This window comes from Thauera sp. 27, assembly GCF_000310125.2.
In the GTDB taxonomy this organism is placed as follows: domain Bacteria; phylum Pseudomonadota; class Gammaproteobacteria; order Burkholderiales; family Rhodocyclaceae; genus Thauera; species Thauera mechernichensis.
The window spans coordinates 1-57277 of sequence record NZ_AMXB01000025.1; the positions used below are offsets into that span (position 1 = coordinate 1).

The following is a 57277-nucleotide window of genomic DNA, read 5'->3' on the forward strand; positions in this document are numbered from 1 at the left end:
GGCCGCCGGGACGCCGAGCGGCGCGCCCGAGGCGATCGTCGATCGCGCGCCCGCCGCTGGCCGTGCCGCCAACCCGGCCTACGGCGTGCCCGAGGCCTATGCGGCCGCGCTGCCACAGGTGACGCCGCAGGACGGGCCGCAGTCTGGCGGTGCGCCCCTCGCCGGGCCGTCGCCTTACTACTTCCTTGGCGAGGCGAGCACCCCTCCGTCCGCACGCGCGTCCGCCCAGGAGGCCACCGCCGCAGCGCCGGAAGACCGCGTCACCGCACGGTCCTTCGGCTTGCCGGGCGACGGGGCCTTGCGCGAGCTGCTTGCCGGACTCGACTCGGGCGAGCGCACGGCGACGCCAGCCTCGCCCTCGGCACCCGCGTTCTACTTCCTCGATCCGGTGGCGGCGCACGCGGTGCCGACCGTGGCACAGGGCGCGCATCCGCCCTTCGATGTCCATGCGGTGCGGCGCGACTTCCCCATCCTGCAGGAGCGCGTCAACGGCAAGCCGCTGATCTGGTTCGACAACGCCGCGACCACGCACAAGCCGCGCGCCGTCATCGACCGCCTGGCGTACTTCTACGAGCACGAGAACTCCAACATCCACCGCGCCGCGCATGAGCTGGCGGCGCGCGCGACCGACGCCTACGAGGGCGCACGCGACAAGGTGGCGCGCTTTCTCGGCGCCTCCTCGCCGGAGGAGATCATCTTCGTGCGCGGCGCCACCGAAGGCATCAACCTGGTGGCCAAGACCTGGGGCTGGCAGAACGTCGGCGACGGCGACGAGATCATCGTCTCCCACCTCGAACATCACGCCAACATCGTGCCCTGGCAGCAGCTCGCCGCGGCCAAGGGCGCGAAGCTGCGGGTGATCCCGGTGGATGACTCGGGCCAGGTGCTGCTCGACGAGTACGGCAAGCTGCTCAACGCCCGCACCCGCATCGTCGCGGTGACCCAGGTGTCGAACGCGCTGGGCACGGTCGTGCCGGTGAAGGAGATCGTCGCGATGGCGCATCGTGCCGGCGCGAAGGCGTTGGTCGATGGTGCGCAGTCGGTGTCGCACATGCGGGTGAACGTGCAGGACATCGATGCCGACTTCTTCGTGTTCTCGGGGCACAAGGTGTTCGCCCCGACCGGCATCGGCGCGGTCTATGGCAAGCGCGAAGTGCTGGAGGACATGCCGCCCTGGCAAGGCGGCGGCAACATGATCGCCGACGTCACCTTCGAGAAGACGATCTATCACGGCCCCCCGACCCGCTTCGAGGCCGGCACCGGCAACATCGCCGACGCGGTCGGCCTCGGCGCGGCGATCGACTACGTCGAACGCATCGGCATGGAGAACATCGCGCGCTACGAGCACGACCTGCTTGTATACGCGACGCGCGGACTGCTGACAGTTCCCGGACTGAAGCTGATCGGCACGGCGCAGGACAAGGCCAGCGTGCTGTCCTTCGTGCTGAACGGCTACACCACGGAGGAGGTGGGCAAGGCACTCAACGAAGAAGGCATCGCGGTGCGCTCCGGCCACCACTGCGCCCAGCCCATCCTGCGCCGCTTCGGCGTCGAGGCCACGGTGCGGCCCTCGCTGGCGTTCTACAACACCTGCGAAGAGGTCGACACGCTGGTAGCCGTTCTGCGGCGGCTGGCACGGGCACACATCAACCGCTGAAGCCCTGCGTCCAAGACTCGAAACCCGCCGCACCCATCGGGTACGGCGGCTTTATTGCGTGAGAGCACACAGGCTGATCCTCGGCAATCCATACCTGGGGGGAATAGTGAGTGCCCGGAACACCGTGTCGCCGCCTCGGCAATCGAAAACCGGATTCATCCGTTCGACCGCAACAACCGCCTTCCTAAAGGGCCGGCCTCCTCGCCCAACGCTTGAAACCCACACCTCAATGGTCCTGCCCATACAATGTCACGCAACAAGTTGATCTCCCTCATCGACGCCGTCGAGCGCTACAGCTGGGATGGCATGCAGTACGCCAGTGGCGCAGCCCTTCCCGTGGGATCGGACGCCATCATATTCGGCCGCGAGCTCGTGCGTCGCGGACGCTGCGACCTGCACGCCCAGTTCCACTGCAACACGCAGCAACTCAACCTGCTGGCCGCTGCCGGCGTGGTAAGCAAGGCGGAATGCGGCTTCTCCGGGCTGGAAGTGTTCGGCTTTGCCAACGGCTTGCGCCGTGCCGTTGAGACCGGACAGCTCGCGCTCGAAGACTATTCGAACCTCTCTTTCAACCTGCGGCTGCTCGCCGGCGCGATGAACTGGCCCTTTGCGCCGACGACGGTCAACATCGGCTCGGACATCCAGTGGCGCAGCGCCTTCGCTCCCGACGAGCATCCCGCTCGGGACAAGATTCCGACCGTGGTCGATCCCTTCAGCGGGCGTGAGGTCGGGGCCCTGCGACCGCTCAAGCCGGACGTGGCTGCAATCCACGTCTCGCTGGCCGACCCACAGGGCAACGCCATCATGCTGGGCACCGAGTGGAGCCGCTTCGAACTGTCCCGGGCTGCCAGGAAGGTGGTGCTGATCGCCGACGCCATCGTCGATACCGCCTGCATGCGTCAGTTTCCCAACCTGGTGCGGATTCCGGACGTCATCGTCGAGGCGGTGGTCTATTGGCCCTTCGCAGCCTGGCCCCAGTCCTCGCCCGGCTTCTACGATATTGACGAGACACACATGAACGCGATGAACAAGGCGCTGGCCACGCCGGCCGGCACAGACGAGTACATCCGCCACTACGTCGCAGGTTACGACGACCTCGACAGCTACCTTGCCATGATCGGCCACGACACCATCGAACGGCTGTCCCGCACCGGGACGGCCTTCCTGCTCGACCCCTTCCGCCAATGGATCAAGACACCGCAAGAAGTGATCGCTCTGTCTGCCGGAGATGAGCGATGACGACAGCCATCCACCCACCGGGCAGCGATGAGCTGCCCTACACCCGCCAGGAGATGATGGCGATCGCCACCGGACGCGAGCTGCGTGACCGCGAGCTGGCGATCTTCGGCGTGGGCCTGTCCATGCTGGCCGGCTACTTCGCCCAGGCCTGCCACGCCCCCAATATACGCACAATGACCGAAGGGGGAGTCTACGGCGCCACGCCGGTCGGCGGCCTGCCCTGGGGCATCGAGTGCAACCGGATCTCTTCCAACGCAACCAGCTTCACCAACGCCCTGGATGCCCTCGGCTTCCTGGTGGGCTCGGGGCGCTGCGACGTCGGCATCATCGGCGCCGCCCAGGTTGACAAGTTCGGCAACGTCAATACCACCGGCATCTGGGATGGCGACGGCATCATCGGCGACCGTTACCGCCCACCCAAGACTCGCCTCACCGGTGCGGGCGGCGCCAACGACATCGCCTGCGGTGCGGGCCGGGTCATCATCATGGTGACCCACGAAGCCAAACGATTCGCCGAAAAGGTCAGCTACATCAGCTCACCGGGCTACCTGGACGGGGGCGATGCCCGCGAGCGTCACGACTTCATCGGCGGCGGACCGTCGGCAATCGTCACCACACTCGGTATCATGCGCCCGGATCCGGTCACGAAGGAATTCGTCCTCGACGCCTGGTACCCGTTTTCCAGCGTTGAGGAGATTCGCTCCAGTACCGGCTGGGACCTGAAGGTCTCGCCCAATGCCCGGACAGTGCCCGAGCCCAGCGCCGAGGAGCTCGCCGCACTGCGCCGCGTGGACCAGACCGGCATGTTGCGCAAGCGCTGAAGCGCCGCTGCGCGTCCGATGAACCGCTAACCCGAGGCGACGAACATGAGCGATATCCAGACCCTGCGACGAGTCCTCCGTGAAACCAGGACCATCGCCGTGGTGGGACTGTCGGCCGACTGGTTCCGGCCGTCCTACTTCGCCGCCAAGTACATGCAGGAACACGGCTACCGGATCATCCCGGTCAACCCGAAGTACGCCGAGATCCTCGGCGAAAAGTGCTATCCCGACCTGGCCTCGATCCCCGAGCCGGTAGACATGGTGGATGTGTTCCGCAAGTCCGCCGACGCGCTGCCGATTGCCGAGCAGGCGATCGCCATCGGCGCGAAATCGCTGTGGCTGCAGATCGGCGTCATCAACGAGGAAGCGAAGCAGAAGGCCGAGGCCGCAGGCCTCACCGTGGTGATGGACCGCTGCGTGAAGATCGAATACGCCCGCCTGTTCGGCGGTCTGGGCTGGTTCGGCGTCAACACCAAGGTCATCTCCTCGCGCCGCCCGCACTGAAATCACCCTCCAGGACCCCGACCATGGCGGACCGCAACTTCGGCTTCGATACCCTGTGCCTGCACGCAGGCCAGATCCCCGACGCGGCCACGGGCAGCCGCGCCGTGCCCATCTACCAGACCACCTCCTACGTCTTCGACAGCCCCGAGGAGGCGGCCAGCCTGTTCAACCTGCAGACCTTCGGCAATGTCTACTCGCGCATCTCCAACCCCACTGTGGCGGTGTTCGAAGAGCGCATGGCCGCGCTCGAAGGCGGCCGCGCTGCGGTAGCCACCGGCAGCGGCATGGCGGCGCAGATGATCGCGCTGCTCAACATCTGCGAGGCCGGCGACGAGATCGTCGCTGCGCGCACGCTGTACGGCGGCACCCACACCCAGCTCGACGTCAATTTCCGCAAGCTGGGCATCGACACGGTGTTCGTCGACCCCGACACGCCGGAGAACTTCGCCCGCGCCATCACGCCGAAGACCAGGGCGATCTACGCCGAGACGCTGGGCAACCCCTCACTCAACGTGCTCGACCTGGAGGCCGTGGCGCAGATCGCCAATGCCGCCGGCCTGCCGCTGTTCATCGACAACACCTTCGCCAGCCCCTACCTGTGCCGCCCCTTCGAGTGGGGTGCGGCCATCAGCGTGCATTCGGCGACCAAGTTCATCGGTGGCCACGGCACGACGATGGGCGGGGTGATCGTCGAGTCGGGCAAGTTCCCCTGGGACAACGGCCGCTTCCCGATCATGACCGAGCCCTCGCCGGGCTACCACGGCGTGCGCTTCTTCGAGACCTTCGGCGATTTCGGCTTCACCATGAAATGCCGCATGGAGGGCATGCGCACCTTCGGCCCGGTGCTGTCGCCGTTCAACGCCTTCCAGCTCCTGCAAGGCCTGGAGACCTTGCCACTGCGCATGGACCGCCACTGCAGCAACGCGCTCGCCGTGGCCCGCCACCTCGAGTCGCACCCCAAGGTGGCCTGGGTCAATTACCCCGGGCTGGAGAGCAGCCGCTACCACGCCCTGGCACAGAAGTACCTGCCCCGCGGTGCCGGTGCGGTGCTCAGCTTCGGCATCAAGGGGGGTGCGGCCGCCGGGCAGAAGTTCATCGACTCGGTGGAGTTCCTGTCCCATCTGGCCAACATCGGCGACGCCAAGACCCTGGTCATCCACCCCGCCTCCACCACGCACCGCCAGCTCTCCGAAGAGCAACAGGTGGCCGCCGGCGTGCCACCCGACCTGATCCGCCTGTCCGTTGGCCTGGAGACGCTGGACGACATCCTGTGGGACATTGACCAGGCTTTGTCAAAGACCTGAGCTCCCAGCCCCCTCTGTGAGACGCCCCGGTTGCCGCCGACACGCTCATCGTGCAGGCGGCGATCTCTTTTCGGGGATCGGCCTCTATGCCGATTTTCTGCTTTCAAACTGAATTATTCTTGGTTCTCGGCGGCCACGTCGCTTCCTAACATTGCCCTCTGTTGCGCTGCAGCGTGCAGCGCACTCTCCCTACACGGACAGAGGATCAATGATGAAAGCAACCCGTCTACTGCGCACTGGCCTCGCTGCACTCACGCTTTCCCTGAGTGCTGGCATAGCACACGCAGAAAAGCTCGCCGTCGGATATCTGCCGGTCACCGGCCACGCCAAGTTCTTCGTGGCCCAGGAGCAGGGCTTCTTCAAGCAGGAAGGCCTGGAGGTCGAGTTGGAGGAGTTCGTGAACTCTGCCGACGGCTTGCATGCCGTGGTCTCCAGCAAGCTCGACATCGGCGCCTTCGGCACCGCCGCTCCCCTGGTGCACTACGCCCGCGGCGCCGACCTCAAGATTATCGGCGGCATCATGGGTGAAGACGCAGCAATCATCGTCAAACCCGAAAACGCCGCCGGCGTGCGCAGTATTGGCGACCTCAAGGGCAAGAAGATCGCCACCATTCGCTTGGCTACCGGCGACGCCGTGCTGCGCGGTGCGCTAAACGATGCCGCCCTCGACTGGCGCAAGGACGTGCAGATCTTCGAGCTGAAGAACCCACCCGCCGTGCTCGAGGCCGTCAAGTCGGGCCAGGTGGATGCTGGGGTGGTGTGGGGGCCGCATGACATCCGCGCCGAACGCCAGGGCCTGCAAGTGGTGATCCGCTCCAGCGAACTGCAGCCCGGCCACCCCTGCTGCCGCCTGGTCGTGAAGTCGGACAAGCTCAAGAACCCGGAGACGCTGGAGAAGTTCCTGCGGGCCATCCTGCGCGCCGAGCAGTTCGCCTCCGCCAACCGCAAGGAAACCCTCGACGCCATCCAGAAGTACGTCAAGCTCGATCGTGACATCCTGGAAGCGGGCTACTACTCGCCGCACCTCGAGCAGGGTACCGATGCGAATGCCGTGGGCACCCGCCAGTTCTGGAATACGCTCGTACAGGCCGAGTTCATCGAAGGCCAGCGCCCGCTGGAGCCGATCTTCGCGCTCGATGTGTATGAGCGTGCGCTGAAGAGCCTGGCGGCAGAGTATCCGGCCGAGCCGTTCTGGCAGGCGCTCCTGCAGGCTTCCGAGAAGCGGAACACGCTGTGAGTGCGCAGCGCCACAACCTGCTCATCGAAGGTCTGGACTTCGCCTACGGTGACACGGCGATTCTTCAGGGCATCGACCTGGCCGTGGGCGAGGGCGAGTTCCTCGCCCTGCTGGGACCGAGCGGATCGGGGAAGTCCACCCTGCTGCGCCTGATCGCCGGGCTTGAACAACCGGCCCGCGGTCGGATCGCTGCTGGCGACAAGCCGCTGAGCGGCCCTGGCCCGGACCGTGCCGTGGTGTTCCAGCACTACGCACTGTTCCCGTGGATGACCGTGGGCGACAACGTCGCCGAGGCCATCGCCAAGGCACACCCGATGCTGTCGCGTCGCGATCAGCGCACGCGTGCTCGCGAACACCTCGCCCGCGTCGGCCTGGGCGAGGTCGCTGAGCAGTATCCGTTCGAGCTCTCCGGGGGCATGCAGCAGCGTGCCGCGATCGCCCGCGCGCTGGCACTGGAGTCGCCCTTCCTGCTGATGGACGAACCCTTCGGCGCACTGGATCCCGTCAATCGTGCGCGACTGCAGGACCTGCTGGTGGCGGTCTGGCAGCGCAGCACGCCGCGGCGCACCGTGGTGTTCGTCACCCACGACGTCGATGAAGCCTTGCTGCTGGCCGACCGAGTCGCGGTGATGGGCGCCAACCCGGGACGCGTCATTCGCGAATATGCCGTGCCGTTCGATCGCCCGCGCAGGCGCGCCTCGCTGTTCAAGGACGCCGCCTTCCACCGCCTGCGCGAGGACATTGCCGAAGCGCTCGACGCGGACACCTTGGCCCATCTGGACGCCGCCTGACCCCCGACGTTCGCAAACCCACGGGCAGCCCCGGTGCCAATCCACCCATCAACTGCACCGCTGAAATCGAATACCAGGACCAAGATCATGAGTGCCCAACAAAAGGCCTTGAAACTGCCCCCCGTGGAGGGCAGCACCAACAGTGATGACCACCGCCCCCTCACTCGGCGGTTGCCAACCCTCGCCATCGCCTGGGAGCCGTGGGCATTTGCCGCTGCCCTGCTGCTGGCGTGGCAGCTTGCTGGCAGCGCACTGTCCGGCGACGGCAACCCGCTCCTGCCCCCTCCGGCCGTGGTCTTCAACGCGCTGTGGGACTCTCTGCCGGAGCTGGGCCGCGGCACCGTCTCCTCCTTCCTGATCCTGCTCCCCGGCTATGTCGGCGCGCTGGCACTGGGTGTCAGCCTCGGCCTGCTGGCCGGTACCACACCCTGGATTGGCCGCACCTTCTTCCCCTTTGCCAAGGCAGCCGCACCGATTCCGCCCACCGTTTTCATCCCCTACGCGATCGCCGCCCTTCCCACCTTCTACCTGTCGGCCACCTTCGTCGTGTTCCTCGGCGCCTTCTGGCCGATCTTCCACAACGCCGCCGCGGGCGCGCTGTCGATCGAGAGCCGCCACCGAGACAACGCGCGCGTTCTCGGCTTCACCCATTGCGAATATCTGCTCAAGGTCGTCTTTCCCGCCAGCCTGCCGCACATATTCTCCGGCATGGCGGTCGGCCTGGGCTTCTCCTTCATCCTGCTCACGGTGGCAGAGCTGTTCGGCGCCAATGCCGGGCTGGGACGCTTCGTGCAGTACTACGCCGACTTCGCCGACTACCCGCGAATGGTGGCCGGCATTCTGTACACCGGTGTCGTGACCTGGGCTGCCATGACCCTGCTGGACAAGTTGCGCCAACGCGCCTTGTTCTGGCTGCGCTGAGGCCTGCACCATGAGGCCACTGCCGCCGCGACGCGAGCTCTTCTCTGATCCCACCGTTCCCTGCCCACATGCACCGCGCCCGCAACTGGGACAGGCGCGAGCTCTGCGCTGGATCGCAAGCCTGACGGTCGTGCTGCTGGTGCTGTGTGTCATCACAGGCACCTTGCAGGCGGGCAACCCGACGCCAGTCTCCAGCAAGCACCAGGACGGTTTCTTCCCGCCCACCGCGGATCTCGCTGCTGCGCTCGAGCAAGCACGCGTGAGCGGGCACAAGGGCGTTGCCGTGCTGTTCGAGATGGAGGGCTGCGGCGAGTGCGCAAAACTGCGCGCGACGACGTTCAAGGACAGCCGCCTGCGCGAAACCTACGAAGGCAGTTTCGTCACGGTCAGCCTGATGGCGGACCAGCCGCTGCCGCTCCTTGGCTTCGACAGGCAGCCTACGCCGCAAACCGAGTTCGCCCGTGCCGAGCGCGTCTTCGCACTGCCGACGCTGGTCTTTTACGACCTTGACGGACTCGCGGTCGCGCGCCAACTGGGCAGTGCCGGCGATGCCGCACAGTGGATCAGGCTGGCGCGCTATGTGCGCGACAAGGGCTACGAGGAAGCGCCCTTCTCCCACTGGCGGCCAGCGGAATAAGCCGCTCTGCGGCTCAGGAACGCACCTCGCTCACCCCCTGCATGAGAGATACGACAAGCATGCCCGAGTCGAACACTGCAAAACTGCTGACCTTGCCCAACGCCGGGCAAGGTGCGCTCTCGATCCGCGCTAAGGCGCTAGTCTTCCATGACGCAAGATCGCTGCGCCTGTTGCGCCAGGTCGAGCTGATCGCACCAACCGAGGCCAACGTGCTGATCATGGGCGAGACCGGCACCGGCAAGGAACTGGTGGCGCGCCACATCCACGCCCAGAGCGGCCGCAGCGGCCCCTTCGTGGCGGTCAATTGCGGGGCCTTCAGCGAGAACCTGGTCGAGGCCGAGCTGTTCGGCCACGAGGCCGGCGCCTTCACCGGCGCCCAGCAGGCGCGCGCCGGCTGGTTCGAGGCCGCAAACGGCGGCACACTGTTCCTCGACGAGGTCGGCGACCTGCCGCTGGCGATGCAGGTCAAGCTGCTGCGCGTGCTGCAGGAGCGCCAGGTGGTGCGGCTGGGTTCGCGCAAGCCGATCCCGGTGGACGTGCGCCTGGTCGCCGCCACCAACGTCAACCTGGAGAAGGCGGTGCAGGCTGGGCATTTCAGGCTCGACCTCTACTACCGCCTCAACGTCGCGCCGGTGGAACTACCCGCGCTGCGCGAGCGCCCGGGTGACATCCTGCCGCTAATCGAGTACTTCATCGACTACTACCGCCAACGTCTCGACATTCCGACACCGCGTCTGAGCATGGAAGCGGCCACCGAACTCGAGACATACCACTGGCCCGGTAACATCCGCGAACTGGAAAACGTCGTCCACTTCGCGCTGATCGTCTGCCAGGATAACGTGATCCAGCCCGGCGACCTGCGCCTGCCGGGCTTCGCCTCGTCGAGCGCGACCGGCGCCCTGGGTGCGGGCGACTACCCTGCAGACGGCTTCGCCGCCGTCCGTGCGGGCCTGCGCCAGTTGCTGGATGAGGACACCCCGGAGGTCTACGAGCGCATCGAGAAGCTGCTCTTTACCACGGCCTTCGAGTACTGCCGCGAAAACCAGGTCCGGACGGCAAAGCAACTCGGCATCTCACGCAACATCCTGCGCACCCAGCTCAAGCGTTTCGGCCTGATCGGCGACAGCCCGGTGGATACGCTAATCACGGCCGACGCCTGAACGCGCCTCCATCTTCAATTTGCACTGCGATACCCATCAAGATAGGGAGTCCCATGAGCCTGACCAACGCCGAAACCCTCGACCACCCGATCACGGCCAAATCCCCTGCCGCCATCGCCAGCCTCCTGGCTGAGCGCTTTGCCGAGACGGCCGCTGCACGCGATCTGGCTGGGGGTACCCCCAAGGCCGAGCGCGACCTGCTACGTGCCAGCGGCCTGCTCAAGCTGAGCATCCCCAGTACTTACGGTGGCCTCGGCGCAAGCTGGGCCGAGACGCTCGCGGTCATCCGCCAACTCGCGCGCGCAGACAGCTCGGTTGCCCACGTCTTCGCCTTCCACCACCTGCAACTGGCTTCGGTGCGCCTGTTCGGCAGCCTGGACCAGTGGGAGCCCTGGCTGCGAGACACCGTGAAGCACAGCTGGTTCTGGGGCAATGCGCTCAACCCGCTCGACAAACGCACCGTCGCCATCCGCGTGGCGGGCGGGCGCGAGTTCTCCGGGCGCAAGAGCTTCTGCTCCGGCGCGCTCGACTCCGACATGCTGCTCGCCTCGGCCGTCGAGGACAGCGCCGACGGCAAGCTCATCATCGCCGCGCTGCCCACCCACCGCGCCGGCATCACCTTGTTCGAGGACTGGGACAACATCGGCCAGCGCCAGACCGACAGCGGCAGCGCGCTGTTCGAGCGTGTCGCGGTGGCTGAGGGCGAGATCCTGTCGAATCCCGGCCCGCTGTCCTCGCCCCGCGCCTGCCTGCGCCCGCTGCTCGCACAGCTCATCTTCGTGAACATCTTCCTCGGCATTGCCGAGGGCGCGCTCGCCGAGGCCCGCCAATACACCCGCAATGGAGCGCGCCTGTGGTCGGCCTCGCCGGCAGCCCACGTTACCGAAGACCCCTACGTGCTCGCCCATTACGGCGAGTTCTGGGTCGCTCTCGAATCGACCCGCAAGCTCGCCGACCATGCGGCCACCGTGTTCGACGCCGCATGGAACGCAGAGCTGGCGCTGACGGAGGCCGGCCGTGGCGAGGTCGCGCTCGCCGTCGCTACCGCCAAGGTCGCCGCCACCCGCGGCGGGCTCGACCTCACCAGCCGCATCTTCGAGGTCACCGGCGCCCGCTCAACCACCGCCGCGCTGCGCCTCGACCGCTTCTGGCGCAACCTGCGCGTGCACACCCTTCACGATCCGGTAGATTACAAGGTGCGAGAGCTGGGCGACTGGGCGCTCAACGGCCGCTATCCAAAGCCCTCCTTCTATTCCTGAGCGCCCAGCCCCACTATGCCCCTGAAGGTCCCGCGCACCGCTGCTTAGTATTAGACCCGCACCGACAGTCCGTCATCACCCTGTTGCTCGGTATCCCGCTGGCGCTGATCCTGGTTGCCACCTCGCGCGACGGCATTTTCGAAGCACGCTGGGCCAATAACGTTTTGGCCAGCGTGGTCAACGTCATCCGCTCGATTCCGTTCCTGATCCTGATGGTGGCGATGATTCCCATCACGCGCCTGATCGTCGGCACCAGCTAAGGCGTGTGGACCGCGATCGTGCCGCTGGTGGTGATGGTGACGGTGATCCAGTTTGACGGGGACCAGCTGGCCCTGAAGCTGAGCAAACACATCTGATACACCCCGGGGGCCGCGATGCGGCCCTCCGTATTTTTACCCCATGCAGAGCTCCTGGCTCCCACTGCATCCAGCAGTGAGGTCAACCTGCTGGCTAGCAAGCACATGCTGCCACGCCTGCTGTGTCAGCAGCAGCCAGCTGCCAAACAACTACTCCAATCATATGATTTATATGCAATTAATAACTGGCACCAATCATGCTTTAGATCCATTGACACCCCTCTCCAGACCACCCTGACTGCCATGTACGATCCAACTTCTGACTCACCTCGAACACTGCCGGCCTGGCTGGAGCAGCAGGCCGAGCGCCGGAGCGACAAGGTCGCTTTGCGCCACAAACGCGACGGCATATGGCACGAACGGACCTGGGCAGAGCTTGGGCAGGAGGTGCACGCACTTGCGGGAGGGCTGCAGCGGCATGGCTTTGGCGTAGGCGCCCGCTTGGTCATCATCAGTGCACCGCGGCCGGAGGCCTTGCTGATCTCGATCGCCGCGCAACATCTCGGCGGCTGCGCTGCCTTGATCGAACCGAGTGTTGGTTCCGCCGGCCAACATGACCTGCTGAGCGCCCTCGCACCCGACTATGTGTTTGCGGAAGGACGCGATGAAATTGGCCGTGTGCTCGCCGCCGGCCTGGCCCCTGCCCTGCTGGTCTATGCCGACGGCCGCGGCCTGCGGGCGCTTGGCGAGACGGCTGAGGCGCGATCCGGCACACGGGTCGCGCCGCGCGCCTATGGCGAACTGATCGACCCCGGCTCAGCAGGCCAGGTATCGCGTCGCACAATCGCCAACCAGGCGGCTTTCGCGCTGTATCGCCGCGATGACGATGGCGAGATCCATGTCCTGCCCCTGCCCCATGACGAGTTGCTGCGCAATGCACAGGCCCTGCTGCTGCAGGAGTCACTGACAGCGAATGAGGAAGCATTCGCCGCCCGTGCGTTCGCAGCCAGCGGGCAGGCGAGGTATCTCGTGGCGCCCTGGCTCCTTGCCGGCTTTCGCCTGAACTATCCCGAGAATCTGGGCACGCGTGACAACGATCGCCGCGAGATCGGCCCCACGCTGGTCCTGGGCACGCGTGCGACCTACCAGCGCTTGGAGCATTGGGTGAATGAACGCCTGCCAAGACCTGGCAGCGCACTGCGGCGGATGGTCGACTGGGCGCTCGCCCCCGACGGTGGAGCGTTGCGCCGAACGCTAGGTCATTGGCTGGTGCGCCGTCCGTTGCGCGACGTCATCGGCTTCACGCGGACGCGTGTGCCACTGATCGTGGGCGAGGCCCTGCCCGAGGCGTCACAACGCTTCTTCGCAACGCTCGGCATCGTCGTGCGAACACTGCCCGAACCCGCTCGCTGGCAGCGACACCCATCCCACCTGAGCACGCCGACCAAGGCCTGGATCGTGTACCCGTCATCCACCCAAGCCGCCGCTCGCAGTGGGAACTGGGAGCCGGCATGATGGCTGCTCTGCCCACCCGCAGCTCGAGCGCTGCCCTGCTTGAGCTCGACAACATCTCGCTGTCGTTCGGCGGCGTCAAGGCGATCACCGAGATCAGCTTTGCCGTCGCGCGTGGAGAAATCTGCGCCCTGATCGGTCCGAACGGCGCTGGCAAGAGCTCGTTGCTGAATGTCATCAATGGCGTGTACCGCGCCCAGCAGGGGACCGTCCGCTTCGACGGCGAGATCCGCCGCCACATGCGGCCCCACCATTCCGCCGAGCGCGGCATTGCCCGTACGTTCCAGAACATTGCACTGTTCAAGGGTATGACGGTGCTCGACAACGTCCTGACCGGCCGCAATCTCAAGCGCCGCAGCACGTGGATCGAGCAGGCCCTGCGCGTCGGTCGTGCGTCGCGGGAGGACGACATTCAGCGCAGGCATGCAGAAAAGGTGATCGACTTTCTGCACATCCAGCCTTGGCGGCAAACGCTCGTCAGCAAGCTGCCCTACGGCCTGCAGAAGCGCGTGGAGCTTGGACGCGCGCTGGCTGCCGAACCCACCTTGCTGCTGCTCGACGAGCCGATGGCGGGCATGAACGCCGCCGAGAAGCGGGAGATGAGCCAGTTCATCGTCGACATCAACCGCGAGTATGGCACCACGATCATCCTCATCGAGCATGACATCAGCGTCGTAATGGGCATCTCAGACCACGTAGTAGTGCTCGACTATGGCCGCAAGATCGCCGACGGACCACCCGACGACGTCCGGCGTAACCCCGAAGTGATCGCCGCCTACCTCGGCACCCGGCACTGATCCTGCCGCCCTCATCCACATTGAATGACCCCTGGATTACACATGGAATTCTTTCTCGAAGTGCTGATCGGCGGCCTGCTGTCGGGAGTGATGTACTCCTTGGTGGCGATCGGATTCGTGCTGATCTACAAGGCCTCGGGCGTATTCAACTTCGCCCAGGGGGCGATGGTGCTGTTCGCCGCCCTGACCTTCGTCAGCCTCGTCGAGCGCGGCGTGCCCTTCTCGCTCGCCTTCACCATCACGCTGGCGACGATGCTGCTGCTGGCACTCTGCGTGGAACGGTGGGTGCTGCGACCGCTCGCCAATCGGGCCCCCATCACGCTGTTCATGGCGACGCTGGGCCTGGCCTACATCATCGAGGGCGGCGCACAGGCCTTGTGGGGCGCGCAGGTACACAGCCTCGAGCTCGGTATCGACGACGTGCCGCTCGAAGTGGGCGGGTTGTTCGTGTCCCAGTTCGACCTTTTCGCAGCGGGCACCGCGGCTGCGCTCGTTCTCGTCCTGTCATTGCTGTTCAACAAGACTCGCATCGGCCTGTCGCTGCGCGCAGTGGCCGACGATACATTGGCCGCTCAGTCAGTCGGCATACGACTTCCCCACGTGTGGACCGCAGTCTGGGCGGTGGCCGGGCTGGTCGCACTGATCACCGGCCTGCTATGGGGCGCACGCGTAGGTGTTCAGTTCTCGTTGTCGCTGATTGTGCTCAAGGCTTTGCCCGTGCTGATCATCGGTGGCTTCTCATCGGTGGGCGGCGCCATCGCCGGCGGGCTGATCGTGGGCGCCTCGGAGAAGCTGGCCGAGATCTACTTGGGTCCACTGGTCGATGGCGGCATCGAAAACTGGTTCCCCTACGTCCTGGCAACCCTGTTCCTGCTCGTCCGCCCCGCCGGCCTGTTCGGCGAGCGCACGATCGAGCGTGTCTGAGCGGAGACCGCCCCATGCTTACCACCGAAGCCGGCCAGTTCAGCAAGACCTTCAGGGCGGACCGCCGCGTGTTCCGCCTGCGCCAGGACCGCATCGCGCTTGCCAGTCTGCTGGCCATCGCGCTCGTGATCGTGCCCCTGATCGGCAATGACTACTGGTTCAGCGCGATCCTGATCCCGTTTCTGGTGCTTTCCCTGGCGGGACTCGGCCTCAACCTGCTCACCGGCTATGCCGGCCAGCTCTCGCTGGGCTCGGCTGCATTCATGGCCGCAGGTGCGTTTGCCGCCTACAACTTCAACCTGCGCATAGAAGGCCTGCCGCTGCTCGTCAGCTTCGGGCTAGGGGGGGTAGTCGCCGCGCTGCTGTCCATTGTGTTCGGCCTGCCAAGCCTGCGCATCAAGGGCTTCTATCTCATCGTGTCCACCCTGGCTGCACAGTTCCTGATTCCTTGGGCGCTGGTCAAGTTCGGCTGGTTCTCCAACTTCAACTCATCGGGCGTCATCTCCGCGCCACCGCTGATGATCGCTGGCCATGACCTCAGTTCGCCCACTGGGCGTTACCTGCTGACACTGACGATCGTGATCGCACTGGCCTGGCTCGCGAACAACATCGTGCGCAGCGAACTGGGGCGCAACTGGATGGCGGTACGCGACATGGACACTGCCGCCGCGGTTACCGGCATCTCACTTCCAAAGGCGAAGTTGCTGGCATTCGCGATCAGCGGCTTCTTCCTCGGTGTGGCCGGTTCCCTGTGGGCCTTCACCTACCTGGGTACCGTCGAACCGCACGGCTTCGACCTCGCACGCTCGTTCCAGGTGCTCTTCATCATCATCATCGGCGGCATGGGCAGCATCGCCGGCAACTTCCTCGGCGCGGCCTTCATCGTGCTCTTCCCGCTGCTGCTGTCCAACCTGGCCGGCCTACTGCCGGTCGGGCTGATCGATGCCGGGCAACTCGAGAACATCCAGAAGATGATCTTCGGCGCCCTGATCATCGCCTTCCTGATTCGCGAACCGGATGGACTCGCCCGCCTGTGGCAACAGTTCCGTCTCCGCGCGCGGCGCTGGCCCTTGCGCTACTGACACCCACACGCCCGCACACCCGTTTTTCCCTGAACGGTCTCGATCGAGACGCCCCATACAGTCAACAAGGAGCCCTTTCATGTCCTATCGCAAGTCTCTTCTCGCCGCCCTCGTGCTCGGCACCCTCGGCACGGGCGCATACGCCGGAGGCGAGCAGTACTTCCCGCTGCAAAGTTACCGCATCGGCCCCTACGCAGCGGGCGGCACTGGCTTCTTCGGCGGCTTCATCGATTACCTGCAGCATGTGAACGCCAACGGCGGCGTCAATGGCGTGAAGCTCACCTGGAGCGAGTGCGAGACCGAGTACGTGGTCGAGAAGGGCGTTGAATGCTATGAACGCCTTAAGAAAGGGCTGAACGGTGCTCCCGCTGCAGCGACCAACCCACTTTCGGTCGGTATCGCTTACGCCACGCTCGACCGCTCGCATGCAGACAAGCTGCCACTGATCACCATCAACCACGGTCGCACCGACTCGACCGACGGCAGCGTGTTCCCGTATGCCTTTCCCTTGCAGTTGAATCCGTACTCCGAAGTTTCAGCCATCATCAACTACATCGGTCAGCAGGTCGGAGGCCTCGACAAGCTGAGCGGCAGGAAGATCGTCACGCTGTATCACGGCTCGCCCTACGGTAAGGAGACCAACGAGGTCCTGCAGAAGCTGGCCGACAAGTACGATTTCGCGCTCTCCCTGATTGAAGTACCCCATCCCGGGAACGAACAACAGTCGCAATGGCTGAACATCCGCAGAATTCAGCCCGACTACGTGATCCTGCGCGGCTGGGGCGTGATGAACCCGGTGGCACTAAAGACCGCGCAGAAGGTCGGCTATCCCACCGATCGCATCATCGGCAACATCTGGAGCAATTCAGAAGAGGACGCGGCCCCGGCCGGCGCCGCGGCCAAAGGTTTCGTGTCGATCACCACTCATCCCTCGGGCACCGACTTCCCGGTCCTACAGGGCATCAAGAAGGATGTCGTCGATGCGGGCAAGGGCAACCTGGCCGACCCGAAGCGCTTTGGCACCGTCTATTACAACCTCGGGGTCGTCAACGGCATCCTAAACGTCGAGGCAGTGCGTATCGCCCAGTCCAGGTACGGCAACCAGCCGCTGACTGGCGAACAGGTACGCTGGGGCTTCGAGAACCTGCGCCTTGATGACAAGCGTCTGGAGGAGCTCGGCGCTCTCGGACTGGTACAGCCGCTGCAATTGTCGTGCGCGGACCACGAAGGCGGTGGCGCGGTGCGCTTCCAGCAGTGGGACGGCCAGCAATGGAAGCTCGTCAGCGACTGGATCCAGGCCGACCGCGCGTTCCTGCGGCCGATCATCGAGGCCTCAGCGCTGAAGTACGCGCAGGAAAAGGGCATCACGCCGCGCGACTGCTCGAAGGAAAGCTGACACGCAGAACCCTTGCCTGCACAGGTCCGCCCAGCGCCGGACCAACAGCAGCCCCCAACGGATTGACGTTCGGGACAGGCCGTCTTCAGGACGGCCTGTTGCATTTTGCGGGATGACACGCCATCGATTGGGTCAGCCCCTGTTGCCAACGCATCAATCTGTCCGGCGCTTGGTTACAGCGCAACATCGGAGGCTCCGATCGATTCATATAAGCAACTGTTTTATATACATAATTCATACTGGCACGGAAGGTGCACTAAGGACTCCGAGTCAATTTCCTTCATCTCGGAGTAACCCCATGACGCATCGTGACGAGTTTTCCAGCCTCTCGACCGGGGCTGACTATGAAGCGCTTGCTGGCCGCTTTCGCCCGATCTTCGAGCGTATTGCCGAGGGCGCGATCGAGCGCGAGAGCACGCGCACCCTGCCCCATGAACAGATCGCCTGGCTCAAGCAGTCTGGATTCGGCGCGGTCCGCGTACCGGTCGAGCATGGCGGCGCAGGTGCCTCTCTGCCTCAACTGGTCGAGTTGCTCACCGAACTGGCGGCAGCCGACTCCAATCTGCCGCAGGCCCTTCGCGGTCACTTCGCCTTCGTCGAAGATCGCTTGAATTCACAGCCCGGTGCGCAGCGCGATCTCTGGTTCAAGCGCTTCGTCGCGGGCGAGACCTTCGGCAACGCCTGGACGGAAGTCGGTGACGTGAAGATCGGCGATGTCATCACGATCGTGTCGCCGAAGGACGGACGATGGGTGTTGAACGGACGCAAGTACTACAGCACCGGCAGCATCTTCGCCGACTGGATCGACGTGTATGCGCGCCGTGCAGATACCGAAGCCGATGTCATCGCCGCCGTACGCACCGCACAGCCGGGGGTGACGCAGTTCGACGACTGGGACGGCTTCGGCCAGCGCACCACCGGCAGCGGCACCACGATCTTCGCCGATGCGGTGGTCGAGGCCGACGATGTCTTCGATTTCTCCACCCGCTTCAAGTACCAGACGGCGTTCTACCAGCTCGTGCACCTTGCAACGCTCGCCGGCATCGCGCGTGCGGCTGAACGCGACGTCGCGCGCCATGTGGCCGAACGAAAGCGCATCTTCAGCACCGGCAATGCGCCGCTCGCCCGCCTCGATCCTCAGATCCAGCAGGTGGTGGGGCAGATTTCGGCACAGGCCTATGCCGCAGCCGCGGTTGCCGCACGTGCGGCCGAACCCGCACAGCGTGCCTATGTCGCCCGCTTCGGCGGCGATGAGGCCGCAGAGAAGGCCGCCAACATCGCCGCGGAGATCGAATCGGCGCAGGGGCAGCTGGTGATCGCCGATCTCGTCTTGCGCGCGACCGCCGACCTTTTCAACGCACTGGGCGCCTCGTCGGCCAGCGCGCGCCTTGCCCTCGACCGCCATTGGCGCAATGCGCGCACCGTCGCGACCCACAACCCGCTCGTCTACAAGGCCCGCATCGTCGGCGACTGGTCGATCAACGGCACCGAGCCGCCCTATGTGTGGCAGATCGGCGGCAGTCCGGCGGCCAGCAAGTAATCCAGGCCCCATTCCCATACACCCAATTCGTGATTCCCAGAAAGGAGCCTCCCGTGAGCACTGTCCAAGCCAGCACCGAAAACCGCGCTGCGGCCCGCCCGCGCGTCAATACTGCCGCACCGTTTCCCGCCCTTCCGCGCCCTTCCCGCCCGGCCCATGTGATCCGTGACGACGCGCAGGCGATCGAGGTCGCCCGGCGCCTGGCTGCCGAGTTTGCCGTCGAGGCCTCGCTGCGAGATCAGGAAGGCTACCTGCCGATAGCCGAGATCGACGCCTATTCGCAGAGCGGCCTGTGGGGCATCACCGTGCCCAGGGCGTACGGCGGGGCCGGTGTCTCCTACGCGACGCTGGCCGAGGTCATCCGCATCCTTGCCGAGGCGGACTCGAGCATCGCCCAGATCACGCAGAACCATCTGGCCCTGGTCGCGCACATCGACCTCGATGCGTCCGAGGAGCAGAAGAGGGATCTGTTCGGCCTCGTGCTGCAGGGGATCCGCTTCGGCAACGCTTTCTCCGAAAAGGGCAGCAAGAACGTCGCCTCATTCGAGACCAAGTTGCGCCGCGACGGCGACAGCGTGGTGGTCAGCGGACAAAAGTTCTACACGACCGGCGCCTTGCTCGCGCACATCGTCCCGATCGTCGCCGTCGATGACGAAGGCAAGGGCTATCTCGCCTTCGCCGATCGCGACTCACCGGGACTCACCGTGATCAACGACTGGTCGGCCTTCGGCCAGCGCACCACGGCCTCCGGTTCCATCCGCATCGAGAACGTGCGCGTTCCGGCCAGCCGTCTGGTGCCGGTCGCCGCCTTCGACCGGCCGACCGCGGCCGGGGCGATCTCGCAGATCATCCAGTCGGCGATCGACGCCGGCATCGCGGCAGCAGCCATCGCCGAGACCGTCGCCTTCGTTCGCACCCGAAGCCGGCCGTGGATCGACAGCGGCAAGGAGTCGGCGGGCGAAGACCCCTTCACCGTCAGCGCGGTCGGCGAACTGGTGATCCGGCTGCATGCCGCCGAGGCCCTGCTTGAGCGTGCGGGCAAGGCGATCGATGTCGCGCTGGCGACACCGAGCGAAGAGGCGGTGACCCAGGCCACGCTCGTCACCAGCGAATCGAAGGTGCTGACGACGGAGGTCGCGATCGCGGCGACCAACAAGCTCTTCGAACTGGCGGGCACGCGATCGACGCTGAGCGAGCACAACCTCGACCGCCACTGGCGCAATGCCCGCACCCACACGCTGCACGACCCCGTGCGCTGGAAATACTTCCACATTGGCAACTTCCATCTGAACGGCGTGAATCCGCCCCGCCACCCCTGGAACTGAGCGCCTGGCCACTCACGCGCATCAAGGAGACTCAATGAGCAAGACCATCCATCTCAATGCCTTCGAGATGAACTGCGTGGGTCACCAGTCCCCCGGGCTGTGGACGCATCCGCGCGACCGATCGTGGCAGTACAAGGACCTCGAGTACTGGACCGACCTCGCCAAGATCCTCGAGCGGGGCATTTTCGACGGCATCTTCATCGCCGACGTCATCGGCTACTACGACGTCTATAAGGGCAGCAACTATCACGCACTGCAACAGGCGGCGCAGATCCCCGTGAACGATCCGCTGCAGCTCGCCGCGCCAATCGCAATGGTGACTGAGCATCTGGGCATCGGCATCACCGCATCGACCTCGTTCGAGCACCCGTACACCTTCGCCCGAAGGCTGTCGACCGCCGACCATCACACCAAGGGCCGGGTAGGCTGGAACATCGTCACCTCGTACCTGGAGAGCGGCGCAAAGAACATCGGCCAAGGCGGACTGCGACGGCACGACAACCGCTACGAAGTCGCCAACGAGTATGTGGAAGTGCTCTACAAGCTGTTCGAAGGCAGCTGGGAGGACGGTGCAGTGGTGCGCGATCGCGAGCGCGGCATCTTCACCCACCCAGAGAAGGTCCACGAGATCGGCCACAAGGGCAAATACTTCGACGTGCCCGGCTACCACCTGTGCGAACCATCGCCACAACGCACGCCAGTGCTGTACCAGGCCGGCGCCTCGGGCGCGGGCAAGGCCTTTGCCGCCGGCCATGCAGAATGTGTTTTCGTCGCCTCGCCACTGAAGTCGGTGCTCAAGGAATACGTCGCCGACGTGCGCCGGCAAGCCGCCGCTGCCGGACGCGATCCACGCAAGCTACTCGTCTACAACCTCGTGACCGTGATCGTCGACGAGACCGACGCCAAGGCCCAGGCGAAGTTCGAGGAGTACCAGCGCCACTCGTCCTACGACGGCGCACTCGTGTTCATGTCTGGCTGGAGCGGCATCGACTTCGGCCAGTACGCCCCGACCGACCTGGTGCGCAAGGTCGAGACCAACGCCATCGTCTCAGTGGTCGAGCACCTCGCCCACGGTGAGAAGTCCTGGCGCATCGACGAGCTGGCGCGCTGGGGCGGCATCGGCGGATTGGGGCCGATCTTTGTCGGTTCACCGTCGACCGTGGCCGACATCCTGCAGCAGTGGGTCGAAGAGACCGACGTCGACGGTTTCAATCTGGCCTACGCGGTCGCGCACGAAACCTTCGCGGATGTCGTCGGCTACCTGGTCCCCGAGTTGCAGCGCCGCGGCGTGTATCCGTCCGCCTACAAGGCCGGCACACTGCGTGAGAAGCTGTTCGGCGACGGCCCGTACTTGCCCGACACCCACCCGGCGGCGCACTACCGCGATATCGAGCGCGTAAAGGCGAATGAGGCGCGGCGAAAATCGGCGGATGTCGATGACCCGAGCTTCGAAGACGCGATTGCCTGACCCGGGAGTGAGCCATGAGTGAGCTTCCCCTTCTGCAGGTAGAGAACATCGAGGTCGTGTACGACAAGGTGATTCTCGCGGTACACGGCGTGTCGCTTTGCGTTAGCCAAGGGCAGATCGTTGCACTTCTTGGCGCCAACGGTGCCGGCAAGAGCACGACCCTGAAGGCAATATCAGCCCTGGTCAGGGCCCAGCGCGGGGAGATCGTCGCGGGGCACGTGCGCTATCGGGGCACGGACGTAACCCGCAGTTCGCCGGACGTGCTTGTACGCGACGGCCTCGTCCAGGTGCTGGAGGGCCGACACTGTTTCCCGCACCTGACCGTTGAGGAGAACCTGCTCACCGGGGCCCTGGCTCGCGGCATCGGCAGATCAGCGCTCAAAGTCGAGCTCGAGCGCGTCTATAGCTACTTTCCAAGACTGAAGGAGAGACGGCACTCGCAGGCAGGCTACACCTCGGGCGGTGAGCAGCAGATGGTCGCCATCGGCCGCGCGTTGATGGCCAGCCCCAGCCTCGTGCTGCTTGACGAGCCATCCATGGGTCTCGCGCCGCTGATCGTTGATGAGATCTTCGAGATCCTTGCCGACCTCAATCGGCGCGAAGGTGTCAGCCTCCTGCTCGCCGAGCAGAACACCAACGTCGCGCTGCGCCATGCCCACAAGGCCTACGTGCTGGAGTCTGGGAGGGTGGCGCTGGACGGCTCCGCAACTGAACTCGCGGCGCGCAATGACATACACGATCTGTACCTCGGCGTGCGTGTTCCGGCGTGACACTTGCGCTCTTCCAGACTCGCGGGGCGCTGCTGCGCGCTCAGCAGCCTCGACTCGCATCTGTTTCGATTGCAGCAGGCAGACGCCCAAGAAGACCCACAAGCCTATGACGGAACAGGACAATTATGACCAGGCACGATTGCTGCTGTAAGACTTTCTCCTTTCAATGCCTCCTGGAAACGCCCATGTACACGACCCTCAAACGCCTCACCCTCGCCGCAGCCAGCGTGCTGCTCGCCACCGGCATCACCCACGCTGCCGACAAACCCGCCGAGGTCCGCCTCGACTATGCCTACTACTCCCCGCCCAGCCTGGTGCTGAAGAAGTTCGGCTGGCTGGAGGAAGACCTGAAGGCCGACGGCGTGCCGGTAAAGTGGGTGCTGAGCCAGGGTAGCAACCGCGCGCTCGAGTTCCTCAACAGCGGCAGCGTCGATTTTGGCTCCACCGCCGGGCTGGCCGCCGTGCTATCGAAGGCCAACGGCAACCCGATCAAGAGCGTGTATGTGTATTCGCGCCCCGAATGGACCGCGCTGGTCGTGCCCAAGGACTCGCCGATCCAGTCGGTGAAGGACCTCAAGGGGAAGAAAGTGGCTGCGACCAAGGGCACCGACCCCTTCCTGTTCCTGCTGCGCAGCCTGCAGCAGGAGGGGCTGTCGAAGACCGACGTCGAGATCCTCGCGCTGCAGCACGCCGATGGCCGCACGGCGCTGGAGCAGGGGCGCGTCGACGCTTGGTCCGGGCTCGATCCGCTGATGGCGGGCAGCGAGGTGCAGGCCGGATCGCGCCTGCTGTATCGCAACGTCGCCTTCAACACCTATGGCTTCCTCAACACCACCGAGCGCTTCGCGACCCAGCATCCGGAGTATGTGCAGCGCGTCATTGGCGCCTACGAGAAGGCCCGCCAATGGATCATCGCCAACCCGGACGAGACGGCGCAGTTGATCTCCGAAGAGGCGAAGCTGCCGCTCGAAGTGGCCAAGCTGCAGTTGTCACGCAACGACTTCAGCACCCCGGTGCCCGGCGCCCAGCACATCGAGGCGCTGAAGGCCGCGGCACCGATCCTGGTCGAGGAAGACCTGGTGCGCAAGGGCACGGATGTGGCGGCCGTGATCGACGCCTTGGTCGAGCCCACGCACGCCCGCGCGGTCGTGAAGTGAGCGCGCCGCCATGAGCAAGGTTTCGACACTGGGCGCGGAACTGGAAGTGGGGATGAATGCCGGGCTGAACGCACTGCCTGCTGCTGACGCGAGCGAACGCCCGCAAGGGCGTCGGCTCGCTGCGCAGTTCAAGGGCTGGGTCATGCCGCTTGCGCTGCTGGTGATCTGGGAAGCAGCGGTGCAGCTGGGCTGGGTCAGCGCCCACCTGCTGCCGCCGCCGTCCGAATTGGTCGTCACGCTGTCCGACCTGGCGGCCAGCGGCGAACTGCTGCGCCACATCGGCGTGAGCAGCCTGCGCGTGCTGGTCGGCTTTGCCATCGGCGCCTTGCTCGCACTGGTCGTCGGCGCTGCGGTCGGCCTGTCGCGCGAGCTCGAGGCCTACCTCGACCCCAGTTTTCAGGCACTGCGTGCCATCCCGTCGCTGGCGTGGGTGCCCTTGCTGCTGTTGTGGCTGGGCATCGACGAGGCGCCGAAAATCACGCTGATCGCCATCGGCGCCTTCTTTCCGGTCTATCTGAATCTGGTCGCCGGCATCCAGAACGTCGACCGCAAGCTGGTGGAAGTCGGCGGCATCTTCGGGGTGAAGGGCTGGCGGCTGATCGTGCGCATCTTCCTGCCGGCCGCGCTGCCCAATCTGCTCACCGGCCTGCGTACCGGACTGTCGCTGGCGTGGATGTTCCTGGTCGCAGCCGAGCTGATCGCGGCGACCCGCGGCCTCGGCTACCTGCTGACCGACGGCCGCGAGATGGCGCGCGCCGACCTGGTGATCGTGGCGATCATCGTGCTCGCCCTGCTCGGCAAGCTCAGCGACAGCGTCCTGCAGCTTGCCGAACGCCGGCTGCTGGTCTGGCGCGACGTCTATGACAGCAACCGTCCCTGAGGAGGCGCAGCGATGTCCGAATCCCTTCTTGCGCTGAACGTCAGCGACAAGCGCTTCCAGTCGCGCCCCGTCATCGACGGGGTCCAGTTCGACATCCGGCCCGGCGAGATCGTCAGCCTGCTCGGCCCCAGCGGCTGCGGCAAGAGCACGCTGCTGCGCATCGTCGCCGGGCTGGATGAAGACTACCGGGGCACGGTGCGGATCAAGGGCGCCCCGCCGCACCTGCATTCCCCCGACGTCGGCTTCATCTTCCAGGAGCCGCGCCTGCTGCCCTGGCTGAGCGTCGCCGACAATGTCGGCTTCGACGCCGGACGCGGCGGCGGCCGACATCCGCGGGTCAAGGAACTGCTCGCCGAGGTCGGCCTCGCGGACTTCGCCGATGCTTACCCGAAGCAGTTGTCCGGTGGCATGGCGCAGCGCGCGGCAATTGCCCGCGGCCTGTTCGCCCAACCGTCCCTGCTTCTACTGGATGAGCCCTTCAGCGCGGTAGACGCCTTCACCCGCATGCGCCTGCAGGACCTGCTTCTTTCGCTCGCTGCGCGCCATGGCACGACGCTGTTGCTGGTGACACACGACATCGACGAGGCCGCCTACCTGAGCGACCGCATCTTCGTGATGTCGGCCAACCCGGGGCGGATCGCGGGCGAGATCGAGGTCGGCCTGCCCCGGCCGCGCGACCGCGCCGCCGCGCAGCTGGCCCACATCCAGGCGCAGGCGCTGGCCCTGCTGCATGGCGAACAGCTCGACTATCTCGATCTGTCAGGAGAGCTGGCAGCACGGCCGCGACGGCACGAACCGGTCGACTTTGCCTCGTTGTCGTTTGCGGTGTGAGTGCCGGATCAATGACTGTCGGCACCGGAACTCCTCTCGCGCCACGCTGCAAATTCCAGCGGCCGCAGGCCGAACCGGATGGCATTGCCGGGATGCAGACTCTGGAATTCCTCCCGGACCAGGGCAATGAAGCGCTCCCGATCCTCAATTGCAACCGCGTCGGGAATCAAAGCGCGGATCGTTGCCGGCTCGGCCCTGGCGCCACTGCGAACGATGGTCGCGATGAGCGTCGTCAGTTGATGGCGATAGCGCAGTCGTACAGCGTCCGGCGGCACCAACTGCTGGCGCACGGCGACGTATTGCTGGCAGGAACGCTCGTAAGCGCGCACAAAGATGTCGCGCAGCAACTCGACCCGGTTGAGTTCATAGACCCCAAGCAGCCCTTCGATGTAGTCCGCTCCGGCCACATCGATGAAGGAAAGGGGCGACAGATTGTGCTTGATCAGGGGAATGTTCGCGGCGAGCCGGGAGACCCGCTTATTGACGTCCTCGAAGGGTTGCAGATAGGGCAGATGCACCATCAGGAAGAAGGACTGCTCGAAGGGATCGCGAATTTCGGCCGCCATCTCGACAACGACACCGAACAACTCCTCGATTCGCTGTGGCATAGCGATGGGCAGGTAGACGCTGCCACCGATTTCCACCGGCCGAGCACGCAGGCGACCGCAGGCTGCCGGGTTGGGCATGAGACCGTCCGACAGGAAGGCATGCAGGGCGATGATGGTTTCCCGGTTGACCCCGGCGTGTTCGGTATCGCGCACCAGATATTCGATGGCCGCCTTGTGGTTGAGGATCATCTGGGTCTCCAGTGCCCCCTTACCCTCGGCAGCCTGTCCGTATTCGATCAGCCGTTCGGTGTCGAGTCGTGAATAGGTGTTGCCTTCCAGTTGCGACGAGGCCCATGAGAGATCGATCAATAGCCGGTTGAGGATGTCACGGGCAAAGGTACCGGCTGGGGCGGCATCAAGCTCAGCGGCGGCCGGACGGCCGAGCTGGTGTAACTGCACGCGCAGGGGTTCCGGGAGATACGCCGTCAGGTTTGGCGTGTATTGCTCCAGGAAGGATTGCCTGTAGCTGACCGGCGTCCGCTGCTCCCGAGCTTGGCGTACCTGGCGCCGGATTTCCTCCCCTTCGGCCGAGACCTTGAGACGGGCATCGGTACCCGGCGCGTCGAAAGCTGAACCGGTTTCGTGGAGGTCACCGGCAGCAACGCTCGGTTGCCGGTAACGCAGGCCGGGGCCCGCGCCGTAGGTGGAGATCTTCTTCGCCCCGACCAGCTCAGCCAGTCGGCGCTGCAGCGTGCGGCGGCTCACTACCCCTGCCAGCAGGGCGTGCAATTCGTCGGTGCTGATCCCGTCCGGGTCCTCGGCGATGAGCACCTCAATGCGTTCGTTGAGATCCGCAGGTAGCTTTTTTGGCATGGTGTTCTGACGCAATGATTGTCCACTGCGCCAAAAGATTATCTCTATTGGCGCAATAAGCCAAGTATCGCGCCATTCCCGATTGTCGTCGCGCCTGTTGCTCATGCAGCAGCCCGATGCAGCGTTTGCTGCGATGCCAGCAGCCGCATCGGCACGAGATTCTCAAGCTACTGTTTTACAAGCACTAAGAATCTGGCACGCCCCGTGCTCATGCTCATGCAAGTGCCACCCCTGGCACGTCTCACACAACCCCAAAAGGTGAAAGCATGAGCAAGCCCATCAAAGTCGTGGCCGTCTCCGGCGGCCTGCAACGCCCCTCCCGCACCCTGACCGTGGTCGAAGCCCTGATCGACGCCCTGGGCGAACAGGCAGCGATCGACGTGCGCCTGATCGAACTCGGCACCATCGGCCCCAAGCTGGCCGGTGCGCTCTACCCCTCGCAGTTGCCGGACGACGTGAAGGCCGACATCGCCGCGATCGAATCGGCCGACTTCCTGGTGGTGGCGAGCCCGGTATATCGCGCCTCCTTCACCGGCCTATTCAAGCACCTGTTCGACTTCGTCGACCACAACGCGCTGATCGACGTGCCGGTGCTGCTCGCCGCCACCGGCGGCAGCGACCGCCACGCCTTGGTCATCGATCACCAGTTCCGCCCCCTGTTCAGCTTCTTCCAGGCCCACACGCTGCCGATCGGCGTGTACGGCAGCGAGGCCGAGATCCAGGACTACCAGATCACCAGCCCCGCGCTGCAGGCCCGCATCGACCTCGCCGCCGAGCGTGCCCGTCCCTTCCTGCGCCCGCGCTCCCCTGCAGTAACGAGCGTGCACAAGAACGCCCGCGCCGCCGCCTGACCGTCAAGACACTTTCACAGGACACCTGAACATGAGCCGCGACAACATCAAATTTGCCTACTGGGTCCCCAACGTCAGTGGTGGCCTGGTCGTCAGCAAGATCGAGCAGCGCACCAGCTGGGACATCGACTACAACCGCAAGCTGGCGCAGATCGCCGAGAAGGCCGGCTTCGACTACGCGCTGTCGCAGATCCGGTTTACCGCCGGCTATGGCGCCGAATACCAGCACGAGTCGGTGTCATTCAGCCATGCGCTGCTGGCCGCGACCGAGAAGCTGCGCGTGATCGCCGCTGTCCTGCCCGGCCCCTGGCATCCGGCGGTGCTCGCGAAGCAGATCGCCACCATCGACCAGCTCACCGGCGGCCGGGTGGCGGTGAACGTGGTCTCGGGCTGGTTCCGCGGCGAGTTCCACGGCATCGGCGAGCCCTGGCTGGAACACGACGAACGCTATCGCCGCTCGCAGGAATTCATCGAGGTGCTCAAGGGCATCTGGACCCAGGACAACTTCACCTACAAGGGCGACTTTTACCGCTTCCATGACTACACGCTGAAGCCCAAGCCCCTGCAGCAGCCGCACCCCGAGATTTTCCAGGGCGGCAGCTCGCGCGCGGCGCGCGACATGGCGGCGCGCGTGTCGGACTGGTACTTCACCAACGGCAACACCGTCGAGGGCATCAAGGCCCAGGTGGATGACATCCGCGCCAAGGCCGCTGCCAACGGCCACACGGTGAAGGTGGGCGTCAACGCCTTCATCATCGCCCGCGACACCGAGGAAGAAGCCCAGGCAGTGCTGCAGGAAATCATCGACAAGGCCGATCCCGAAGCTGTCAATGCCTTCGGCGACGCCGTGAAGCAGGCCGGCAAGGCGAGTCCGGAAGGCGAAGGGAACTGGGCGAAGTCCACCTTCCAGGACCTCGTCCAGTACAACGACGGCTTCAAGACCAACCTGATCGGCACGCCGCAGCAGATCGCCGAGCGCATCGTGACGCTGAAGGCGGTAGGCGTGGATCTGGTGTTGGCCGGCTTCCTGCACTTCCAGGAGGAGGTAGCCTACTTCGGCGAGAGGGTGCTGCCGCTGGTGCGCGCGCTCGAAGCCAAGGCCGGCGCGGGCCAGCCGGCACGAGAACTGGCCGAAGCAGTCTGAGGGCAGAACTAAAATGAGTCTCGACATCTTCTGGTTCCTGCCCACCTCCGGCGACACCCGCTACCTCGGTAAATCCAACTCCGGTCGCCCGGTCACCATCGAATACATGCAGCAGATCGCGGTGACCGCCGACAACCTCGGCTACGACGGCATCCTGATCCCGACCGGCAGCGGCTGCCTCGACCCCTGGGTGGTCGCGGGCAGCGTCGCACCGGTCACCCGCAAGCTGAAGCTGCTGGTGGCGCTACGCACCGCGCTGACCAAGCCGACCGCCGCCGCGCGCATGGCGGCCACGCTGGACCAGGCCACCCGCGGCCGGCTGCTGCTGAACGTGGTCGCCGGCGGCGACTCGGCCGAGCTGGCCGGCGACGGCATCTTCCTCGACCACGACGCGCGCTATGCCGAGGCGAGCGAGTTCCTGACCATCTGGCGTCGGTTGCTGCAGGGCGAGCAGGTCGATTTCGACGGCGAACACCACAAGGTGCAGGGCGCGCAACTGCTGTTCCCGGCGGTGCAGAAGCCCCATCCGCCGCTCTATTTCGGCGGATCGTCGAACGCCGCCCACGATCTGGCGGCCGAGCAGGTGGACGCCTACCTGACCTGGGGCGAGCCCCCCGCCGCAGTCGCCGAGAAGATCGCCGACGTACGCGCGCGCGCCGCCAAGCGCGGGCGCAAGGTCCGCTTCGGCGTGCGCCTGCACGTGATCGTGCGCGAAACCAACGAGGAAGCCTGGGCCGAAGCCGACAAGCTCATCAGCCGCCTCGACGACGACACCATCGCCAAGGTGCAGGCACGCTTCGCGTCCATGGACTCCGAAGGCCAGCGCCGCATGGCCGCGCTGCACGGCGGCCGCCGTGACAAGCTCGAGGTCAGCCCCAACCTGTGGGCGGGCGTCGGCCTGGTACGCGGCGGCGCCGGCACGGCGCTGGTGGGTGATCCCCACACCGTGGCGACGCGGCTGAAGGAGTACGCCGACCTTGGCGTGGACAGCTTCGTGCTGTCGGGATACCCGCACCTCGAAGAGGCCTGGCGCTTCGCCGAACTGGTATTCCCGCTGCTGCCTGGCAAGGCACCTGTGACCATCCAGGATCAGGTGATCACCGGTGGGCCGTTTGACGCCAGCACCGTGAAGAAGGCTACGCCGGTCAAGGAGGCAGCATGAAAGTCATCGACATGCGTTGCCGACCTGCCTTCTTGCACGACTTCTTCGGCGCCACCCCGGGCACGCCCGAGTACGACACCGCGCGCTGGCTCAACCGGCGCGTGGGCACCCGCGGCAGCGACGAGCACTTCACCCGCTCGCACACGCAGGAAGGCTTCCTCGCCGAGGTGCGCGACTCCGGGCTGACGAAGGCGGTGGTGGTCGGCCGCCACACGCCCTCGCAGCACCTGCCGATCGAGCACATCCACCGCATCACCCACGGCCATGACGCGCTGCTCGGCATCGCCGGCGTCGACCCGGTGATCCAGGGCCGCACCGCGGTGGATGAGGCCGAACGTGCGATCCGCGAACTCGGCCTGGCCGGCATCGACATCGAGCCCGGCTTCGGCAGCCCGGCCCGCCACGTCGACGACCCCGCCTACTTTCCGATCTACGAGGTGTGTGCGCAGCTGGGCGTGCCGGTGTTCCTGATGACCGGCCCGACCACGCCCGACCCGCGCTTCAACGACCCCGCACCGCTCGCCAACGTCGCACGCGCCTTCCCGCAACTGCCCATCGTCTGCTACCACGGCTGGTGGCCGAACGTGGCACAGGCCATCGGCCTCGCCTTCCGCTACGAGAACATCCACCTCGTGCCCGACATGTACCTGTTCGTGGCCGGCAGCAAGGCCTACGTGGAGGCGGCGAACGGCTTCATGGCGGATCAGTTCCTGTTCGGTTCGTCCTATCCCTTCCGCCCGATCCGCCAATCCATCGGCGACTTCCTGGAGCTAGGCCTGCGCGAGTCGGCGGTAGACAAGGCGCTGTACGGCAACGCGGCAAGGCTTTTCGGGCTGCAGCCCTGATTCAGCCCGGCGCCCTGACGCTGGCTCAGGCGCAGCTGGGCCAGCACGCGAGCCCATCGCCCTTTTCTCATCAATACCTGACCATCCAACCCTGGAGCCTTCTATGCCTCTGACCCTTCGCAAACTGCTGTTCGCCGCCGTCAGCAGCCTCAGCCTTGCCGCAACCGCACACGCTGCCGACAAACTCGTGATTGCCGCCACCCCCGTACCCCACGCCGAACTGCTCGAACTCGTCAAACCGATCCTGGCCAAGGAGGGTGTGAATCTGGAGGTGAAGGTGTTCACCGACTACGTTCAGCCTTCGGTGCAAACCAACGAGAAGCGGGTGGATGGCAACTTCTTCCTGCACCAGCCCTATCTGAACGAATTCAAGAAGAAGCACCGGAACGACATCCAGACCGTGGTGGCCAAGGTGCATGTCGAGCCGTTCGCGGGCTATTCACGGAGACACAAGACACTGGCTGATCTGCCCGAGGGCGCCACCATCGCCTTACCGAATGATCCCTCCAACTCGGGACGCTCCCTGGTCCTGCTGGCCAAGCAAGGGCTGATCACACTGAAGGACCCCGCGAACATCCTCGCCACCACCAGGGACATCGCGTCCAATCCCAAGAAGCTCAAGTTCCGCGAACTCGAAGCAGCCATGCTGCCGCGGGTGCTCGACCAGGTGGACCTTGCCCTGATCAACACCAATTACGCGCTCGAGGCGAAGCTGAACCCGGTCAACGACTCGCTGTTCATCGAGGATGCGAACTCGCCCTACGCCAACCTGCTGGTGGCGCGTGAAGACAATGCCGACAGCCCCGCGATCAAGAGGCTGGCCGCGGCGCTGACCTCGCCCGCGGTAAAACAGTTCATCGCCGACAAGTACCAAGGCGCGGTGGTCCCGGCGTTCTAATCGGCTGCGCCCCCCGGGGCGCATGGCCCTTAGATCTTCCGGATGGTGAAAAGCGAAGCCGAAGCGCTTGGTTCCGCCTCGCGGCCCCATCCGGACAGTCGCGATCATCGATCCACGCGGGGCTTTCGGCCGCATCTGAGGTGCGCGCCGCAGCAAGCGGCAAGAAACCACGCGCGGGCGTTCGTCTCTTCGACCGAATTGTGAAAAGCAAAGCTGAATTTCTTGGTTCTGCTTTGCGCAGCCGCCCGGACAATCGCGGCCATCGATCCACACGGATGCCGACCGAGCATGAATACCGACACCGACCGACTCGTCCATTGGTTGGTCAGCAGCCTCGAACTCGATACCAGCGTCTTCCACGTCGGCCAGTATTGCGGCTCGTGGCGAGCCTCGACCGCTGGCCGCGCACGCGCGAGTTTCCATCTCGTGCTGCGGGGCCGTTGCTTTCTGCACCTCGATGGTGGCGCTGCCCCGCTGCAACTCGAAGACGGCGATGCAGTATTCCTGCTGCGCGACCGTCCCCACTCCCTGACCCCCGAGCGCCAACCGGGTCCGGCCTGCGTACCGCGTCCGATGGGGCCCATGCAGCCCATCGAGCCGGACGGCACCAGCCTGGCCTGCGGCTTCTTCGACTTTCGCGGCCTGACGGGGGCCTTCCTTGTCGAATCCTTTCCCGACCTGCTGGTGTTGCGCGCAGGTTCGGGCGGGCTGCGCGCGGTGACACCCGTGTTCGACCTCATCAGGGCAGAGGCCGACCGTGACGCCGAGCCCCCCTCGCCGCTGATCGGACGCCTGACAGAACTGCTGCTGTTCTACCTCATTCGCGAGGTGGCCAGCCAGGAACGCATTGGGGCGGGGCTTTGGGCGGTTGCGGCTCGTCCCCGTTTCGCCCCCCTGCTTCATCAGTTGTTGGGCCATCCCGAACGTGATTGGTCGGTGGATGACATGGCGCGACTTGCCAACATGTCACGCGCGAGCTTCTTCAAGCATTTCGTCGACGCGAGCGGCCAGCCACCCGCGCAGTTCCTGCTGGCGCTGCGCATGAACATCGCCGCGCGCCATCTGCGAGATGGCGAGAGCGTCACCCGCGCCGCCGAGCGCGTCGGCTATCAATCGCCTGCTGCCTTCACACGCGCCTTCCACAAGGTGCTCGGCGAGCAGCCGGGCGCCTACCAGCGGGCGCGGCGGCAAGCACCCGCAACGACGCCAGCCCTTCGCGAGATGCATTGAGGCGACGGCGTCCCCCTCGGACTTGCCATTGGTGGACGATCGAGCAAGAAACGGCGACGCAAGCCCATAGCCTCGGTTCAGGGCGATTCGGAGAATGAGCTCACTTATCCAGAGGATCGAACACCATGTCCCGCCTGCCCCTGCAAACCCTCGAAACCGCGCCCGAAGCGAGCCGCCCGTTCATCGAACGCGCGCTCACCAACAACGGCTTCGTACCGAACCTGATCGGCGTGCTGGCCAACGCACCCACCGCGGTGGAGACCTACTTCACCGTCGGCGAGATCAATGGCCGCACCAGCCTGACGCTGGCCGAGCGCGAGGTCGTGCAGATCACCGCCGCCAGCGTGAACGGCTGCGAGTTCTGCGTGAGCGGCCACTCGGCGATCGCGCTCAAGAAGGCCGGCTTCGACCGCGCTACGGTGGTCGCGCTGCAGCAGCGCGGCGTCACCGGCAATCCGCGCTACGACGCGCTCGTCGCCTTCACCCGCGCGGTGATCGTCAGTCGCGGCAATGTCGGCGATGGCGAACTGAAGGCCTTCATCGACGACGGTTTCACCCAGGCGCAGGCGCTGGAAGTGGTGTTGGGCATCAGCCTGGCGACGCTGTGCAACTTCGCCAACAACCTTGCGGCCAGCGAGATCAACCCGCAGCTGCAGGACTTCCGCCCCGGAGTGCTGCGGCCATGAACGCGCGCATCGATGCGGTCGCCGCCGACCTGAGCTGGTTCGCCACCAACGCCGAGGCCTGCAACCTCGGCACGACCGACGCCGACCAGCTCGTTCCCGAGTTGGGCCGGCGCGGCCTGTTCCGCATCGGCGTGCCGCAATCTCTCGGCGGGGACGGCGGCGAGACCTTCGACGGCGTCGAGGCGATCGCCGCCATTGCCGAGCGCTCGCTGACCGCCGCCTTCGTGTTCTGGGGGCAGCGCACCTTCATCGAGTACCTGCTGCAGTCGCCCAACACGCAACTGCGCGAGCGCTGGCTGCCGGCACTGCTGACGGGCGAGTTCGCCGGCGCCACCGGGCTGTCGAATGCGATGAAATTCCTCTCGGGCATCGAGTCGCTGCAGTTGCGGGCGGCGCTGCAAGGCGCCCGCTGGCAGCTCGATGGCCGTCTGCCGTGGGTGACGAACCTGCGCAAGGCTGGCTTCATCGTCGCGGCCGCCGTCGAACGCAGCGACGGCGCGACACCGATGGTGGTCGCCCTCACCGACAGCCAGCAAGGCGTGACGCGCAGCGCGGACCTGGACCTGGTGGCGCTGCGCGGCAGCAACACCGCGGCCATCGATGTGCGTGCCGCCGACATCGGCCCCGAGCACGTGCTGCACGAGGATGCGCGCAGCTTCTGCCCCGGCGTGCGTCCGGCCTTCCTGTCGCTGCAACTGGGGATGTCGATCGGCCTTGCGCGCGTGGCACTGCGCACCGCCGCCGCGCATGGGCAAGGCGCCCATCGCATCCTGCTGCCACGCATCAGCGAAGTGACCACAGAACTCGAGCAGCTCGTCGACGCGGTCCGCGCCGGGCTGGCGAGTCGCCGCTTCGTGGCCGAGCCGGCGGCGCTGTTCCGCATCCGCATCCGCCTCGCCGAGATCGTGCAGAGCGCGCTCGGGCTGGAGCTCGACGCCAGCGGCGGACGCGCCTACCTGCGCGACCAGAATCGTGACTTTGCGCGACGCTGGGTGGAAGGCGCCTTCATTCCGGTGATCACCCCCAGCCTCACGCAGTTGCAGGGCGAGCTCGCCAAACAGGCCGGAGCCTGCGCCGCATGAACGCGCCGCAGCCGCTTGCCGCAACCCTGGGCAGGGATCCCGCGACCGAACAGGTGCTCTGCGCCGAGCACCTGTCCTTCGCCTATGCAAAATCCGGCTCCACCTTCGAGGACGTCTCGATCGGCATCGGTCGGCGCGAGATCGTCTGCCTGCTGGGTGGCAGCGGCTGCGGCAAGTCGACCTTGCTGCGCGTGCTCGCCGGGCTGGAAACAGCCCGTGCCGGGGTCGTGCGCTTTCTGGGGCAGCCACTGCACCAGCCGCATCCGCGCAGCGCGCTGGTGTTCCAGCAGGCCAGCCTGCTGCCCTGGCTGAACGTGTTCGACAACGCCAGCTTCGGACTGGACTTCAAGCACCAGCCCGCCATCGACGCCGCCGCCCGCAAGGCGCGCGTGCAGGCGGCGCTGGCCGCAGTGGGTCTGGCCGGCCGCGAGCAGGCTTGGCCCGCCGAGCTGTCGGGCGGGCAGGCCCAGCGTGTCGCACTGGCGCGCGCGCTGGCCCGCGAGCCCGAGCTGTTGTTCGCCGACGAGCCCTTCTCGGCCCTGGATGCGATCACCCGCGCCGAGATGCAGCGCCTGCTGGTGGACGTGGTGCACCGCTGGCATGCGGCCGTGCTGCTCGTCACCCACGACATCGACGAGGCCATCCTCGTCGCCGATCGCATCCTGCTGATGGCCGGCCAGCCCGGCCACATTTACCGCGAGTGGGCGGTCGACATCCCGCATCCGCGCGAAGCCCACCCTGAAGCGGTCACCACACTGCGGATGCAGATCCTGGCGACCTTGCGCGCCGCAACCGAAGGGGCCGCACCCACGCCGACGCTGGTGCCGGCGCCCACCCATTCCTGAACAAGAGCCACCCATCATGGACTACAAACCCGCCACCCGCCCGCACATCTGCCTGTCGTCCAACTGCGGCTGCGGCATGACCCGCCGCGACTTCCTGCGCCTGTCGGCGCTGACCGGTGCCGGCCTCGCCGTGCCCATGCTGCGCGCGGGCGACGCCATGGCACAGGCGGCCAAGGGCGACGACGTGCCGGTCAAGATCGGCTACCTGCCGATCACCGACGCCACGCCGCTGCTGGTCGCGCATGCGCGCAAGCTGTTCGAGGCCGAAGGCCTTCGCACCGAAGCGCCGCGCCTGTTCCGCAGCTGGGCGCAGATCGTCGAGGCCTTCGTCTCGGGCCAGGTGAACGTCATCCACCTGCTGTCGCCGACGACGCTGTGGGTGCGCTACGGGACGAAATTCCCCGCCAAGGTGGTGGCCTGGAACCACATGAACGGCTCGGCGCTGACCGTCGCCCACGACATCGACACGGTGACGGACCTCGGCGGCAAGACGGTGGCGATCCCGTTCTGGTACTCGATCCACAACATCCTGCTGCAGAAGCTGCTGGTGGCCAATGGCCTGACCGCGGTGACCCGCCCGCGTGGCAGCACGATTGCAGCCAACGAGGTCAACCTGATCGTGCTGCCGCCGGCCGAGATGGTGTCGGCACTGGCCGGCAAGGGCATCGCCGGCTTCATCGTCGCCGACCCGTTCAACGCTGCGGCCGAGATCAACAATGTCGGCAAGGTGCTGCGTTTCTCGGGCGACGTGTGGAAGGACCACGCCTGCTGCGTGACCTTCCTCGCCGAGCGCGACATCGCCGAGCGCCCGCACTGGGCCCAGCGCGTCACCAACGCGATCGTCAAGGCGCAGTTGTGGACGCGCAGCAACCAGCTCGATGCGGCCAAGCTGCTCGCCGCCAGTGGCGACAACCGCTACACGCCGCACTCGGTCGAGGTGCTGGCGAAGGTGTTGTCGGCCACCGACTACAAGGCCTACGAGGACAGCGGCGTGGCCCGCAACAAGGGCTGGCACCAGCGCCGCATCGACTTCCAGCCCTATCCCTTCCCGTCCTATACGGAGGAGCTGGTGCGCAGCCTGCTGGCGACCAAGGTCGAGGGCGATGCAAGCTTCCTCGCCAAGCTGGATCCGGCCTTCGTGGCCCGCGACCTGGTCGATGACCGCTTCGTGCGCACCGCGATCGACGCCGTGGGCGGTCCGCAGGCCTTCGGCCTGCCGGCCAACCTGCTGCGCCAGGAAACCATCGTGGTGTGACGCGCATGCCTGCCCCCCTGATCCTGCCCGTGCTCGGTCTCGGGCTCGCGGCCGCGCTGTGGGCGGTCGCGACGCTGCTGCTGGCGACCGAGACACCGATCCTGGCCAACTTCGCCCCGCTTGAGGCGGTACGCGCCCTTGCTGCGCTGATCGTCGATCCGCTGATGTGGGATCACATCGGCGTCAGCCTGCAGCGGGTGGCAGTCGGCCTCGTGGTCGCGCTCGCGATCGGCGTGCCGCTGGGAATCCTCACCGGGGTGTCGCGCGTGTTCGCGCAGACGACCACGCCGCTGTTCCAGTTCCTGCGCATGATCTCGCCGCTGTCGTGGATGCCGATCGCGGTGATGGTGCTCGGAGTCGGCGACGCGCCGGTGTATTTCCTGCTCGCCTTCGCCGCCGTCTGGCCGATCCTGCTCAACACCGCGGCCGGCGTGGCCCAGCTCGACCGCAACTGGCTGATGCTCGCACGCAGCCTGTCGGCCACCCGCTTCGAGACCCTCTTCCGCGTCGTGCTGCCGGGCATCGTCGCCCACATCCTGAGCGGGGTGCGGCTGGCGATCGGCATCATCTGGATCATCCTGGTGCCGGCGGAAATGCTCGGGGTATCGGCCGGGCTGGGCTATTTCATCCTCGACGCCCGCGACCGCCTCGCCTACCCCGACCTGATGGCGGCCATCCTGATCATCGGCGCACTGGGTTTCGCGCTCGACTACGCCGCGCGCTGGCTCTACCAGCACTGGCTGCACAAGCGCTGAACGCCGCGCACTGGGCGCCGCCGCGCGGCCCTCAGTGCGCGAGGATCCTGGACAGGAACTGACGTGCGCGCTCCGGGCGCGCGTCCGGCGATCCGAAGAACGCCGCGCTGGCGCAGTCATCCAGGATAGCGCCGCGGTCGATGAAGACGATCCGGTCGGCGACCTTGCGCGCGAAGCCCATCTCATGCGTCACGCAGATCATCGTCATGCCCTCCTCGGCGAGCCCGACCATGACCTCGAGCACTTCGCACACCATCTCCGGATCGAGCGCCGAAGTCGGTTCGTCGAACAGCATGCAGATCGGATCCATGCACAGCGCACGGGCGATCGCCACGCGCTGTTGCTGTCCGCCCGAAAGCTGGGCGGGCAGGCGCTCGGCAAAGTCCGCCAGCCCGACGCGCTCGAGGTAGTGCGTGGCGCGCGCCTCGGCTTCCCTGCGGCTGCGCCCGAGCGCCCTGACCTGGGCAAGGCACAGGTTGTCGAGTACGTTCAGGTGCGGAAACAGCTCAAAGTTCTGGAACACCATGCCCACCTGCGCGCGCAGGCGCGGCAGATCGGTGTCGCGGGCGCCGACCGACACCCCATTGACGACGACGCGGCCGGCCTGGAAAGGTTCGAGGCCATTGACGAGCTTGATCAGCGTCGACTTGCCCGAACCCGAGGGCCCGCACACCACCACCACCTCGCCTTTCTCCACCCGCATGCTGCAGTTGTCGAGCACGCGCGTCGCGCCGTACCACTTCGACACGCCTTCGATCTCGATCATCCGGTTCGACTCCCGAAACGTTTTGTGAGCCTGTTCGCGCCCAGTTCGAGCGCCGAACAGATGAGGAAATACACCAGCGCCACGAACAGGAAGATCTCGGTCGGATAGACCATTTCCCGGTTGCTGACCTGAGTCGCGACGAAAGACAGTTCGCCCACCCCGATGACATAGGCGAGCGAGGTGTCCTTGATCAGCGCCACCCACTGGTTGATGAAGGACGGCACCATGATCGGCAGGGCCTGGGGCAGGATCACCAGGCGCAAGGCCTGGCTTCGCCGCAGGCCCAGCGCGGCCGCCGCCTGCCATTGCCCCGGCGGCAGGCTGCTGATGCCGGCATGAACCGCGTGCGCCAGATAACTGCCGCCGATCAGCGACAGGGCGACCACCACCGTGCCCAGGCCCGGCACATCGATGCCGAACAGGACGGGTAGCAGGAAGTAGGTCCAGAAGATCAGCATGATCACCGGGATGGCGCGAAAGAAGCCGAGCCCGAGCAGCAGCGCGTTGTGGGTCCGTCCGCGCGTCATCGCCAGCGCGATGCCGAAGACCAGTCCGAGCACCCCCGAGGCCAGGGCCGAGATGACGCTCAACACCAGCGTCAGCGCAGTTCCGCCCAGCGGCCCGTGCGGCCACGCACCGAGCATGAAATACGAAAAATTGTCGGCAACGACAGTGAAGTCCATGGTTCAGTGCCTCGCCCCGGGCGCTGGCCGGCGGCGCTGCAGCCACTGTCCGGCCAGTTCGATGACGACGATGGTGCCGATGTAAAGCAAGGTGGCGACACCGAAGGCCTGGAAGGTCTTGAAGGTCTCGGTCTCGACCTGACGCGAGGCGTACGACAGCTCAGCCAGACCGATTGCCATCGTCAGGGACGAATTCTTTACGGCGTTCATGTACTGCCCGAGCAGCGGCGGCAATGCGATGCGGAAGGCCTGCGGCATCACGACATGCAGCCAGACCTGCAGCCAGACCTGCAGCCGGTCCAGCCCCAGCGCCTGCGCGGCGGCGACCTGGCCTGCGGGTACGCCGCGCACGCCGGCGCGGAACTCCTCGGCGATGAAGGCCGCCGTGTAAAGCGTGAGGCCGAAGAAACCGGCAAGGTATTCGAACGACGGCCAGCGCAGGCCGAGGAGGACGAGATCCCAGCGGTGCGGGGTATTGAGCCAGTTCAGCAAGGCTTCCGGCATCAGCGCACTGGCGCCGAAGTACCAGAAGAACAACTGCACCAGCAGCGGCGTGTTACGAAACACCGACAGCCAGGCGCGCGCCGGCCAGGACCAGCATGGCGAGCGCGCCACCCGAGCGAGGCACAAGGCCAGCCCGAGTACGGTCGCGGCGATCGATACCAGCGCCGACAGCCCCAGCGTGACGCCAAAGCCATCGATCAGCCAGCCCAGGTATCTGGGCGCGAGCAGCTCATCGAACATGTTCAGAGGGACAGGTCCTTGCCAGCACAAACTCCCCGCCGACCGTGAAGTCGGGCGGGGAGCCCGTTGCAGCTTGCGCGCTGGCGCGAGACCTTACTGGTCACCGATGCGGAAGATGCGCGCCAGCGGCGTCCTGGTATCGGGACCGAACCAGGTGTCGTAGATTTTTTGCGCCTTGCCGCTGGCCTCCAGTTCGCGCAGCGACTGGTTGACGAATTCGGTCAGCCGCGTTTCACCCTTGGGCAGGCCGGCGCCGATCAGATCGTCCGAGATCGAGAACGGCGGAATCTCGTACTTGTCGCGATCGGGCACATTGGCCAGCAGGCCGATCAGCTTCGGCCCGTCCTGCGTGATCGCCTGCACGTTACCGTTACGCAGCGCGGTAAAGGCGAACGGGGTGTCGTCGAAAGCGACCAGGGTCGCGCTCGGGTATTTCTCACGCAGCACGATCTCGTTGGTCGTGCCCTTGTCGACACCGATGCGCAGCTTGCCCAGTTGTTCGGGGGAACTCAGGGTGCCTTTCTTGGCTATGAACTGCTGACCGGACGCGAAGTAGGGGATGCTGAAGTTCACCTGCTTCGCACGCTCCTCGGTGATCGTGAAGTTGGCCAGCACGACGTCGACCTTGTTGGCCGTCAGCAAGGGAATGCGGTTGGCCGGATTGGTCGGTACAAGCTCGAGCTTGACGCCCAGCCGGGCCGCGAGCTCCTTGGCATAATCGACGTCGAGACCGGCGATCTGCTTGGTCTGCGCGTCGATGAAGCCAAATGGCGGGTTACTGTCGAAGGCGGCGACCCGCAGCACACCGTTCTTCTTGATGTCCTCGAGACGATCGGCCTGGGCCAGACCGGACAGCAGGGATAAGGCAACCAGCGTGGTCACACGCAGTTTCTTCATGGCGGGAGCTCCTTGAGTTGAACGTCATGTTCTGGGATGCCAATCAAGTCTTGGCACCGAGTCGCGACGAGCATAGAGGGCGCGACCCCGACACCCAACCAAGAAGAAATGCGATCGATATGAACGCAGGCGCGCCTGCACAGACGCGGGAGGCACCGATGCGCCACCACGCCCCCGGGATCGGGCGGAGAAGCCCCATGCTCGATCCCGGGCACGTGCTATCGTACGCGCAGGATTCGAGGACAACCCACATTGACAACCGCCCCCAAACGCGCCCGGCCCACCCCTCGTTCCGCGAGGCCTTCCTGTACTGGCTGAAGCTCGGCTTCATCAGCTTCGGCGGCCCTGCCGGGCAGATCGCGATCATGCACCAGGAGCTGGTGGAGAAACGCCGATGGATCTCGGAGCGCAGCTTCCTGCACGCACTCAACTATTGCATGGTGCTGCCCGGGCCCGAGGCGCAGCAGCTTGCCATCTACATCGGCTGGCTGCTGCATCGCACCTGGGGCGGCATCGTCGCCGGCACGCTGTTCGTGCTGCCATCGCTGTTCATCCTGGCCGCGCTGACCTACATCTACCTCGCCTTCGGCGATGTGAGCTTCGTGCAGGGCATCTTCAACGGCATCAAGCCGGCGGTCGTGGCCATCGTGGTGTTTGCGGCTTGGCGCATCGGTTCGCGGGCCTTGAAGAACCGGGTGCTATGGGCCTTGGCGGCGGCATCCTTCGTCGCCATCTTCGTCTTTCGCGTGCCCTTTCCCTACATCGTCGTCGGGGCGGGCCTGCTGGGCGCACTGGGCGGCAAGCTGGCGCCGGACAAGTTCCGGGTGGGCGGCGGTCACGGCGCTTCGGACAAGAAATACGGGCCCGCACTGATCGACGACGACACCCCGCCCCTACCGCACGCGCGCTTCAGCTGGTCCTACCTGATCACCCTCCTGGCGACGGCCGCGGTCCTCTGGGGCGTGGCGATTGCCGTGCTGGACGACCCGGTATTGCGAACGATGGGTGAGTTCTTCACCAAAGCCGCGTTCGTCACCTTCGGCGGCGCCTACGCCGTGCTGCCCTACGTGTATCAGGGCGGCGTCGACACCTACGGCTGGCTCACCGGCACGCAGATGATCGACGGCCTGGCGCTGGGCGAAACAACGCCGGGGCCGCTGATCATGGTGGTCGCCTTCGTCGGCTTCGTGGGCGCGTGGACCAAGGAGATCTTCGGTGCCGACGCCCTGTTGCTGGCGGGCTTCGTGGGCGCATCGGTGGCCACCTTCTTCACCTTCCTGCCCAGCTTCGTCTTCATCCTGGCGGGGGCCCCGCTGGTGGAATCCACCCACGGCAAGCTGAAGTTCACCGCGCCGCTCACCGGCATCACCGCTGCCGTGGTGGGGGTGGTGCTCAACCTGGCGCTGTTCTTCGGCTGGCATGTGATCTTCCCGGGCGCCACCGAAGCGGCGCCGTTCTCGGGTGGCTTCGAGTGGTTCTACGCGCTGATCTCGGTCGCGGCCTTCATCGCGCTGTGGAAGTACAAACAGGACGTCATGAAGGTGATCGGCGCGTGCGCCGTCATCGGCCTGGTTCAAGCCCTGGTGTAACGCGACTGCATATCGATTGCATGATTTCTTGGTTTGCCGTTCGGTGCGGCGTGGCTATCGTAGCGGCCCTGACGACCTGATTGCCGCCCCGCAAAACCTGGAGACTGCCGTGCCGCTCACCGAACTCGTGCGCTATTTCAACAAGCGCAACCCGCTTGCGCGCGGCGGGGCGCAAGAAGAAGGGCTCGAGTTCAGCGCGGGTCGCGTCCGCGCCCGCGTTGGCAATCGCCTCCTCGGCAGCGTGTTCCAGCCGCTGGTAGAGCGCGCCAGTGGGCGGGTCGTGGGCCACGAGGCGCATCTGCACGTCCTCGCCGGTGACGGCCTGGCGCTGCCCGCTCAAGCGGTCTTCCTCGACGCGCAGGATGATGCGGAGCTGGTCCACCTCGACCGCCTCGTCCGTACGCTTCATGCGCTGAACTTTCTGCTCCAGCGCGAACAGTCAGGCGGGTTTCTGGCCCTCAATGTGCATCCCCAGCTCATTCGCGCCGTTCCCGACCACCACGGAAAGGTCTTCGAGAGCGTGTTGTCGCGCTGCGGCCTGACGCCCGGCCGGGTGGTGCTCGAGATCACCGACGACGGCTTCGCTGATCCCGCGCGCCTGGCTTGTGCGATCGCCGAGTACCGGGAACGAGGCTATCGCATCGCACTCGACAACTTCGGACGCCATTCGTCCGCCCTCGATCGGCTTGAGGTGCTGGCGCCCGATATCGTCAAGCTCGACCGCAGCCTTGCCGGCCACGGCGGCCACCTCGCGCTCGCGCGACGCGTCGTCTCGGAACTCGTGCCCGAGATCCGCCGCCTCGGCATGGTGATCACGAGTCAACACATCGAGCATGCCGAGCAGCTTGAGCTGGCGAAGAATCTGGACGTCGATTGGCTGCAGGGACATTTCCTCGGCCACCCCGACCAGGACTGCAAGCCGATCGTCAAGCCGCGTCGCCGGAGACTGGCGGCCTGAGCCGGAGTGCGCGCCGTGCGCGATCGCGCAGGGTGCCCGACTCGTCGGGCACCTGCATTTCGCCGAAGGCCTCGGGACTGCGTCGCAACAGGCGGGCAAGGAAGATCCCGGCGCCCACCGAGGTGACCAGCGCAAGCACCACGAACCCGGTATATGCCGCAGGATTGATGATGCCTGCGGCAAACGCGCTGGCTGCAACGACCAGTCCGGGGCCACCGCGCGCGTTGACGCTGACTGCCAGCGCGTTTGCCATCACCGCACGTTCGCCCGCGATCAGCGCCCCGCCGAGTGCGCCGCAGTACTTGAAGAATGTCCCGAACACCAGCAGCCCGAGTGTCATCGGCGCATCGAAGTCCCTCACCAGGTCGAGCGAGATGCCGATGAGCGCGAAATAGATCGGGATGAAGAAGGCGTGTCCCAGCGCCTCGATCTGCTGAAAGGCCGCGACACTTGATGGGCCGGCCTGCTTCGAGGCGACGATGCCGGCGACAAGCGCGCCGAACATGGGTGCGAGCCCGAGCAGCATTGCCAGACCCGTGCCGGCGAGGATCGAGATCAAAGCCCACGCCAGAGGACTGCGGCGCACAAGACCATGGCGGGCGGAAACGAGGTCGTGCCGGTCCGAATTGACCCTTCGCCCGCCCAGGGAGGCCCACACGAGCAGAAGCAGGCTGGCAGCGACGTGCCATGCCATGAAGGCGACGGAATCGGGCTCAAGGCCGAGCAAGGACGGTAGTGACGCGTCGCCCTGTGAGCTGGCCTGTGCCATGCCAAGCGCAATCGACAGCGCGACGTAGAGCAACACATCCTCGATCACGGCAACCGAGAGGACGATGCGCGCAAGACGCGTGTTCATCAGGCCGAGATCGAGCAGAATCCGGGTAATGACGGGAATGCTGGTGATGGCGAGTTCGATCAACAGCACGATCTTCAGTGCGGCCACACTGTTCGCGCTGCCCAGATACGGCGTGACGTCGATGAACTCGAGCATCAGGAGCCCGCCGGCGACCGGCACGATGACGCCCATCGCAGAGATCCAACCAATCGAGGCCGCGTCACGACGCGTCATAAGGCGGCGCAGCTGCAGACCACCCAGAAACATGAGCAGCAACAGGCCGATGGTGCTGCAGAAATCGAGCACGACCAGCACAGGGGGCACCCCCCCGCCATCGCTTGCCGGTGCAGGCAGCAGCCATGCCTGCCCCTCTGGCCAGATCCGCTGCAGCACGGTCGGGCCGAGCAACAGCCCCCCGCACAGTTCGCCGATCATCGGCGGAAGGCCGATACGGCAGGCCAGAAAGCCTCCAAGGTGCGCGCAGACGAGGATTGCCGACAGCGCAGCGACGATGTGCAGGATGTCGAGGCTGCTGAGGCTCATGCTCATTGCTCCCGCGGGCGCATCCCGTCGATCACACCCGGTAGCCCAGATCGCGCGCGAGGCCTTCCAGCCCGGGCAGCACGCGCTCGATCCGCTCGCGGTGCCGTTGGTCGCGCCACTTGTCGAGGCGGATCTCAGAGAACGCGTCGTAAGGCTTGTCGAGCAAGCTGCTGCAGTGCGCTTCGATCGCCGGCGTGAATGGCAGGTCGCAATGTGCAAAAACCTGGCGGAGCGTCTCGACCGGGTCGCGCACGACATCCTCGTAGAACACCTCATGCCACTGTTCGGCCGGTATCGCGCGTGACGCTTCGCGAATCGCCCGGTGAATCGACGCGTACTGGAAGGCGTTAACTTCCTCGAGCGACGCGCGCAGGTATTCACGCCAGCCTTCCGGCAGGAAATGACACCAGCGCGTGAAGCGACCGCCGTCGATCTGCACCTGTGCCGGCAGGCCTGCGGACCACGTCGCATAACGTTCGGGGCGATGCCAGCCTTCGATCATCGAATTCAAGGTGTCGCCTGGATTGCGCTTGATGTAGACGAAGCGCGCATCTGGATACAGCGCATGAAGGTAAGGAACCGCCAGTCCATGCTGATTGTTCTTGTCGACAAAGCGGCGCTGGCCGGTGCGCGCATAGAAGTAGCGCGTGATGAAGTCGCGCTCGCCAGGCTCGACGTCCTCGGCATCGAGCACATGGCTGTCCCAATGCTTGTGATGGGGTGCATGAAGACGCGACCAGACCGCGTAGATCTCGCGGTTCAAGCTGCCAATCGCCTGCGACTGCGACAAGGTCTTGTAAAGCATCTGCGTGCCGGAACGGCTGCAACTGACGATGAATACCGGCCGCTCGGCCGGCCACTGCCCAACCTGCCAGCGCGCTGCGCGCAGGCTCACCCGTGCGTTCGTGGCATGGAAACGCAAGGTCTTGCCGACCTTGTCCCAGAAGCCGCTACCGTCCTCGTGCGGGTCGGCGACGATGCGCTTACTGGCCGGTGAGGACATTTTCGGGCTCCTTGTTCCGGTGGGTCAGACTGGCACGAAGCATGTCCTGTATGGGTTCGCGCATGAACCAGTCGGGCAGGGACTCGTTTCGGCCCAGGGCTGCACACGCATCGCCCACGTCGATGAATTCCTGCACAGGCTTGGCGGAATCGGCCTCCGGGCCGATTTCGGCGTAGCGGCCTTCCGCGCGCGCGTAACCGACCGGACGGACGAAAACCGGCACGACGCCGATGTCCCCGAGGCTTGCGAACAGGGCGCGTGTCGCCTCCGTGGCGACGCTCGACGGGCCCGGCGCCGCCGCGAGCTCGACAAGGAAATGGCTGCAGCCAAGGTTCTTGTGGCACAAGGCCTGAAACACCTGCTCGCGGCCTTCCGCATACCGGCGGTACAGCGGCAAGGTGCCGAGACAGACCCTGCCCGACGGGTAATACGAGAAGTCCAGCATCATGCGGTAGCTGCGCAACACGGCATCGGCCGCGAAACTGCGCTCGCGGTCATCGTCGAGCGCCAGGTCGACCAGTATCCCATCGACGCTGTGGCGCTCCAGCGCCGCAAGCTGCGTGTACTCGTCGAACCGGTTTGCGGGGCGGTCGGCATGAAAGCCGATGACCTTGCGCCAACCTTTGTGCTGGAGCACGAAGCGGCTTTCACGTGGTGACAGCACGTGCTCCCGGTAATCCGAAGGCTGACGCCCCAGCAGATACACTGCGCCCGCCAGGAAACGCCCACTCCAAGGCAGAAGCGCCCGCACGCCCGGATGTGCGCTCGAGCGCGTACCGAACCACAGATCGAAAAGCGTACCGAGATCGAAAGAAAATACGCCGGCATCACGGACAACGGCATACGCCGTACCCGTCTCATCAGCAAGGACGACGCTGTCCGCGGTACCGAGCGTGGCCTCGGACCGCGCATCGAGCGGCAGCAGGATCGGCATCGTCCATGGCGTGCCGTCGGCGAGCCGATGGGTGCGCAACACCGCATCCAGCGTGACTTCGTCCATGAAGCCGCGGAGCGGCGAGAAAGTGCCGAGTCCGATATTCTGCGCATCCTGCAACACGTTCGGCCCAACGGTGATTCGCGGCAGGCGCCCCAGGGCGTGCCATTCCGACTCCGGCACGCTCTGCTCGACCAGGGCACCGCCGTGCGGTGGGACAAGCAGCGACAAGCGTTCATTGGGGCGATAGTGGCGAACCGTGCTCGACTCGGTGCTGCGAAACGCTTCGTACTCGTGGATCAGCTTCAGGATCATGCCGACGCAGCCCACCGGGTCGCGACCAATCGCGGTCTCGGCGGCAAGGACCAGGCCGTCAGCGCCATCGAGCAAAGTGTTGATCACATCGTTTGCCTCGGCACGCGTCGGGTTGTGCGCGGAGATCATCGACTCCAGCAGATTGGTCGCCACGTAGACGCGCCGGCCGAGTTCTCCACCACGGCGGATGATCATCTTCTGCAAGCAGGGAATACGCTCGATCGGCTCCTGCCGTGACAGATCGCCCCGATCAATCAGCAGCGCGTTTGAGCGCTGCGCGATCTCGTCCAGGTGGTATAGCGCATTGCGGCACTCGATCTTGGAAATCAGGAAGGTGTCGTTGCCGACCAGCGCACGGACAGCATCGACATCCTCGCCACGGTTGGCGAACGACAGCGCCACGTGGCGAATGCCATTGTCGCGTCCCCACTTCAAGGCCTCGATGTCCTTGTGCGTCAGTGGCGCCAGCGGCAGATCCCGTTCCACCGTCACTGCCTTGTTGCGGCCAACCACGCCCCCATGGATCACGCGCATCTCGACGCGATCAAGCTCCTTGCGGGTCACCTGCACGAGGACGGCATTGAAATCGACGCTGATGAGGTCACCCTCCTCGAGTTGATCGACGATCTCGAGCGGGTAAAGATTGAAGTTCTGTGCATCGCCGGGCACGAGATTACGGTGCGCACACACGATGGCGTTCTCGCGCAGCACGATCTCGCCACCGACGATGTCGCCGGTACGTACCTGGGCCCCCTCGGTATCGAGGCAGATCGGCACGCTTGAGTGGGCACGGATGAAGCTCACGACCGCGGGCAGATCCTTGATCCGCGTGTGCGAAAGATTGATGCGGAGCAGGCTGACTCCCAGCTCCTGAAGCCCGACCAGTACGCTCGCGTTGAGCGACGCAGGTCCGACGGTGCACAGGATCTCGGGTGCGACGGCGCGTGGCATGGCTTTACCCTGATGACGGTGAAGAGGACGTCATCAGCCTATGCGCTAGCATTCGTCAGGCGAACCAAGAAAAATCGCGTTGCATTCTTGTTTCAAATCTATGAAAGCGCACAGCTTGCCTGGACGCGTCGAAGCAGGCGCTCGCCGCGAAGCTTGAACCCGGCAGACAGGTGAATGGGCTAGCCTTGGGGTTCGAGCAGGTGGCGCGCGAGGGTCTGTGTGTGGCGCCGCAACTCCGGCACCGCGATCGCCTCCCAGTAGCGCGCGCGCAGCATGGGCCCGACGTAATACAGTCCCGCAAGCCCCCGGCCGTCCGTGTCAATCACGCGGTAGCGCTCGTCAAGCTCGATGCCGATACGCTGCGGATCGGCCCGCACATAGCCCTCGTCGCGCAATTGCGTGACCAGGGGTGAGACCGTGAGGCGGCCGATGTCGTAATCCGGGCCGGTGCAATTCACCACGACGGCGGCCTCCAGTTCGCGCACCTCGCCACCCGCGCGCGGCTGCACCCGGACCTGCACCCTCTGCCCCCCGGCCTGCATCTCCTGGACCGTTCCGGCAACGACTTCGGCCTGCCCGGATTGCAGCATTCCGCGCAGACGCCGGTAGGCGCTCGGCGCCAGACGATGTCGATGGATGTCCCACCACGGGCCGACGCGGGCGAGAAAGCGCCGCCGCTCCCGGTCTGGCAGCCGACGCCAGATCTCGGGCGTATGGGGGCGCAGTGCATTGATGACATCACGCCAGTTGTAGCCTTGTTGCTGGCGGATGCGGATCTGGCGCCGAATGGCGCGCAGGTAGGCAAAGGTCGTCGGCGGCAAGCCGGCCAGGTAGCAGGGAAACGCCGTCGTTGCCGGCGCTTGCGGAAGGGTGCGATGCCCCTTCGGCAGCAGGCCGCGCCGGGACAGCAGGAACACCTTGCGCTCCTCATCCCGGCTGGTCAGGCGAAACAGCGCATCGATCGCGGTGTGCCCGGTGCCCAGCACCACCACCGGCTGGCCGGCGGGAATGTGATCCATGGCCGCGTAATCCCACGGGTTGCCGATATAGCGGCCAGAATCGGCCAGCGCATCCGCGAAGCGCAACTGCTGCGCGCCCAGGTGCCCGAGCGCGAGCACCACCCGACTGGCCAACAGCACCGAGCCATCGGCCAGCGTGACGTCCATTGCCGACGAGGCCTCGCTCCGCCGTATCGCCACGGCCTGCGCCCGAAGCCGGGTGAGCGGCGTCGGGCTTGCGCGCGCGGCAAGGTGCAGCGTGTGCTCGAGATAATCGCCAAACAAGCGCCGCGGAACGAACGACCCTTCGTTGAAGGCTGGGTCGATGTCGCGACAGTACTCAAGGAAATGTCCCGGCTCGTCAGCGAGGGCACTCATGTTGCCGGCGGGTACGTTGAGCAGCATGCTGTCGTCCCAGATGCGATACGCCAGGCCGCGTGCGACACGCGGATGCTGTTCGATCAAGGTGATGCGCACTTGCTCCGGTGCCGCCTCACGCAGCAGATGCACGGCGGTCAGCGTACCGCTGAAGCCGCCCCCGACGATGACCACGTGCTGCGGGTGTGACGCACTCAATTCATGTCTCACGGTGACTCATCAGAAGGCGAAGTGATCGAGCACGTAGCGCTCTGCGCGCATGATCGCAGCACGCTGAGCCGGCAGACCATAAGCGTAGCCCTGGACCAGCACGCCCGCGGGCAGGACACCGTCCAGCTTGGCCTCGAGACGGGTGACGATGACGCTCGCGCGCTCGCGCAAGCTCACCAGCCAGGCCAGGCGGGCGCGCCAGTCATCGGCAAGGCACAAGCGAGCACTGTCGACCTTGACGAACTGGGCCGGCACTCGACTGGAGAGCGCCTGCCACTGCATCGGCGAGTCGACGTTGATCGCCACCTGAAAGCCGTTGTTGCGGTAATTGCGCAACACGAAAGCCAACAGGTCAGGCTGACTGCTCGCCTCGAGCGGCGTCTCGATGACGACACGCTCGGACGGCAGACCAAGGGCATCCACCACCTTGCGGAACGCCGCACCATGATCGCCGCTGACGGCGGCGAGCAGGCGGCCATGCACCTTGAGGAACAGCAGGCTGTCGCCTTCGACCGAGCTCAGGAAGTTGAGCGCATGCACGGTCCGCGCCACGCGATCGAGCGCTACCAAGCGATTATCGTCGGCGTTGGCCGAGAACAGCGTCCATGGCGACAGCGCGCGCTCGCCGCTGCCAAGGATGCGCAGGTACGCCCCATAGCCGGTCGTGCTCCCGTCCGTCGGCAGCACGACTGGCTGGAAGACACTCGACAGTTCGCAGCCGAACCAGTCACCGACCACGCCGCCATCGGCCAGGCGGCGCAGCTGCCGTCCGCCTTCGCGCTCGAGCGGTAAGCGGTCGAGGAATTCGCGAGCTCGTCTTGCAAGGGTACCGGATGCGGTTTCCACGTCCTTATCCATTTTCTTGTCTCCTCCTGCACGCGCCCGACCGGGCCCGTGCCTCAGGTCAAGGCATCGGCCCAGATGTTGCGCGCCCAAGCCAGGGCGTACTTGCCTTCCAGATCGTTGGCAACTGCCGACAAGCCGCCCGCGCCCTTGACCGGCAGCAGCGTGTTCTCCTGCGTGTCGAACTTGTGCACCGATGCCACGTGCACCACGTCGCGGTCGGAGACGAAGCTGTAGCAGGTGTTGGCGATGATCGGCGTCGGGTTCGCCTCGAGTCCGGTGAGGCTGGCGATGACCGCGTCCGCCGCCACCTTGGCGTGGTTGTTGGCCATGAACCCGGACTTCGGCATGCCGGGCGCGGCCGCGATGGCATCGCCGATCAGGTGCACGCCCGGCACCGCGGTCGATTCGAAACTGCGGAAGTCGACCCCGGCCCAGCGCCCGCCCACATTGGCGAAGGGACTGGCGATCAGGCCACTGCGCTGGGGCGGGATGACGTTGAAGAGGTCGGCGCGAACGGCCTCGAACTCGAGTTGCGCGACATTACCGCGCACGTCGAAGTCCTGCAACACGCTGTTGGAGCGGTACTCGATGATGCCCTTGTAGCGCTCCTCCCAGGCCTGCAGGAACAGCGCCTTCTTGGAGGTGATGTCGGGGTTGCCGTCGAGGATCAGGACCTTCGCGCGCGGCTTGTGCTGCTTGAAGTAATGGGCGATGACGCTGGCGCGCTCGTATGGCCCGGGCGGGCAACGGTAGGGCGCCTTCGGGATCGAGATCGCGAACACGCCGCCGTCCGGCAGCTCTTCCAGTCGCTTGCGCAGCGCGACGGTCTGCGCGCCGGCCTTCCACGAATGCAGCACCTGCTGCTGCGCGGCAGCGTTGTTCAGGCCGGGGATCTGGTCGTAGAGGAAGTCGATGCCGGGCGCAACGATGAGCCGATCCCATGGCAGCGGATCGCCCTTCGCCAGCCGGACCTCGCGCTTGTCGACGTCGATGGCCACGGCCTCGTCGCGCACCAGGCGTACCCCGTACTTCGCCAGCCCGTCGTAGGCGAGGGTGATGTCCTCGATCTGCTTCACGCCAGCCAGCACCAGGTTGCTGATCGGGCAGGAGACGAAGTTCTGATTGCGCTCGACCAGCGTGACCTCGAGGCGCGGCTCCCACTTCTTCAGGTACTTGGCGGCGGTGGCGCCGCCGAAGCCGCCACCGATGACGACCACGCGCCCCGGCGAGGCACGGCCGACGGCGGTCGCACATGCACCGACGCCCACTCCGGCACCCAGCGCAGCGGCCAGTCCGCCAGCGGCTTTGATGAAACCACGACGATCGAGTGTGCTCATGTCCGCCTCCTCAGCGCTTGGATTGGGCGGCAAACCACTGTGCCAGCCGTTTCAGTTCATCGTCCGTGTAGCCCTTGGCATGCTGGTGCATGACCGTCGCCGGGCGTACGTCGCGCTTGAACTCGATGAGCAGCGTGAAAAGCTCGTCCGCGCTACGTCCTGCAAGGCTGGTCATGCCGGCCTGGGCGTGACCGTCGGTGCCGTGGCAGGCCGCGCAGGAGGCCGCCCAGACGCGCACCTGTCGATCACTCGACTCAGCCTGCGCAGCGAGAGGAAACAAGAGCGCTGTGGCAGCCGCGATGGCGCCAAGCGCGCGAACAGGAATGCGCATGTGAATTCTCCGCAAAGGATCCAGGCGGTGGATGCTCTCCGATCAGCGCCAGAAACCAAACGAAGAAAATCTGCTGAGATATTCAGGCTCGCAGATTAGGGAGCGCCCGCCGAGCGCCCTTCAGGCTCGACGCCGCCTCCTGAGCGCAGCGGCCAGCATCAGCCCTGCGCCAAGGATCACCCCGGCCGCAAATCCGCCCCAACTGCTCACCGGCACGGGATTGCGCACCGCGACGTAGAGCAGCGCGGCGGGCAAGGCGATCGCGAAGGCGACGTTACCTCCGTCACGGGTGCGTACGAGCATGACGCAGACGGCATAGAGAAAACGCGCCAGCACGACCAGCAGCAGCGCCAGCAGGAAATTGCCAAAGAAATCCGTCACCGCCCTCTCTCCCTGAACTGGCCGGCACGCGCAATCCGACTCACGCGGCGGGCGCTCGCATTGTATTCGGCAAGCAACAACACAAGAACCTGCAAACGATTTCAGCCCTCGCTCGATAAGCAAAGCGGATTTTCTTCGTTCGGGGCAAGCCGTCCGCATCGTTTAATGCGCTCCGACAGCAGGATCGGCTGACAAGCCCGCCGCAACCTGCACTTCTCATCGCGACCAGCCCCAGGAGCACCTCCATGAGCATTACACCCCGGACCAATCGTCGCCGCCTCGTCCTGAAAGGCCTGCTCGCGGCAGCAAGCACTGCCCCCCTCGCCCTTACCAGCCGCTATGCAGTAGCCAACACGCCCGAGATCCGCATCGGCTGGCAGAAGGGCTCGACCCTTTCGATCGTGAAAGCGCGGGGCAATCTCGAGGCACGCCTGAAGGCCGAGGGCGTCAAGGTGAGCTGGACCGAATTCCCCGCTGGGCCGCAGATGCTCGAAGGCCTCAACGTCGGCAGCATCGACATCGGCGTGGTCGGTGAGACGCCGCCGGTCTTCGCGCAAGCAGCCGGCGCCAATCTCGTCTACGTCGGGAACGAACCGCCAGCCCCCCGCGCCGAGAAAATCCTGGTGCCGAAGGACTCGCCGATCAGGACCTTGGCCGACCTCAAGGGCAAGCGCGTGGTGCTCAACAAGGGCTCCAATGTGCATTACCTGCTGGTGAAGGCCCTGGAGTCGACCCAACTCAAGTACAGCGACGTCGAAGTGGCCTTCCTGCCGCCGGCCGACGCGCGTGCTGCCTTCGAGCGCGGCGCAGTGGACGCATGGGTGATCTGGGATCCGTTCGGCGCTGCCGCCGAAGCGCAACTCGGCGCCCGCATCGTGGCCGACGGCAGCGGGCTCGTGAACAACTACAACTTCTATATCGCGTCGCGCCCCTTCGTGGAAAAGTACCCGCAGGTACTCGCCTCGGCGCTCGAGGCGATCAACGAAACCGGCGAATGGGTCGCGCAGAACCAGAAAGATGCGGCCGCCATCGTCGCCCCGCAGATTGGCCTGCCGGTCGAGATCGCCGAAGTGTCGGTGTCCCGCTACGGCTACGGCGTCAAGCCCCTGACCGAGGACGTGATCCAGCACCAGCAAAAGATGGCCGACACCCTGGCCGATCTGAAACTGATCCCGAAGCGGCTCGACGTGGCTTCGGTCGTCTGGCGCCCGGCGCGCTGAAGCGCTCACGGTATCAGGACAAACCATGAGCACCGAAAGCCCGTTGAACATCTTCTGGTTCCTGCCCACTCACGGCGACGGACGCTATCTCGGCTCCGCGCAGGGCGCGCGCGCGGTCGACCACGACTATCTGAAGCAAATCGCCCAGGCCGCTGACAGCCTTGGCTACGGCGGCGTGCTGATCCCGACCGGCAGGGCTTGCGAAGACGCCTGGGTGGTAGCCGCCAGCCTCATTCCCGTCACCCGCAGGCTGAAATTCCTGGTCGCGCTGCGACCGGCAACCACCTCCCCTACGGTGGCGGCACGCCAGACTGCAACCTTCGACCGACTCTCCGATGGCCGCCTGCTGGTCAATCTGGTCGCTGGCGGCGACACCTCGGACTTGGAGGCCGACGGGATCTTCCTCGGTCATGACGAACGCTACGAGCATGCCGATGAGTTCCTCGAGGTCTGGAAGCGCCTGCTCGCCGGCGAAACCGTCGACTACGCAGGACGCCACGTCAAGGTCAGGGGAGCACGGCAGTTGTTTCCGCCACTTCAACATCCCCACCCACCACTTTACTTCGGCGGTTCGTCGGACCGTGCCCATGACACGGCGGCCAAACACGTCGAGCTCTACCTGTCCTGGGGCGAGCCACCGTCAGAGGTGGCACGAAAGTTCGCCGACGTTAGGAGGCGCGCGGAAAGGGAAGGCCGCCAAGTTCGCTTCGGCATGCGCCTGCATGTAATCGCGCGCGAGACCGAGGCTGTGGCGTGGCAGGCTGCAGATACATTGATCAGCCACCTTGACGACGACACCATCGCCACTGCGCAGCGCGCACTGGGCCAGATGGACTCGGAGGGCCAGCGTCGCATGCGCGAGTTGCACGGTGGCGACCGCAGCAAGCTCGAGATCGCGCCCAATCTGTGGGCAGGCGTCGGGCTGGTGCGGGGTGGCGCTGGAACGGCGCTGGTGGGCGACGGCAAGATCATTGCCGAACGGATCAAAGAATACGCTGCGCTCGGGGCCGACACCTTCGTGCTCTCGGGCTATCCGCACCTCGAAGAGGCCTACCGCTTCGCCGAACTGGTGTTCCCGCACCTGCCCCTGGCTGAGCGTGGCACGCAGCAGCCGGCAGACGATTCCGCACACCCCCGGGGTCGGATTGCCCCCATCGGCGAGATCGTGGGGTATGCGCATCACCCCAAGGTCGCCCAAAGCTGAGGGCTGCGCAGTGTCGAATCCAGAACCTACTCTCGCCGCCCGCGGCCTGACTCGTATCGGCCCTTGGCTGGTACCCGTGACAATTCTCGCAGGCTGGCAACTCGCCGCCCAACTCGGCTGGCTGTCGACCCGCATCCTGCCCGCGCCCTCCGCAGTGCTCGCCGCGGGCTGGTCGCTCGCTGCCTCGGGCGAACTGCTTACCCATATGCAGGCCAGCTTTGCCCGCGCCGCGATCGGCTTCGCCATCGGCGGCGGAATAGGCTTCTTCTTCGGCCTGGCGAACGGATGCTACCGACTGGCGGAAAATCTGTTCGACACCACACTGCAGATGGTGCGTAACGTACCTCACCTCGCGCTCATCCCGCTGGTCATCCTGTGGTTTGGTATCGGCGAGGAGGGCAAGCTCTTCCTGGTGGCGCTGGGTGTGTTCTTCCCGGTGTACCTGAACACCTTCCACGGCATCCGCTCGGTCGACGCCGCCCTGGTAGAGATGGGACGGTCCTACGGCCTATCGGGCTGGTCGCTGTTCCGCCATGTGATCCTGCCTGGTGCCTTGCCAAACATCCTCGTCGGCGTGCGCTACTCACTCGGCTTCATGTGGTTGACGCTGATCGTGGCCGAAACGATCGCCGCCAGTTCGGGCATCGGCTACATGGCGATGAACGCGCGCGAGTTCCTGCAGACCGATGTCGTCGTGCTGGCCATCCTGCTCTATGCCGTACTGGGCAAGGCAGCCGACGTCGCCGCGCGGATGCTTGAGCGCCGGCTGCTGCGCTGGAACACGGCCTACGCCGGAAGCTGAGCCCTGCCTGACAGACACACGAACATGGAGAACACTCGATGGGCATCATCGAATCGAAGGAAGTCCGCGCCCTGAGCATCCGCAGCGACGCCCCCCACCGCCAGAGCGCCGGTGTGCGCATCGGCCTGCAAGGGCTGGACAAGGATTACGGCAGGCGTAAGGTGCTGAGCGCCCTCGACCTCCAGGTCGAACCCGGCGAATTCGTCGCCATCGTCGGCCGCAGCGGCTGTGGCAAGAGCACGCTGCTGCGCCTGCTCGCTGGACTGGAGCCCCCCAGCAGCGGCACGATCACGCTAGACGATCAACCCCTGCAGGAAACCCACGAAGCACTGCGCCTCATGTTCCAGGACGCACGCCTGTTGCCCTGGAAGAGCGTGGCCGACAACGTTGCACTGGGCCTGCCCGGCAGCCCGCGCGAACGGCATGGCGCAGCTCTCGCCGCACTGGCGGAGGTCGGCCTTGCCGACCGGGCAGGCGAATGGCCCTCTCGCCTGTCGGGCGGGCAACGGCAACGCGTCGCGCTTGCCCGTGCCCTGGTCCACAAACCACGCCTGTTGCTGCTCGACGAACCGCTTGGTGCGCTCGACGCGCTCACCCGTATCGAGATGCATGCACTGATCGAGCGCCTCTGGCAGACGCAAGGCTTCACCGCACTGCTGGTCACCCACGACGTGTCCGAGGCGGTAGCCCTTGCCGATCGCGTGCTGCTGATCGAGGACGGCACGTTGGCACTCGATCAGCGCGTCGATCTCACGCGTCCGCGCGACCGCAGCAGCCCGCGCTTCACCAGGATGGAGGACGAAGTCCTGCGCCGTGTGTTGCAACACCCTCCCATCGAAGATAGGCCGCAAGCCCCGTCAGCGCCGTTCGGAGCGTGGCGCTGGGCTGCGTGATTAGCAGAAAATAGAATAAGCAACGCGGTTTTTATTATTTTTTTGCCCTGCAACATCTCGATAGACTCCGGCTCATCGTCCCCCTTCCGGAGTCAAGAATGCACAAGAACACCACCTCATCAGTACTCCGCCGCACCCTTGCGGTCCTGATCCTCGGCAGTGCAGCGTCGCTCGCAGTCGCCGACACCACCTTGCTGAATGTGTCCTACGACGTCTCACGCGAACTCTACAAGGACATCAACCCGGCCTTCTCTGCGCACTGGAAGGCGCAAGGCGGCGACACGGTCACGGTCAACCAGTCGCACGGCGGCTCGAGCAAGCAGGCGCTTGCAGTCGCGGCGGGCCTCGAGGCCGACGTCGTGACGATGAACCAGTCGCCTGACATCGACATCCTGGTCGAGCGCGGTGGCTTGGTGGACGCAGACTGGCGCGCACGCTTCCCGCATGAGGCCACGCCCTACACCACGACCTCGGTCTTCCTCGTGCGCAAGGGCAACCCGAAGAACATCAAGGACTGGGACGACCTGGCCCGCGAGGGCCTGCAGGTGATCGTGCCCAACCCCAAGACCTCGGGCAACGGCCGCTACACCTACCTGGCCGCCTGGGGCTATGCGCTCGACAAGAGCGGCAGCGAGGGTGGTGCGCGTGAATTCGTCGGGAAGCTGTTCGCCAACGTTCCCGTCCTCGACGGCGGTGGCCGCGGTGCGACCACAACCTTTACCCAGCGCGACGTGGGTGACGTGCTGGTGACCTTCGAGAACGAAGCCATCCTGATTG

General features: G+C 65.6%; 55 protein-coding genes (1 of these 55 cut by a window edge). 42 read left to right on the top strand and 13 right to left on the bottom strand.

The annotated features are described in order from the left end of the window. The 24 genes from B447_RS13815 to B447_RS13930 all read left to right on the top strand — a co-directional run. Nucleotides 1-1657: family 2A encapsulin nanocompartment cargo protein cysteine desulfurase (locus B447_RS13815; protein ID WP_002941293.1), on the top strand; the 1657-nt coding region annotated here is incomplete at its 5' end. A 246-nt stretch (nt 1658-1903) separates the two neighbouring features. Continuing rightward, complete coding sequence (locus tag B447_RS13820; RefSeq protein WP_002941300.1) at nt 1904-2896, top strand: CoA transferase subunit A; 993 nt, start codon at nt 1904-1906, stop codon at nt 2894-2896. Continuing rightward, the gene (locus tag B447_RS13825) at nt 2893-3717 is read left to right on the top strand and encodes a CoA-transferase subunit beta (RefSeq protein ID WP_002941304.1); all 825 of its coding nucleotides are present in this window, start codon (nt 2893-2895) and stop codon (nt 3715-3717) included. The genes B447_RS13820 and B447_RS13825 overlap by 4 nt, the downstream gene beginning before the upstream one ends. A 45-nt stretch (nt 3718-3762) precedes the next feature. Then, a complete protein-coding gene (locus B447_RS13830) occupies nt 3763-4221 on the top strand; it encodes a CoA-binding protein (RefSeq protein ID WP_002941308.1) in 459 nt (152 codons plus the stop codon). A 23-nt stretch (nt 4222-4244) separates the two neighbouring features. Further along, nucleotides 4245-5525, top strand: a complete 1281-nt coding sequence (locus tag B447_RS13835; RefSeq protein WP_002941310.1) for an O-acetylhomoserine aminocarboxypropyltransferase/cysteine synthase family protein — start codon at nt 4245-4247, stop codon at nt 5523-5525. A 211-nt stretch (nt 5526-5736) separates the two neighbouring features. Then, nucleotides 5737-6762, top strand: a complete 1026-nt coding sequence (locus B447_RS13840; RefSeq protein ID WP_037982849.1) for an ABC transporter substrate-binding protein — start codon at nt 5737-5739, stop codon at nt 6760-6762. Then, nucleotides 6759-7553 carry an ABC transporter ATP-binding protein gene (locus B447_RS13845; RefSeq protein WP_002941315.1) on the top strand — a complete coding sequence of 265 codons (795 nt, stop codon included), beginning with the start codon at nt 6759-6761 and terminating at the stop codon, nt 7551-7553. Before B447_RS13840 ends, B447_RS13845 begins: the two co-directional genes overlap by 4 nt. Nucleotides 7554-7640: 87 nt before the next feature. Then, nucleotides 7641-8474 carry an ABC transporter permease gene (locus B447_RS13850; RefSeq protein ID WP_002941316.1) on the top strand — a complete coding sequence of 278 codons (834 nt, stop codon included), beginning with the start codon at nt 7641-7643 and terminating at the stop codon, nt 8472-8474. A gap of 10 nt (nt 8475-8484) precedes the next feature. Further along, nucleotides 8485-9111, top strand: a complete 627-nt coding sequence (locus B447_RS13855) for a thioredoxin family protein (protein WP_002941322.1) — start codon at nt 8485-8487, stop codon at nt 9109-9111. A 59-nt stretch (nt 9112-9170) separates the two neighbouring features. Further along, nucleotides 9171-10271, top strand: coding sequence for a sigma-54 interaction domain-containing protein (locus B447_RS13860; RefSeq protein ID WP_002941323.1), 1101 nt, complete (start codon nt 9171-9173; stop codon nt 10269-10271). Nucleotides 10272-10324: 53 nt separating this feature from the next. Next, a complete protein-coding gene (locus tag B447_RS13865) occupies nt 10325-11530 on the top strand; it encodes an acyl-CoA dehydrogenase family protein (protein ID WP_002941327.1) in 1206 nt (401 codons plus the stop codon). Nucleotides 11531-11613: 83 nt separating this feature from the next. After that, nucleotides 11614-11790: a hypothetical protein gene (locus tag B447_RS22215; RefSeq protein ID WP_002941331.1), complete on the top strand. Its 177-nt coding sequence runs from the start codon at nt 11614-11616 to the stop codon at nt 11788-11790. Nucleotides 11791-11904: 114 nt separating this feature from the next. Further along, nucleotides 11905-13341: an AMP-binding protein gene (locus B447_RS13875; RefSeq protein WP_198291808.1), complete on the top strand. Its 1437-nt coding sequence runs from the start codon at nt 11905-11907 to the stop codon at nt 13339-13341. After that, nucleotides 13341-14135, top strand: a complete 795-nt coding sequence (locus B447_RS13880; RefSeq protein ID WP_002941335.1) for an ABC transporter ATP-binding protein — start codon at nt 13341-13343, stop codon at nt 14133-14135. Before B447_RS13875 ends, B447_RS13880 begins: the two co-directional genes overlap by 1 nt. A 42-nt stretch (nt 14136-14177) precedes the next feature. Continuing rightward, complete coding sequence (locus B447_RS13885; RefSeq protein WP_002941336.1) at nt 14178-15059, top strand: branched-chain amino acid ABC transporter permease; 882 nt, start codon at nt 14178-14180, stop codon at nt 15057-15059. 14 nt (nt 15060-15073) lie between these two features. Beyond that, nucleotides 15074-16141, top strand: a complete 1068-nt coding sequence (locus tag B447_RS13890; protein WP_002941337.1) for a branched-chain amino acid ABC transporter permease — start codon at nt 15074-15076, stop codon at nt 16139-16141. A 79-nt stretch (nt 16142-16220) separates the two neighbouring features. Further along, on the top strand, nt 16221-17537 hold the full coding sequence (locus B447_RS13895; RefSeq protein WP_002941338.1) for an ABC transporter substrate-binding protein: 1317 nt from the start codon (nt 16221-16223) through the stop codon (nt 17535-17537). Nucleotides 17538-17835: 298 nt separating this feature from the next. After that, nucleotides 17836-19077, top strand: a complete 1242-nt coding sequence (locus tag B447_RS13900) for an acyl-CoA dehydrogenase family protein (protein ID WP_002941339.1) — start codon at nt 17836-17838, stop codon at nt 19075-19077. Nucleotides 19078-19130: 53 nt separating this feature from the next. Then, a complete protein-coding gene (locus B447_RS13905) occupies nt 19131-20402 on the top strand; it encodes an SfnB family sulfur acquisition oxidoreductase (RefSeq protein ID WP_002941341.1) in 1272 nt (423 codons plus the stop codon). Between the two features lie 34 nt (nt 20403-20436). Further along, on the top strand, nt 20437-21870 hold the full coding sequence (locus B447_RS13910; RefSeq protein ID WP_002941343.1) for an LLM class flavin-dependent oxidoreductase: 1434 nt from the start codon (nt 20437-20439) through the stop codon (nt 21868-21870). 14 nt (nt 21871-21884) lie between these two features. Next, nucleotides 21885-22640 (top strand): ABC transporter ATP-binding protein, encoded by a 756-nt coding sequence (locus B447_RS13915; RefSeq protein ID WP_002941345.1) that lies wholly within the window; start codon nt 21885-21887, stop codon nt 22638-22640. Between the two features lie 185 nt (nt 22641-22825). Further along, complete coding sequence (locus B447_RS13920; RefSeq protein ID WP_002941346.1) at nt 22826-23797, top strand: aliphatic sulfonate ABC transporter substrate-binding protein; 972 nt, start codon at nt 22826-22828, stop codon at nt 23795-23797. Nucleotides 23798-23807: 10 nt separating this feature from the next. Continuing rightward, nucleotides 23808-24677: an ABC transporter permease gene (locus B447_RS13925; protein ID WP_002941347.1), complete on the top strand. Its 870-nt coding sequence runs from the start codon at nt 23808-23810 to the stop codon at nt 24675-24677. 12 nt (nt 24678-24689) lie between these two features. After that, entirely contained in the window at nt 24690-25508 is an 819-nt protein-coding gene (locus tag B447_RS13930) for an ABC transporter ATP-binding protein (protein ID WP_002941349.1), read from the top strand. Nucleotides 25509-25516: 8 nt separating this feature from the next. On the opposite strand, the gene B447_RS13935 is transcribed toward B447_RS13930, so the two are convergent. After that, a complete protein-coding gene (locus tag B447_RS13935) occupies nt 25517-26944 on the bottom strand; it encodes a Fic family protein (RefSeq protein WP_232431629.1) in 1428 nt (475 codons plus the stop codon). A 251-nt stretch (nt 26945-27195) separates the two neighbouring features. Between B447_RS13935 and msuE the strand changes: the two genes are divergently transcribed. From msuE to B447_RS13990, 11 genes are all read left to right on the top strand, one after another. Then, on the top strand, nt 27196-27780 hold the full coding sequence (gene msuE, locus B447_RS13940) for an FMN reductase (protein WP_002941354.1): 585 nt from the start codon (nt 27196-27198) through the stop codon (nt 27778-27780). 31 nt (nt 27781-27811) lie between these two features. Further along, a complete protein-coding gene (sfnG, locus tag B447_RS13945; protein ID WP_002941356.1) occupies nt 27812-28924 on the top strand; it encodes a dimethylsulfone monooxygenase SfnG in 1113 nt (370 codons plus the stop codon). Nucleotides 28925-28937: 13 nt separating this feature from the next. After that, a complete protein-coding gene (ssuD, locus tag B447_RS13950) occupies nt 28938-30086 on the top strand; it encodes an FMNH2-dependent alkanesulfonate monooxygenase (protein ID WP_002941359.1) in 1149 nt (382 codons plus the stop codon). Further along, nucleotides 30083-30931 (top strand): amidohydrolase family protein, encoded by an 849-nt coding sequence (locus B447_RS13955; protein WP_002941361.1) that lies wholly within the window; start codon nt 30083-30085, stop codon nt 30929-30931. The genes ssuD (B447_RS13950) and B447_RS13955 overlap by 4 nt, the downstream gene beginning before the upstream one ends. Before the next feature lie 103 nt (nt 30932-31034). Beyond that, on the top strand, nt 31035-31829 hold the full coding sequence (locus tag B447_RS13960; RefSeq protein WP_002941363.1) for a MetQ/NlpA family ABC transporter substrate-binding protein: 795 nt from the start codon (nt 31035-31037) through the stop codon (nt 31827-31829). 288 nt (nt 31830-32117) lie between these two features. Then, complete coding sequence (locus B447_RS13965) at nt 32118-33059, top strand: AraC family transcriptional regulator (RefSeq protein WP_002941365.1); 942 nt, start codon at nt 32118-32120, stop codon at nt 33057-33059. A 125-nt stretch (nt 33060-33184) separates the two neighbouring features. After that, nucleotides 33185-33745: a carboxymuconolactone decarboxylase family protein gene (locus B447_RS13970; protein WP_002941369.1), complete on the top strand. Its 561-nt coding sequence runs from the start codon at nt 33185-33187 to the stop codon at nt 33743-33745. Then, nucleotides 33742-34827, top strand: coding sequence for an acyl-CoA dehydrogenase family protein (locus tag B447_RS13975; protein ID WP_002941372.1), 1086 nt, complete (start codon nt 33742-33744; stop codon nt 34825-34827). The genes B447_RS13970 and B447_RS13975 overlap by 4 nt, the downstream gene beginning before the upstream one ends. Then, nucleotides 34824-35672 (top strand): ABC transporter ATP-binding protein, encoded by an 849-nt coding sequence (locus B447_RS13980; protein ID WP_002941374.1) that lies wholly within the window; start codon nt 34824-34826, stop codon nt 35670-35672. Before B447_RS13975 ends, B447_RS13980 begins: the two co-directional genes overlap by 4 nt. 16 nt (nt 35673-35688) lie before the next feature. Next, on the top strand, nt 35689-36927 hold the full coding sequence (locus B447_RS13985) for an ABC transporter substrate-binding protein (protein ID WP_002941377.1): 1239 nt from the start codon (nt 35689-35691) through the stop codon (nt 36925-36927). A gap of 5 nt (nt 36928-36932) precedes the next feature. After that, nucleotides 36933-37682, top strand: coding sequence for an ABC transporter permease (locus tag B447_RS13990; protein ID WP_037982867.1), 750 nt, complete (start codon nt 36933-36935; stop codon nt 37680-37682). Nucleotides 37683-37713: 31 nt separating this feature from the next. Here the strand turns inward: B447_RS13990 and B447_RS13995 are convergent, their stop codons facing one another. The 4 genes from B447_RS13995 to B447_RS14010 all read right to left on the bottom strand — a co-directional run bounded on the left by B447_RS13995 (nt 37714) and on the right by B447_RS14010 (nt 40772). Further along, the gene (locus B447_RS13995; RefSeq protein WP_002941384.1) at nt 37714-38448 is read right to left on the bottom strand and encodes an amino acid ABC transporter ATP-binding protein; all 735 of its coding nucleotides are present in this window, start codon (nt 38446-38448) and stop codon (nt 37714-37716) included. Then, nucleotides 38445-39131, bottom strand: coding sequence for an amino acid ABC transporter permease (locus B447_RS14000; RefSeq protein WP_002941389.1), 687 nt, complete (start codon nt 39129-39131; stop codon nt 38445-38447). The genes B447_RS13995 and B447_RS14000 overlap by 4 nt, the downstream gene beginning before the upstream one ends. A 3-nt stretch (nt 39132-39134) precedes the next feature. Next, nucleotides 39135-39875, bottom strand: coding sequence for an amino acid ABC transporter permease (locus B447_RS14005; RefSeq protein WP_002941392.1), 741 nt, complete (start codon nt 39873-39875; stop codon nt 39135-39137). A 93-nt stretch (nt 39876-39968) separates the two neighbouring features. After that, nucleotides 39969-40772, bottom strand: a complete 804-nt coding sequence (locus B447_RS14010; protein WP_002941394.1) for an ABC transporter substrate-binding protein — start codon at nt 40770-40772, stop codon at nt 39969-39971. A 197-nt stretch (nt 40773-40969) separates the two neighbouring features. Here B447_RS14010 and chrA point away from each other — a divergent pair, with 197 nt between their 5' ends. Beyond that, nucleotides 40970-42361 (top strand): chromate efflux transporter, encoded by a 1392-nt coding sequence (gene chrA / locus B447_RS14015; protein WP_002941396.1) that lies wholly within the window; start codon nt 40970-40972, stop codon nt 42359-42361. Between the two features lie 109 nt (nt 42362-42470). Then, nucleotides 42471-43319 carry an EAL domain-containing protein gene (locus B447_RS14020; protein ID WP_002941398.1) on the top strand — a complete coding sequence of 283 codons (849 nt, stop codon included), beginning with the start codon at nt 42471-42473 and terminating at the stop codon, nt 43317-43319. Here the strand turns inward: B447_RS14020 and B447_RS14025 are convergent. The 8 genes from B447_RS14025 to B447_RS14060 form a co-directional block, all read right to left on the bottom strand. Continuing rightward, nucleotides 43288-44697: a cation:proton antiporter gene (locus B447_RS14025; RefSeq protein WP_002941401.1), complete on the bottom strand. Its 1410-nt coding sequence runs from the start codon at nt 44695-44697 to the stop codon at nt 43288-43290. The two genes, B447_RS14020 and B447_RS14025, sit on opposite strands and share 32 nt — an antisense overlap. A 31-nt stretch (nt 44698-44728) precedes the next feature. Further along, nucleotides 44729-45700 (bottom strand): sulfotransferase family protein, encoded by a 972-nt coding sequence (locus B447_RS14030; RefSeq protein ID WP_002941404.1) that lies wholly within the window; start codon nt 45698-45700, stop codon nt 44729-44731. Further along, a complete protein-coding gene (locus tag B447_RS14035) occupies nt 45681-47900 on the bottom strand; it encodes a pyruvate kinase (RefSeq protein ID WP_002941406.1) in 2220 nt (739 codons plus the stop codon). The genes B447_RS14030 and B447_RS14035 overlap by 20 nt, the downstream gene beginning before the upstream one ends. A 179-nt stretch (nt 47901-48079) precedes the next feature. Next, nucleotides 48080-49486 carry an FAD/NAD(P)-binding protein gene (locus B447_RS14040; RefSeq protein WP_269745249.1) on the bottom strand — a complete coding sequence of 469 codons (1407 nt, stop codon included), beginning with the start codon at nt 49484-49486 and terminating at the stop codon, nt 48080-48082. 9 nt (nt 49487-49495) lie between these two features. After that, the gene (locus B447_RS14045) at nt 49496-50344 is read right to left on the bottom strand and encodes an EAL domain-containing protein (RefSeq protein ID WP_002941409.1); all 849 of its coding nucleotides are present in this window, start codon (nt 50342-50344) and stop codon (nt 49496-49498) included. Between the two features lie 41 nt (nt 50345-50385). Beyond that, entirely contained in the window at nt 50386-51669 is a 1284-nt protein-coding gene (locus tag B447_RS14050) for an NAD(P)/FAD-dependent oxidoreductase (protein ID WP_002941410.1), read from the bottom strand. 10 nt (nt 51670-51679) lie between these two features. Continuing rightward, a complete protein-coding gene (locus tag B447_RS14055) occupies nt 51680-52000 on the bottom strand; it encodes a c-type cytochrome (protein WP_002941419.1) in 321 nt (106 codons plus the stop codon). A gap of 120 nt (nt 52001-52120) precedes the next feature. Beyond that, nucleotides 52121-52381, bottom strand: coding sequence for a hypothetical protein (locus B447_RS14060; RefSeq protein ID WP_002941420.1), 261 nt, complete (start codon nt 52379-52381; stop codon nt 52121-52123). A 245-nt stretch (nt 52382-52626) separates the two neighbouring features. Between B447_RS14060 and B447_RS14065 the strand changes: the two genes are divergently transcribed. The 5 genes from B447_RS14065 to B447_RS14085 form a co-directional block, all read left to right on the top strand. After that, nucleotides 52627-53601, top strand: coding sequence for a sulfonate ABC transporter substrate-binding protein (locus B447_RS14065; protein WP_002941421.1), 975 nt, complete (start codon nt 52627-52629; stop codon nt 53599-53601). 25 nt (nt 53602-53626) lie between these two features. Then, nucleotides 53627-54805 (top strand): FMNH2-dependent alkanesulfonate monooxygenase, encoded by a 1179-nt coding sequence (gene ssuD / locus B447_RS14070; protein WP_037982857.1) that lies wholly within the window; start codon nt 53627-53629, stop codon nt 54803-54805. Further along, entirely contained in the window at nt 54774-55607 is an 834-nt protein-coding gene (ssuC, locus tag B447_RS14075; protein ID WP_157384685.1) for an aliphatic sulfonate ABC transporter permease SsuC, read from the top strand. Before ssuD (B447_RS14070) ends, ssuC begins: the two co-directional genes overlap by 32 nt. A gap of 38 nt (nt 55608-55645) precedes the next feature. After that, on the top strand, nt 55646-56500 hold the full coding sequence (locus tag B447_RS14080) for an ATP-binding cassette domain-containing protein (RefSeq protein WP_002941427.1): 855 nt from the start codon (nt 55646-55648) through the stop codon (nt 56498-56500). A 98-nt stretch (nt 56501-56598) separates the two neighbouring features. Further along, nucleotides 56599-57277, top strand: the 5' portion of a protein-coding gene (locus B447_RS14085; protein WP_002941432.1) for a sulfate ABC transporter substrate-binding protein. It continues 338 nt past the right edge of the window; 679 of the gene's 1017 nt are visible here — the first part of the coding sequence; its start codon is at nt 56599-56601; its stop codon lies off the right edge, out of view.

Bases quoted from the DNA above. Each gene is read 5' to 3' on its own strand.
- B447_RS13820 (WP_002941300.1), top strand. From the start codon at position 1,904: ATGTCACGCAACAAGTTGATCTCCCTCATCGACGCCGTCGAGCGCTAC.
- B447_RS13825 (WP_002941304.1), top strand. From the start codon at position 2,893: ATGACGACAGCCATCCACCCACCGGGCAGCGATGAGCTGCCCTACACC.
- B447_RS13830 (WP_002941308.1), top strand. From the start codon at position 3,763: ATGAGCGATATCCAGACCCTGCGACGAGTCCTCCGTGAAACCAGGACC.
- B447_RS13835 (WP_002941310.1), top strand. From the start codon at position 4,245: ATGGCGGACCGCAACTTCGGCTTCGATACCCTGTGCCTGCACGCAGGC.
- B447_RS13840 (WP_037982849.1), top strand. From the start codon at position 5,737: ATGAAAGCAACCCGTCTACTGCGCACTGGCCTCGCTGCACTCACGCTT.
- B447_RS13850 (WP_002941316.1), top strand. From the start codon at position 7,641: ATGAGTGCCCAACAAAAGGCCTTGAAACTGCCCCCCGTGGAGGGCAGC.
- B447_RS13855 (WP_002941322.1), top strand. From the start codon at position 8,485: ATGAGGCCACTGCCGCCGCGACGCGAGCTCTTCTCTGATCCCACCGTT.
- B447_RS13860 (WP_002941323.1), top strand. From the start codon at position 9,171: ATGCCCGAGTCGAACACTGCAAAACTGCTGACCTTGCCCAACGCCGGG.
- B447_RS13865 (WP_002941327.1), top strand. From the start codon at position 10,325: ATGAGCCTGACCAACGCCGAAACCCTCGACCACCCGATCACGGCCAAA.
- B447_RS13875 (WP_198291808.1), top strand. From the start codon at position 11,905: ATGCGGCCCTCCGTATTTTTACCCCATGCAGAGCTCCTGGCTCCCACT.
- B447_RS13880 (WP_002941335.1), top strand. From the start codon at position 13,341: ATGGCTGCTCTGCCCACCCGCAGCTCGAGCGCTGCCCTGCTTGAGCTC.
- B447_RS13885 (WP_002941336.1), top strand. From the start codon at position 14,178: ATGGAATTCTTTCTCGAAGTGCTGATCGGCGGCCTGCTGTCGGGAGTG.
- B447_RS13890 (WP_002941337.1), top strand. From the start codon at position 15,074: ATGCTTACCACCGAAGCCGGCCAGTTCAGCAAGACCTTCAGGGCGGAC.
- B447_RS13895 (WP_002941338.1), top strand. From the start codon at position 16,221: ATGTCCTATCGCAAGTCTCTTCTCGCCGCCCTCGTGCTCGGCACCCTC.
- B447_RS13900 (WP_002941339.1), top strand. From the start codon at position 17,836: ATGACGCATCGTGACGAGTTTTCCAGCCTCTCGACCGGGGCTGACTAT.
- B447_RS13910 (WP_002941343.1), top strand. From the start codon at position 20,437: ATGAGCAAGACCATCCATCTCAATGCCTTCGAGATGAACTGCGTGGGT.
- B447_RS13915 (WP_002941345.1), top strand. From the start codon at position 21,885: ATGAGTGAGCTTCCCCTTCTGCAGGTAGAGAACATCGAGGTCGTGTAC.
- B447_RS13920 (WP_002941346.1), top strand. From the start codon at position 22,826: ATGTACACGACCCTCAAACGCCTCACCCTCGCCGCAGCCAGCGTGCTG.
- B447_RS13925 (WP_002941347.1), top strand. From the start codon at position 23,808: ATGAGCAAGGTTTCGACACTGGGCGCGGAACTGGAAGTGGGGATGAAT.
- B447_RS13930 (WP_002941349.1), top strand. From the start codon at position 24,690: ATGTCCGAATCCCTTCTTGCGCTGAACGTCAGCGACAAGCGCTTCCAG.
- msuE (WP_002941354.1), top strand. From the start codon at position 27,196: ATGAGCAAGCCCATCAAAGTCGTGGCCGTCTCCGGCGGCCTGCAACGC.
- sfnG (WP_002941356.1), top strand. From the start codon at position 27,812: ATGAGCCGCGACAACATCAAATTTGCCTACTGGGTCCCCAACGTCAGT.
- ssuD (WP_002941359.1), top strand. From the start codon at position 28,938: ATGAGTCTCGACATCTTCTGGTTCCTGCCCACCTCCGGCGACACCCGC.
- B447_RS13955 (WP_002941361.1), top strand. From the start codon at position 30,083: ATGAAAGTCATCGACATGCGTTGCCGACCTGCCTTCTTGCACGACTTC.
- B447_RS13960 (WP_002941363.1), top strand. From the start codon at position 31,035: ATGCCTCTGACCCTTCGCAAACTGCTGTTCGCCGCCGTCAGCAGCCTC.
- B447_RS13965 (WP_002941365.1), top strand. From the start codon at position 32,118: ATGAATACCGACACCGACCGACTCGTCCATTGGTTGGTCAGCAGCCTC.
- B447_RS13970 (WP_002941369.1), top strand. From the start codon at position 33,185: ATGTCCCGCCTGCCCCTGCAAACCCTCGAAACCGCGCCCGAAGCGAGC.
- B447_RS13975 (WP_002941372.1), top strand. From the start codon at position 33,742: ATGAACGCGCGCATCGATGCGGTCGCCGCCGACCTGAGCTGGTTCGCC.
- B447_RS13980 (WP_002941374.1), top strand. From the start codon at position 34,824: ATGAACGCGCCGCAGCCGCTTGCCGCAACCCTGGGCAGGGATCCCGCG.
- B447_RS13985 (WP_002941377.1), top strand. From the start codon at position 35,689: ATGGACTACAAACCCGCCACCCGCCCGCACATCTGCCTGTCGTCCAAC.
- B447_RS13990 (WP_037982867.1), top strand. From the start codon at position 36,933: ATGCCTGCCCCCCTGATCCTGCCCGTGCTCGGTCTCGGGCTCGCGGCC.
- B447_RS13995 (WP_002941384.1), bottom strand. From the start codon at position 38,448: ATGATCGAGATCGAAGGCGTGTCGAAGTGGTACGGCGCGACGCGCGTG.
- B447_RS14000 (WP_002941389.1), bottom strand. From the start codon at position 39,131: ATGGACTTCACTGTCGTTGCCGACAATTTTTCGTATTTCATGCTCGGT.
- B447_RS14005 (WP_002941392.1), bottom strand. From the start codon at position 39,875: ATGTTCGATGAGCTGCTCGCGCCCAGATACCTGGGCTGGCTGATCGAT.
- B447_RS14010 (WP_002941394.1), bottom strand. From the start codon at position 40,772: ATGAAGAAACTGCGTGTGACCACGCTGGTTGCCTTATCCCTGCTGTCC.
- chrA (WP_002941396.1), top strand. From the start codon at position 40,970: ATGCTCGATCCCGGGCACGTGCTATCGTACGCGCAGGATTCGAGGACA.
- B447_RS14025 (WP_002941401.1), bottom strand. From the start codon at position 44,697: ATGAGCCTCAGCAGCCTCGACATCCTGCACATCGTCGCTGCGCTGTCG.
- B447_RS14030 (WP_002941404.1), bottom strand. From the start codon at position 45,700: ATGTCCTCACCGGCCAGTAAGCGCATCGTCGCCGACCCGCACGAGGAC.
- B447_RS14035 (WP_002941406.1), bottom strand. From the start codon at position 47,900: ATGCCACGCGCCGTCGCACCCGAGATCCTGTGCACCGTCGGACCTGCG.
- B447_RS14045 (WP_002941409.1), bottom strand. From the start codon at position 50,344: ATGGATAAGGACGTGGAAACCGCATCCGGTACCCTTGCAAGACGAGCT.
- B447_RS14050 (WP_002941410.1), bottom strand. From the start codon at position 51,669: ATGAGCACACTCGATCGTCGTGGTTTCATCAAAGCCGCTGGCGGACTG.
- B447_RS14055 (WP_002941419.1), bottom strand. From the start codon at position 52,000: ATGCGCATTCCTGTTCGCGCGCTTGGCGCCATCGCGGCTGCCACAGCG.
- B447_RS14065 (WP_002941421.1), top strand. From the start codon at position 52,627: ATGAGCATTACACCCCGGACCAATCGTCGCCGCCTCGTCCTGAAAGGC.
- ssuD (WP_037982857.1), top strand. From the start codon at position 53,627: ATGAGCACCGAAAGCCCGTTGAACATCTTCTGGTTCCTGCCCACTCAC.
- ssuC (WP_157384685.1), top strand. From the start codon at position 54,774: ATGCGCATCACCCCAAGGTCGCCCAAAGCTGAGGGCTGCGCAGTGTCG.
- B447_RS14080 (WP_002941427.1), top strand. From the start codon at position 55,646: ATGGGCATCATCGAATCGAAGGAAGTCCGCGCCCTGAGCATCCGCAGC.